47 protein-coding genes and 3 pseudogenes (2 of these 50 running past the window's edge) are annotated in these 57,671 nt (G+C 32.4%); 38 read left to right on the top strand and 12 right to left on the bottom strand.

The window, feature by feature from the left end:
• Positions 1-162, top strand: the end of a protein-coding gene (locus tag AC0IXC_RS04460; RefSeq protein ID WP_033728072.1) for a DinB family protein. 297 nt of this gene lie to the left of the window's left edge; only the last 162 of its 459 coding nucleotides appear in the window; the start codon falls outside the window, past its left edge; its stop codon occupies positions 160-162.
• Positions 163-219: 57 nt separating this feature from the next.
• Here AC0IXC_RS04460 and AC0IXC_RS04455 read toward each other — a convergent pair whose 3' ends face one another.
• The 3 genes from AC0IXC_RS04455 to AC0IXC_RS04445 all read right to left on the bottom strand — a co-directional run bounded on the left by AC0IXC_RS04455 (position 220) and on the right by AC0IXC_RS04445 (position 3,260).
• On the bottom strand, positions 220-1,236 hold the full coding sequence (locus AC0IXC_RS04455; RefSeq protein WP_002141854.1) for a D-alanyl-D-alanine carboxypeptidase family protein: 1,017 nt from the start codon (positions 1,234-1,236) through the stop codon (positions 220-222).
• Between the two features lie 181 nt (positions 1,237-1,417).
• Positions 1,418-2,575: a sensor histidine kinase gene (locus tag AC0IXC_RS04450; RefSeq protein WP_471652639.1), complete on the bottom strand. Its 1,158-nt coding sequence runs from the start codon at positions 2,573-2,575 to the stop codon at positions 1,418-1,420.
• The gene (locus AC0IXC_RS04445) at positions 2,565-3,260 is read right to left on the bottom strand and encodes a response regulator transcription factor (RefSeq protein WP_002016575.1); all 696 of its coding nucleotides are present in this window, start codon (positions 3,258-3,260) and stop codon (positions 2,565-2,567) included. Before AC0IXC_RS04445 ends, AC0IXC_RS04450 begins: the two co-directional genes overlap by 11 nt.
• 197 nt (positions 3,261-3,457) lie before the next feature.
• Between AC0IXC_RS04445 and yqeK the strand changes: the two genes are divergently transcribed.
• The 13 genes from yqeK to AC0IXC_RS04380 all read left to right on the top strand — a co-directional run bounded on the left by yqeK (position 3,458) and on the right by AC0IXC_RS04380 (position 16,262).
• Complete coding sequence (yqeK, locus tag AC0IXC_RS04440) at positions 3,458-4,066, top strand: bis(5'-nucleosyl)-tetraphosphatase (symmetrical) YqeK (RefSeq protein WP_471652638.1); 609 nt, start codon at positions 3,458-3,460, stop codon at positions 4,064-4,066.
• Positions 4,067-4,079: 13 nt separating this feature from the next.
• Positions 4,080-4,754: a DUF3885 domain-containing protein gene (locus tag AC0IXC_RS04435; protein ID WP_471652637.1), complete on the top strand. Its 675-nt coding sequence runs from the start codon at positions 4,080-4,082 to the stop codon at positions 4,752-4,754.
• Positions 4,755-4,778: 24 nt separating this feature from the next.
• A complete protein-coding gene (gene mtnN, locus AC0IXC_RS04430) occupies positions 4,779-5,489 on the top strand; it encodes a 5'-methylthioadenosine/S-adenosylhomocysteine nucleosidase (protein WP_193654418.1) in 711 nt (236 codons plus the stop codon).
• A gap of 16 nt (positions 5,490-5,505) precedes the next feature.
• Positions 5,506-6,141, top strand: a complete 636-nt coding sequence (locus AC0IXC_RS04425; RefSeq protein ID WP_193654417.1) for an SDR family oxidoreductase — start codon at positions 5,506-5,508, stop codon at positions 6,139-6,141.
• 14 nt (positions 6,142-6,155) lie between these two features.
• Positions 6,156-6,896, top strand: a complete 741-nt coding sequence (locus AC0IXC_RS04420) for a class I SAM-dependent methyltransferase (RefSeq protein WP_471652636.1) — start codon at positions 6,156-6,158, stop codon at positions 6,894-6,896.
• A 27-nt stretch (positions 6,897-6,923) separates the two neighbouring features.
• The gene (locus AC0IXC_RS04415) at positions 6,924-7,772 is read left to right on the top strand and encodes a GNAT family N-acetyltransferase (protein WP_078177076.1); all 849 of its coding nucleotides are present in this window, start codon (positions 6,924-6,926) and stop codon (positions 7,770-7,772) included.
• Positions 7,773-7,964: 192 nt separating this feature from the next.
• Entirely contained in the window at positions 7,965-8,528 is a 564-nt protein-coding gene (locus AC0IXC_RS04410; protein ID WP_471652635.1) for a class I SAM-dependent methyltransferase, read from the top strand.
• A 445-nt stretch (positions 8,529-8,973) separates the two neighbouring features.
• Positions 8,974-9,453, top strand: coding sequence for an SRPBCC family protein (locus AC0IXC_RS04405; RefSeq protein ID WP_078177077.1), 480 nt, complete (start codon positions 8,974-8,976; stop codon positions 9,451-9,453).
• Positions 9,454-9,532: 79 nt separating this feature from the next.
• Entirely contained in the window at positions 9,533-12,703 is a 3,171-nt protein-coding gene (locus tag AC0IXC_RS04400; RefSeq protein ID WP_471652634.1) for an ATP-binding cassette domain-containing protein, read from the top strand.
• 454 nt (positions 12,704-13,157) lie between these two features.
• Positions 13,158-13,499 carry a PadR family transcriptional regulator gene (locus AC0IXC_RS04395; RefSeq protein WP_002085418.1) on the top strand — a complete coding sequence of 114 codons (342 nt, stop codon included), beginning with the start codon at positions 13,158-13,160 and terminating at the stop codon, positions 13,497-13,499.
• On the top strand, positions 13,496-14,011 hold the full coding sequence (locus AC0IXC_RS04390) for a DUF1129 domain-containing protein (protein WP_098168227.1): 516 nt from the start codon (positions 13,496-13,498) through the stop codon (positions 14,009-14,011). Before AC0IXC_RS04395 ends, AC0IXC_RS04390 begins: the two co-directional genes overlap by 4 nt.
• Before the next feature lies 1 nt (position 14,012).
• On the top strand, positions 14,013-15,464 hold the full coding sequence (locus AC0IXC_RS04385; RefSeq protein ID WP_341085844.1) for a serine hydrolase domain-containing protein: 1,452 nt from the start codon (positions 14,013-14,015) through the stop codon (positions 15,462-15,464).
• Positions 15,465-15,686: 222 nt separating this feature from the next.
• A complete protein-coding gene (locus AC0IXC_RS04380; RefSeq protein ID WP_078185743.1) occupies positions 15,687-16,262 on the top strand; it encodes an NUDIX hydrolase in 576 nt (191 codons plus the stop codon).
• Positions 16,263-16,304: 42 nt separating this feature from the next.
• Here the strand turns inward: AC0IXC_RS04380 and AC0IXC_RS04375 are convergent, their stop codons facing one another.
• Positions 16,305-17,021 (bottom strand): SDR family oxidoreductase, encoded by a 717-nt coding sequence (locus AC0IXC_RS04375; protein WP_002032271.1) that lies wholly within the window; start codon positions 17,019-17,021, stop codon positions 16,305-16,307.
• Positions 17,022-17,207: 186 nt separating this feature from the next.
• Here AC0IXC_RS04375 and AC0IXC_RS04370 point away from each other — a divergent pair, with 186 nt between their 5' ends.
• The 5 genes and pseudogenes from AC0IXC_RS04370 to AC0IXC_RS04350 all read left to right on the top strand — a co-directional run bounded on the left by AC0IXC_RS04370 (position 17,208) and on the right by AC0IXC_RS04350 (position 21,301).
• On the top strand, positions 17,208-17,555 hold the full coding sequence (locus tag AC0IXC_RS04370) for a winged helix-turn-helix transcriptional regulator (protein WP_002141868.1): 348 nt from the start codon (positions 17,208-17,210) through the stop codon (positions 17,553-17,555).
• Positions 17,556-17,842: 287 nt separating this feature from the next.
• Entirely contained in the window at positions 17,843-18,595 is a 753-nt protein-coding gene (locus AC0IXC_RS04365; RefSeq protein ID WP_471652633.1) for a class I SAM-dependent methyltransferase, read from the top strand.
• A gap of 136 nt (positions 18,596-18,731) precedes the next feature.
• The gene (locus AC0IXC_RS04360) at positions 18,732-19,565 is read left to right on the top strand and encodes an alpha/beta hydrolase (RefSeq protein WP_002032274.1); all 834 of its coding nucleotides are present in this window, start codon (positions 18,732-18,734) and stop codon (positions 19,563-19,565) included.
• Positions 19,566-19,682: 117 nt separating this feature from the next.
• The gene (locus tag AC0IXC_RS04355) at positions 19,683-20,477 is read left to right on the top strand and encodes a VOC family protein (RefSeq protein ID WP_471652632.1); all 795 of its coding nucleotides are present in this window, start codon (positions 19,683-19,685) and stop codon (positions 20,475-20,477) included.
• A 115-nt stretch (positions 20,478-20,592) separates the two neighbouring features.
• A pseudogene (locus AC0IXC_RS04350) lies at positions 20,593-21,301 on the top strand (aminoglycoside phosphotransferase family protein).
• Between the two features lie 71 nt (positions 21,302-21,372).
• On the opposite strand, the pseudogene AC0IXC_RS04345 reads toward AC0IXC_RS04350, so the two are convergent.
• Positions 21,373-21,447 (bottom strand): annotated as a pseudogene (locus AC0IXC_RS04345) (aminoglycoside phosphotransferase); the annotation flags it as partial.
• Positions 21,448-21,844: 397 nt separating this feature from the next.
• Between AC0IXC_RS04345 and AC0IXC_RS04340 the strand changes: the two are divergent.
• Positions 21,845-22,921: a helix-turn-helix domain-containing protein gene (locus AC0IXC_RS04340; RefSeq protein WP_471652631.1), complete on the top strand. Its 1,077-nt coding sequence runs from the start codon at positions 21,845-21,847 to the stop codon at positions 22,919-22,921.
• 70 nt (positions 22,922-22,991) lie between these two features.
• Here the strand turns inward: AC0IXC_RS04340 and AC0IXC_RS04335 are convergent, their stop codons facing one another.
• Positions 22,992-24,683, bottom strand: coding sequence for a M3 family oligoendopeptidase (locus AC0IXC_RS04335; protein WP_471652630.1), 1,692 nt, complete (start codon positions 24,681-24,683; stop codon positions 22,992-22,994).
• A 17-nt stretch (positions 24,684-24,700) separates the two neighbouring features.
• Positions 24,701-25,639: a DMT family transporter gene (locus AC0IXC_RS04330; RefSeq protein WP_000185903.1), complete on the bottom strand. Its 939-nt coding sequence runs from the start codon at positions 25,637-25,639 to the stop codon at positions 24,701-24,703.
• A gap of 124 nt (positions 25,640-25,763) precedes the next feature.
• On the opposite strand from AC0IXC_RS04330, the gene AC0IXC_RS04325 reads away from it, so the two are divergent.
• From AC0IXC_RS04325 to AC0IXC_RS04310, 4 genes are all read left to right on the top strand, one after another.
• Entirely contained in the window at positions 25,764-27,134 is a 1,371-nt protein-coding gene (locus AC0IXC_RS04325; RefSeq protein ID WP_471652629.1) for an aminotransferase-like domain-containing protein, read from the top strand.
• Positions 27,135-27,377: 243 nt separating this feature from the next.
• The gene (locus AC0IXC_RS04320) at positions 27,378-27,794 is read left to right on the top strand and encodes a VOC family protein (RefSeq protein ID WP_002127537.1); all 417 of its coding nucleotides are present in this window, start codon (positions 27,378-27,380) and stop codon (positions 27,792-27,794) included.
• 134 nt (positions 27,795-27,928) lie between these two features.
• Positions 27,929-28,807, top strand: coding sequence for an SDR family oxidoreductase (locus AC0IXC_RS04315; RefSeq protein WP_002032284.1), 879 nt, complete (start codon positions 27,929-27,931; stop codon positions 28,805-28,807).
• A gap of 146 nt (positions 28,808-28,953) precedes the next feature.
• Positions 28,954-29,157, top strand: coding sequence for a hypothetical protein (locus AC0IXC_RS04310; RefSeq protein ID WP_113936435.1), 204 nt, complete (start codon positions 28,954-28,956; stop codon positions 29,155-29,157).
• A 36-nt stretch (positions 29,158-29,193) separates the two neighbouring features.
• On the opposite strand, the gene AC0IXC_RS04305 is transcribed toward AC0IXC_RS04310, so the two are convergent.
• The gene (locus AC0IXC_RS04305) at positions 29,194-29,436 is read right to left on the bottom strand and encodes a hypothetical protein (RefSeq protein WP_471652628.1); all 243 of its coding nucleotides are present in this window, start codon (positions 29,434-29,436) and stop codon (positions 29,194-29,196) included.
• Positions 29,437-29,546: 110 nt separating this feature from the next.
• Here AC0IXC_RS04305 and AC0IXC_RS04300 point away from each other — a divergent pair, with 110 nt between their 5' ends.
• From AC0IXC_RS04300 to AC0IXC_RS04280, 5 genes are all read left to right on the top strand, one after another.
• A complete protein-coding gene (locus AC0IXC_RS04300; protein WP_471652627.1) occupies positions 29,547-30,473 on the top strand; it encodes a zinc-dependent alcohol dehydrogenase in 927 nt (308 codons plus the stop codon).
• Positions 30,474-30,555: 82 nt separating this feature from the next.
• Positions 30,556-30,867 (top strand): Rossmann-fold NAD(P)-binding domain-containing protein, encoded by a 312-nt coding sequence (locus AC0IXC_RS04295; RefSeq protein WP_193653762.1) that lies wholly within the window; start codon positions 30,556-30,558, stop codon positions 30,865-30,867.
• On the top strand, positions 30,851-31,348 hold the full coding sequence (locus tag AC0IXC_RS04290) for a DUF421 domain-containing protein (RefSeq protein ID WP_002189697.1): 498 nt from the start codon (positions 30,851-30,853) through the stop codon (positions 31,346-31,348). The genes AC0IXC_RS04295 and AC0IXC_RS04290 overlap by 17 nt, the downstream gene beginning before the upstream one ends.
• Before the next feature lie 242 nt (positions 31,349-31,590).
• On the top strand, positions 31,591-32,124 hold the full coding sequence (locus AC0IXC_RS04285; protein ID WP_002032294.1) for a TetR/AcrR family transcriptional regulator: 534 nt from the start codon (positions 31,591-31,593) through the stop codon (positions 32,122-32,124).
• Positions 32,125-32,283: 159 nt separating this feature from the next.
• Complete coding sequence (locus tag AC0IXC_RS04280) at positions 32,284-32,706, top strand: DUF3995 domain-containing protein (RefSeq protein WP_326997798.1); 423 nt, start codon at positions 32,284-32,286, stop codon at positions 32,704-32,706.
• Between the two features lie 340 nt (positions 32,707-33,046).
• On the opposite strand, the gene pdxR is transcribed toward AC0IXC_RS04280, so the two are convergent.
• A complete protein-coding gene (pdxR, locus tag AC0IXC_RS04275) occupies positions 33,047-34,486 on the bottom strand; it encodes a MocR-like pyridoxine biosynthesis transcription factor PdxR (RefSeq protein ID WP_002141887.1) in 1,440 nt (479 codons plus the stop codon).
• Between the two features lie 148 nt (positions 34,487-34,634).
• On the opposite strand from pdxR, the gene AC0IXC_RS04270 reads away from it, so the two are divergent.
• Positions 34,635-35,552, top strand: coding sequence for a DMT family transporter (locus AC0IXC_RS04270; RefSeq protein WP_044442047.1), 918 nt, complete (start codon positions 34,635-34,637; stop codon positions 35,550-35,552).
• Between the two features lie 215 nt (positions 35,553-35,767).
• Here AC0IXC_RS04270 and AC0IXC_RS04265 read toward each other — a convergent pair whose 3' ends face one another.
• Both AC0IXC_RS04265 and secY read right to left on the bottom strand, forming a co-directional pair.
• Positions 35,768-36,211, bottom strand: coding sequence for a carboxymuconolactone decarboxylase family protein (locus tag AC0IXC_RS04265; RefSeq protein WP_193653764.1), 444 nt, complete (start codon positions 36,209-36,211; stop codon positions 35,768-35,770).
• Between the two features lie 81 nt (positions 36,212-36,292).
• Positions 36,293-37,597, bottom strand: a complete 1,305-nt coding sequence (secY, locus tag AC0IXC_RS04260) for a preprotein translocase subunit SecY (RefSeq protein WP_002141891.1) — start codon at positions 37,595-37,597, stop codon at positions 36,293-36,295.
• Positions 37,598-38,134: 537 nt separating this feature from the next.
• Here secY and AC0IXC_RS04255 point away from each other — a divergent pair.
• The 8 genes and pseudogenes from AC0IXC_RS04255 (at position 38,135) to AC0IXC_RS04220 (ending at position 57,038) form a co-directional block, all read left to right on the top strand.
• The gene (locus tag AC0IXC_RS04255) at positions 38,135-38,650 is read left to right on the top strand and encodes a DinB family protein (protein WP_341085836.1); all 516 of its coding nucleotides are present in this window, start codon (positions 38,135-38,137) and stop codon (positions 38,648-38,650) included.
• Between the two features lie 555 nt (positions 38,651-39,205).
• Positions 39,206-41,152 (top strand): bifunctional metallophosphatase/5'-nucleotidase, encoded by a 1,947-nt coding sequence (locus AC0IXC_RS04250; protein ID WP_341024603.1) that lies wholly within the window; start codon positions 39,206-39,208, stop codon positions 41,150-41,152.
• A 681-nt stretch (positions 41,153-41,833) separates the two neighbouring features.
• A complete protein-coding gene (locus AC0IXC_RS04245; protein WP_471652626.1) occupies positions 41,834-43,537 on the top strand; it encodes a M4 family metallopeptidase in 1,704 nt (567 codons plus the stop codon).
• 525 nt (positions 43,538-44,062) lie between these two features.
• A complete protein-coding gene (pulA, locus tag AC0IXC_RS04240) occupies positions 44,063-46,633 on the top strand; it encodes a type I pullulanase (RefSeq protein WP_471652625.1) in 2,571 nt (856 codons plus the stop codon).
• A gap of 266 nt (positions 46,634-46,899) precedes the next feature.
• A pseudogene (locus AC0IXC_RS04235) lies at positions 46,900-46,977 on the top strand (DM13 domain-containing protein); the annotation flags it as partial.
• Positions 46,978-47,504: 527 nt separating this feature from the next.
• Positions 47,505-48,482 carry a SagB/ThcOx family dehydrogenase gene (locus tag AC0IXC_RS04230; RefSeq protein ID WP_060751149.1) on the top strand — a complete coding sequence of 326 codons (978 nt, stop codon included), beginning with the start codon at positions 47,505-47,507 and terminating at the stop codon, positions 48,480-48,482.
• A 32-nt stretch (positions 48,483-48,514) separates the two neighbouring features.
• Positions 48,515-55,528, top strand: coding sequence for an amino acid adenylation domain-containing protein (locus tag AC0IXC_RS04225; RefSeq protein WP_471652624.1), 7,014 nt, complete (start codon positions 48,515-48,517; stop codon positions 55,526-55,528).
• A gap of 55 nt (positions 55,529-55,583) precedes the next feature.
• On the top strand, positions 55,584-57,038 hold the full coding sequence (locus AC0IXC_RS04220; RefSeq protein ID WP_002127563.1) for a pyridoxal phosphate-dependent decarboxylase family protein: 1,455 nt from the start codon (positions 55,584-55,586) through the stop codon (positions 57,036-57,038).
• Between the two features lie 88 nt (positions 57,039-57,126).
• Here the strand turns inward: AC0IXC_RS04220 and AC0IXC_RS04215 are convergent, their stop codons facing one another.
• Positions 57,127-57,671: the 3' portion of an alpha/beta hydrolase gene (locus tag AC0IXC_RS04215; RefSeq protein WP_002127565.1), read on the bottom strand. Its footprint extends 412 nt past the window's final position; 545 of the gene's 957 nt are visible here — the last part of the coding sequence; its start codon lies beyond the right edge, outside the window; it ends in the stop codon at positions 57,127-57,129.

Here is a 57,671-nt window from a genome sequence, read left to right as displayed (position 1 = left end):
AAGATATTAAAAGCTTCGTGGACAGACAAAATATATACATACGGAGAAGTGTTACGACATGTAATTGTGCATGAAATTCATCACATTGGCCAGCTATCTATATGGGCGAGAGAACTAAATCTTCAGCCTGTTTCAGCAAATTTAATTGGAAGGGGATTATAAATTTAGAGGCCGACTTGCATTTGTATTGCAAGTCGGTTTTTATATTAAAGAGAATTTTTAGTTAAAATCCTCGGCTTTTTTTTGACGTATATATAAAAACATTAAGATTGTAATGATGAAAAAGATCATAATCGTTTGTATGATTAAATTTTTAAACTGAAACAATATTGTCCAAGATGTAACAGCATCTTTAAAAGCTTGGAGTGCAGAGTACGAGGAAGGATCAAAACCGTACTGAAGTAACTTTTTTGTTTCAATAAAAGTACTGTTTTCATCACCGGCGTCTAATATTACTGAAATAAGTCTAGTATCTCCTCGTGTGGCTGTACTGACAAAACTATAATTACCATTAGTTGAAAAACTAGTTTGTAAGCCGTCAACACCTTGGAGTTTAATGTTTTTATTAAGGGAATATATCATTTTATTTGTATTGAAAACTTTTGAATCTTTGAAGGTAAATTGGTAAGAGGTTAGTTTCGTAACATTCAATACATCTGGAAAGTCTTTTACTAATTGTGTTGCTAGTTTAGCGACGTCTATCGATGTTGTAGTTGATTGTTTATTCGTATCGTTATTAATTCCAGTAGCATTTAGAAACGGGGATGGTTGTGATAACTTTAGTTGTTTTGCTTTGTCATTCATTAAAAGTGTAAAGTTATCTTCGTTTCCAGCAATGTGTTCTGCAAGGGCAAGTGCGGAACGATTATTCCCTGTCAAAAACAATGCATGAAGTAAATCACGAACCGTCGTTTTATCTTTCGAAGTTACTTGTATAGGACTCGTTTCTGCTCGGAAAACTTCGTTACTTATTTTTACTAATTCATCTAACTGTATTTTCCCTTCATTCAGTTGTTCCAGTGCGATATACTCTGTCATTAATTTAGATAAAGTAGCTGATTGTATAGGAGTTTCTTCATTTTTTTTATAAACAATCTCACCAGAATTAGTATCTATTAAAATAGCTGATTTAGCTTGAATAATTGGACCATTTACATAAAGATAAAAATATAAAACGATAAGTGCAGTAATAAGAAAAGATAATAATAAAACTGTTATTTTTTTCAAGAATTGCATTAGCGATCCTCCTAATATTACATCAATAATATTATTGTAAAAAGGAATGCTTAATTAGGAAGAAAGAAAAGGTAAAGAATTTCTAAAGAATTATAAAGGATTATTAAATTTTGGATATTAATGGAATATAAAAGGTTCAATTTCTTATATGATAAAAAATTGAACCTATAAATATGTGGTATTAAGCTTTATAAGGGAGTAATTTTACAGTGAAAGTTGTTTTTTTATCATCGCTATATACTTCAATTGTTCCTTTATGCAATTCAACAATACTTTTTGCAATTGCTAATCCGAGCCCAGATCCACCAGTGTTTGTTGAACGTGATTTTTCAACACGATAAAAACGTTCAAAAATATGAGGTAAATCAGTACTAGGGATAGGTTGTCCGTAATTTGTTATATCAATTGTAATCATGTTATTGCTTTCGTAAGCGGTAATATCAATATGATCTCCATCATTTCCATAAGTAATAGCGTTTATGATTAGATTTTCAAACACACGTACTAATTTATCCCCATCAGCTAGTACCATTAGCTTTTGAGATGGGAAAGAAGGGCGACATTCAATATTAGCTTCTTGAAGCTGTATCCGAAATTGGACAGTTAATTGTCCAAGCAATTCTACAATATCAATGGGAGCAGAATATAAACTTAACTCTTTATTTTGAACACGTGTATATTCAAACAAGTCATTCATTAATGCATTAAGACGGGTTACTTTATCGTAAATGACTTGAATATAGTATCGTAATTCTACTTCATCTCTATAATTATCATGATGGATTAAATTTACGTATCCAACTATAGATGTAAGAGGGGTTCGTAAATCATGTGATACATTTGTAATAAGTTCGCTTTTTGCTTGTTCTGCCTGTCTTTCTTCATCAATTGATACTTTTAATTGCTCAATAATTTGATTGACCCCAGTTGCCAGTTCTTCTAAATAATTATGGTGTACGATGGAAACTTTATGATTAAAGTTTCCACTTGCAATATACCGAATCTCTTCAATCATTTTTTTTATACAAGTTTCATAGTAAACCTTTCTTTCATGACGATAAAAAATGTATAAATAGGATGAGAAAATAGAAAATAAAAACAAATAAGATACAATCATCACCCATAAAGACTCTTTTAATCCAATATATTTTTCATGGCCAAAAATTCTAATGAATTCTTTTCCTAGTTCGCTTAGAGTAAGTGAACTCTCAATTACACTCGTTACGAGGCGAAATATAATTAATTCGGTAATTGGTGTAAGAGTGATAGCTAATAAAAGCCAAAAAATAAGCTTCCACTTTGGTATATCTTTTAATATATCAAATGCTTCATTTCTCAATTTTATATCCTACTCCCCAAACCGTATGAATTAGTTTTTCACCATTCATTACGGTTTCAAGTTTATCGCGTAAATTACTAATATGGACCATTACCGTTTTATTAGAACCATAACCGTCTTCATTCCAAACTCGTTCGAATATCTCTTCAGAGCTAAATACTCTTCCAGTATTACTCGCTAGTAAATATAAAATATCAAATTCGATAGAGGTGAGTTTAATATATTCTCCATTTACTTTAACAGTATGATTATGTTTATGTATTTCAACAGAACGAATACGAATAATACCATCTTCATTCTTTTGGGAAGTAGCATTTTGGAAAGAGGATCTTCGTAATAAAGCTTTCACTCTAGCCACTAATTCTAGTGGATTAAACGGTTTAATCATATAATCATCTGCGCCGGTCATAAGTCCTAAAATTTTATCCATATCTTCAGCCTTTGCACTAAGCATAAGGATAGGTACAGTATTATTTTCACGCACTTCTTGACAAACTTCCAATCCGTTTCGTTTTGGCATCATAATATCTAAAAGCATAAGGTCAACTTCATATGTACATATCATTTGTAATGCTTCATCACCATCATAAGCTTTATAAATGTTATAGCCTTCATTTCGTAAATAAACAGCCAGTAATTCTACAATATCTTTATCATCATCAATAATTAATATGTTTTTATTCATTTTATAGTTAGTTCCTTTCCTTACAATTAATCAACATTACTATAATATCAAACATTTATGTATTTTGTAGTAATGTTTCTACATAAAATTTCATGTATCGTATTAAAAAGGAATTAAAACATTCATAACGAATATAAAATAAGAAGGATATTTAAACTCCACATTATACTGAAAGATAGTTATAAGGGGGACTTGCTATGTTATATAATGATATATATTCATTTACTCCAACTGGAAAAATAGAAAATGATATTAAAGCTTTTCTATTAAAATATAATAAAGAATTTACATATAAACATTCAATTCGTGTGGCAAATGAGGCAAGAAAAATTGCGGGAATATTTTATGAAGATGAAGAAAAAGCAGCGATTGCAGGATGTTTACATGATATTAGTGCAATCTTTCCGAACGAGGAGCGGATTGCAGTTGCTGAAGAATTTGGCATAGAAATATTACAAGAAGAACGAGAATTTCCAATGATTATTCATCAAAAATTATCGAGAGTAATTGCAAAAGAGGTATTTAAAGTAGAAGATAAAGAAGTTTTAAATGCTATCTGTTGCCACACTACGTTGCATAAACATGCAACGAAGATGGATTTAGTATTATTTATTGCTGATAAATTAGAATGGGATCAAATAGGGACACCGTCATATTTAATAAATGTAAAAAAAGCTTTAGGAAACTCTTTAGAACATGCTGCTTTTGTATATATTTCATATTTGTGGGAAAGAAAAGATACATTAAAAGTCATACACCCGTGGTTAGAAGAAGCATATTGGTATTTAAAAGAAATTGTAGAGTAGAAAGGGTATAAAAATGCAATTAAAAGAATATATGAATCAAAGATTCCCAGGAGTTACATTAGTACCGTCCATATACTTTCAGTGGGAAAATCATCTTCATTTTGATTTTGGGAAAGATAAATATCAATTCAAAGAAGATGGTAACACGTATAATATGGAATATTTCACACAACTATATAGGTATAATAAAAGTCTATTTAAAGATATATTTTCTAAAGAAGATACCGTCTTTTTAGTCACAAATGTTTATCGATTTAAACAGGAAAATATAAAAAATGCGCAGAAAATAAATGTATACAATAGGTTTATTAAAAAGAGGGATTTAAAGTTTCATATAAGACAAGAAACATTCCCTTTTCTATTTGAAGATGAAGAAGCTGACTTATATTGTACATATCAATTTTCTTTACAATGTTTTGCAGAAGATATTAAATATGAACCGCTTATTGAAGCTGTTAATCATGAAGATTTCCCTGACCTACGTCCACGTCTAGGGCGAAAAAAAGAAATTTCATATCCAGATGTATTTTTTATAAATGTAACAAAGGATATTATCATGTTTATTTATGGTGATAGAGGATGTGAAGTAATTGCGAAGAATAAAGAAAAGATACGGGATTTATATGAGAAGTATAAACAGTGGATACCAGAATATGAACGAGAGAGTATAGATGACTTATTTACATGAAAATAGGAGGAAGTGAAGTGTGTAATGAAAAGGATCGCAATTGTATCTGCATGGGAACCAGAGCTTACGTATTTGCATCAACATTATCCAAGTGAGCGTGTAGAAAAAATAGCAGCTTGGGAATTTCATTTTCATTCTATTAATGAATTAGAAGTTATTTCAGTTGTAACTGGTGTCGGTAAAGTAAGTTGTGCTAGTTGTGTACAACTATTAATAAGTGAATTTCAGCCAGACCAGTTATTTATGACAGGGATTTGCGGGAGTTTATCAGATAAGGTGAAAAATGGACACATCGTTGTAGCTCTTAATACTTTACAGCATGATGTTACAGCGGCTGGTTCAGGAGAAGATAGTTTTAATCTATATGATGGTAGAACAGCACCTATTGAAACAACTAAATCACTCGTAAAACGAATGAAGAAATTGCGTTCGTATGACCCGGTCCATTTTGGTACATTTCTATCTGGAGATCAACGTATTCGAAGTTCAGAAATGAGGTATTTACTTCATACTGTATACGGTGCTTTAGCCGTTGATCAAGAAGTGGCAGCATTTTCTTATGTATGTCGTGTAAATAACAAACCATTTCTATGTTTAAAAGCTGCCTCAGATCAAGCGAATGACAAAACGAAAGAAGAACAAAAGGTTTTTAAAATGTTAGCATGTGAACGAGCGTGTGAGCATTTAATTACTTTTTTACGTGTTTATGAGATTGCTGTAGTAAATAATGGATAGTAAGAGGGTTCTAATAATGGAAAATACAAATAAAATAGCAATTCTTGGTGCGAATGGAAAAGTCGGAAAATTTCTAGTAAATCAAGCGTTAGAAAAGGGCTATCAAGTACGAATATTAACGAGAAATTCTAAAAATATGACGATAACCAATAAAAATATAGAGCCTATCAGTGGGGATGCCCGTGATTTGTCAGCCATACAGGAATTACTTCAAGGGTGTAAAGCTGTGATTAATGCGGTAGGTCAGCCGAAAAATGAATCTTATATTTTTAGTACAGTTACGGAACATATTTTAAAAGTAATGAAGGAATATGAAATGAAGCGCTATATTCTTATTTCTGGAGGATCCTTAAATGTAAAAGGGGATCAGAAGGGAATTACAAATAAAATAGGGGCTAATTTGTTTCAATTATTTCTTCCAAAGATGATGCAGGATAAATATAAAGAATTGCAAATTATACAAAGTAGTGAAGTAGATTGGACAATTGTTAGATTACCCTTTGTTATAGAAGGAAATGGTACTGGTGATATTAAAGAGAGTTTAGTAGATATGCCAGGAATCAAAATTCAAAATGGGGATATTGCACCGTTTGTTATAAAACAAGTAAATAGTGAGACATATGTAGGAAAATGTCCACTCATTTCAAATTAAGAGGTGAATTATAATTGCATATGTATTATGGAGAACTTTGTACAAAGATATATGAAAGTGATAAATCAATTGCAGCCGGAAAAGAATTGGATTTTTATCTTTCTTTTGTAAAAGATAAAAATATACATGTGTTAGAACCAATGTGCGGAAATGGTAGAATGTTAATTCCCTTTATGCAAAATGGTGTGAATATAGAAGGGTTCGATATTTCGAAAGATATGCTTAAAGTTTGTAAAGATAAAGCAGAAAAATTAAACTTAAAACCGGTTGTGTCACAAGGAAGAATAGAAGAATATCATAGTGATAAAAAATACGATCTTATTATGATTCCTATCGGTTCATTTTCACTTTTACCAAATAATTTAGTAGACAATAGTCTTCAAAATATGAAAAACAACTTAAAGGAAAATGGCAAATTACTTCTGACAATTGTACAAGGTGGAAGTGAGACAGAACAAATTTTAGATTGGATAGAGACAAATAGAAAAGAAATTAACAATGAATTAATTGTTGAGTATAGAAAAGTTTCATATGATAAGGCGGAAAAACTTCTAAATATTATACTGAAATATGAAATCATTCATGATGAGAAAATAAAAGAAACTGAGATTATGGATTTTCCTATAAGACTATATGATTTAAAAGAATTTGAAAATATACTTATTACTAATGGGTTTAGTCAAATTGTTGTTCATGAAATAAAAGATGGATATGGTGAAGGTAATTCATTTCATGTATTTGAATGCAGTTTATAACAAGTCAAAGTGGGGGATTATACTTATATGATTCAATACAAAAGATGTAGTGAAGTAAGTATAGATTTAGTGTATAAAGCTTTTAAGGATGGATTTTCAGATTACATCATTAAACTTGAAGTTTCAAAAGAAGATTTTATAAAAAGATTTTTTGGGCCAGAAGGGAATTCGCTAGAACACTCCTTTCTTGCTTTAGACGGTGACAAATCTGTTGGTGTAATACTTGGTGGTATTAAGGTATATGAAAGTATAAAAACAATGCGCTGCGGAACATTAGCTGTTCATCCAGAATTTCGAGGCATTGGTGTAAGTCAAAAGTTATTTGAGTTACATAAAGAAGAAGCGACACAAAATAAATGTAAGCAGCTTTTTCTTGAAGTTATTGTAGGAAACGATCGGGCGATTCATTTTTATAACAAATTAGGTTATGAAAAAGTATATGATCTTTCTTATTATAATTTAAATGATTTAACTAAAATAATGAATAAAGGTAATAAAAATATTGAAGTAAAACAATTAGAATTTCCAACATTTAAAGTTGAAATTCAGAAATGGCTAAGCTTCCATATAAATTGGCAAAATGATATTGATTATATCGAAAAAACAAATCATACATTTTACGGTGCATATGTTGATAGTGATATAAAAGGTTCTGTATGTGTAAATGAACAAGGAAAAATTAGTTTTATTTTCATAGACAAAGATTATAGAAATATTGGTGTTGGGACGAAATTATTACAGGTAGCAAGTGAAGAATTAAAGTTATCAAGTTTATCAATTGGGTTCCCAAACAACAATTTACTGGAAGGGTTTTTAAAGAAATCTGGATTTGAAAAGAATTCTTTAGCACAATATGAAATGTATTTATTGCTATAAAAAGCGGAGGGAATTATTCTTTTCGCTCTTTATTTTGCACTATAAACGTTTTTGCTGTATGTGGGAGGATAAGTAAAAACAACAGAAGTTTTGTTACCTATCTTATTGAGCTAACTGGCACTTTAGTTGAAAAAGGAAAATGTATAGTAAACATAGAATATATTAATACATTAAAAGATTTATGAGGTGAAAGTGATGGCAATTAAGCAAGACGAAATTAAAGTAGTAGTCGGAGCTGGAGTATTTAATAATAATCCAGGTTGGGTTCAAACGCAAGAAGATGAACTTAATTTACTAGACAATACCACTTGGGAAGAAAGATTTGAATACAATTCCATTTCAGCTATTTTAGCAGAGCATGTATGGGAACATCTTACTTTTGAAGAAGGTGTAAAAGCAGCTGAAATTTGCTATAAATTTTTAAAGCCATCAGGTCATATTCGGTGCGGAGTGCCTGATGCATTTTTCCGAGATGAAACCTACCAAAATATGGTTCAAATAGGCGGCCCTGGCCCGAAAGACCACCCAGCTGCAAGCCATAAAATCGTACATAATTATAAAACATTAACGAAAATGTTTGAAATTGCTGGATTTGAGGTAGTTTTACTTGAATATTGTGATGAAAATGGTCAATTTTATTACACAGAATGGGATGCGAATGACGGCGTTATTTTCCGTCCGAAAAGGTATGATTCTAGAAATAGAGGCGATAAACTTGGTTTTCCATCGCTAATTGTTGACGCGATTAAAAGGTAAGTCATTCACCTAAAATAGGTGTTAGTTCTATCAGTTCATGAGTCGCAAATGCGGCTTTTTTTATTTGCTTTGTAAACCTACGTTTAGCAAGGAATTAGACATACATAATAAGTGATTTTGAACATTACATAACTTGATTTGAATACTATATTAGCTCTTATTAACACCATTTATCTTAAAGGAAATTGCTTTTAAATATTTAATGGAAATATCATATAAAGTAAATAAATCAACGTTTTCTCATGTTGAATTTTTTTGCGGAAATGTTGAGGTACGCCTATTGTAATAAACACATGGAGAGAATATATAATAAATCAATCAATGTTCAAGATACCATTCACACATTAAATTAATATTTCATTGCCATAGAGATTTCTTTTATACATAAATTCGTGTAAAATAAAACAGGAACATACATTCTGTACAAGAGTAGGAGGAAATAAATATGTTGGCTGAAATAGAGAAACAAATTGATGGCTATATTATAAAATTTGAACGCCAATTTCCCAATACAATAGAGGAAGTTTGGTCTGTTTTAACTGAAAACAGCAAGCTTAAAAAATGGATGTCTAATTTACAGATTGAAAACCTTAAAACAGGTGGAATTATAAAGTTCGACATGATGGATGGTTCATTTTTAAATATTGATATTTTAGAGTGCCAACTAAATTCAGTACTTGAATTCACATGGGATAAAGATCGTGTCCGATTTGAAATACATAAAGAGAAAAATGGTGCTCTTTTACTACTTAAAGAATACATTCATGAATTAACTGATCATACACCAAAAGATATAGCTGGTTGGCATATTTGTTTAGATCTTTTTTCTTCCGTTTTAGAAGGAGAAGAGAAGGTGTTTTCAAAAGATGAGTGGGAGTATTGGTTTGATAATTATAAGGTTAAGGTTGATGAGTTGAAAGATTAGGGATTAAATTCATGGTATTTATTATGTAATTATTATCTTATAAAAATGATTTTTAAAAACAATAAGAATAGAGGTTAATATGAAAGTAAATCAATTAATTGCTAATAACATAAATAAACTAGATACTGTTATTCCGTTTAATAAATCACTTGGTATTGCTGGTTTATCTGGATCTGGAAAAACAACTCTTTGTCAAACAATTGGTGAAGAATCAAAGAAGCGTCTAGTTTCCTTATTGCCAAAGGCTGAATATCAATATTTATTTCCTAATATTATGGAAACTAATTTTAGTGCAATTAAAATGGAAGAAATGCCTTTAGTACTTTTTTTAGGGAAATCATCAATTTCTTCCAATCCGCGTTCGACGATTGGTACTCATACAGGTGTTTTTAAAGAGATTCGTGAAAAATTAGCGGAAGAATTTAATCTTTCTCCTGAAGTCTTTTCATTTAATAATCAATTAGGTTGGTGTGCTGGCTGTAAAGGGCGTGGTACAACTAAAAATATTGAGTGTAAAAAATGTAAGGGGAAACGTTATAGTGAAGAAGTTGAACAACGTACTATTGAGTTATTTGCTGAATCACATACAATTTCGGATATTAACGATTTAAGTGTTGAATCTATTCTTTCACTAGCAGAAGAATTAAATATTAGTGAAGCAAAACAACATATACTGCAAAATATTATCAATATGAACATTGGTTATTTAACATTAAATCGAATTATGGGTACGTTGTCAGGTGGAGAATTAACACGACTTTACTTAGCTGAATTCATGGCAGTAAGTGAAAATGCTGTAATTATTATTGATGAGATTTCCGTGGGGCTTGATAATGAAACATTGTTACAAATATTAGAAGAGATCAAGCAATTAGGGTGTAAAAATCAAATCTGGCTCATTGATCATTCAGATACAGTACTGGATACAACAGATGAGCAATTGTTCTTCGGACCTGGTAGCGGAAAATATGGTGGACAAATCGTGAAAGAATCACCAAGGCCAAAGCCAATACTATCGGAACGAAATTACAAAATGCCAACAGAATATTATACATTCCATGAATTATATTGCCGAAATATCCAAATGACTGAGTTTCAGATTCCTAAAAATAGACTTGTAACTGTTACAGGAGAGTCTGGATGCGGGAAATCTACACTTGTCAATGAGTGTTTAGCTACAGATTTCTTGAAACGATATCCAAAAGATAAACTAGTTATGGTAGGGCAAGATCGAAACCAATCGATTACAAGTCGATCAACTGTAGCAACTTTCTTAGATATTAAAAAGAAACTGACAAAGTATAGTGAAGAAATTGATGATATTTTTGAGCGCTCAATTGAGGATATTATTGATGAAATTCCAAACGAAGATATTGCGTATAAACGCTTGAGCCTACTAATCAAATTAGGACTGGGCTATTTAACATTAGAACGAAAAACACAAACATTATCAACGGGTGAGTTTCAATGTGTTCATTTAGTTTCTGAGTTATTTGCAAAAACAAGAAATCCACATACATTGTTTATTTTTGATGAGCCTTCAAAAGGTTTATCGCAAAATATTTTAAATCAATTTATAGATAGTGTTAGAGGGATATTACAAGATGAATCAGTCTCTATCATAATGATTGAGCATAACAGTTACATGCTAGAAAGTTCTGATTATATTGTTGATTTTGGAAAAAGACAGGTTGAATCTATAGAGCATCTTGATGTAGTAAGTCATGAGGATTATTATCGTCAAAAAAGAAGTGTGAATAATGCTGAACAAGTACACATTTCTTCAACGCTTAAGCGTAAAGAAGGAGTTCACTATTTAAAAGAAAATCATATTAACTATTTTAAAAATGCTGAAAACGTTTATAAGGGTGGTATTTTAAAAAGCTTATCATCAATGGCACGATTAATTTATGGTGAATATGAATCTGATACAATGGCACCTGTTGTTGCTATTGATCTCGAAAGACATTTGTATAGTCAATATAGTTTCTTATATGAAATTGGTGGATTGATCAATCATATTGTAGCTGCTCATCCGACTAATAAAGATACGAGAAGCTTCGATTTCTATTCTCAGGATAATCATTGCCCATCATGTTCCGGACGTCTTCAAATTGAAGTTTTTGATAAAGAAATTACAATTCAAGATAAAAATGTTCCATTTTGGGATGGTCTATTCGATCCGGAAATCATGAAAGTATTAAAATTTTATCAATATGAAAAAATAGAATTTCTATTTGAAGAAATTAAAAATGAGCTTGGTCATGATTTGTCAAAGAGCTATAATGATATGTCTGAGGAAGAAAAACATACATTTTGGTACGGCTATTTTGATAAGTCCTTTTATGATAAGAAAGGAAAGACACGTAGAACATGGGTAGGATTTAATACGATTATTGGCGGGTATATTGTTATTTCAAAAGCAGCTATTAAAGAAGATATTAAGACTTCTAAAGAAATGATGAAATGTCCAATTTGTAAGGGGACTTTATTAAATCACCACAAACCACTTAATTTTGGAGATACAGATATTCGTGAAATTATTAATCAGCCGCTTAACGAAGTATTAAAAATTGTAGGAGATTTGCCTGTACTCGTCAAATTGAAATCTATCGTAGGTGACGATATGATTATGACAGAAGATGTTTCTTTATTACCTAGAAATATACAAGTCGCACTGAAAATGTTTGAATTAGAACAAGCAAGCTTTTCAAATTATGAAATGGTGTTACAAAATGTTTTACCATTCTGGGATGAAATAAAAGGAAATATAGAATCCATTTGCTTCAACAATCAAGTAACTATTTGTGATTTTCCTAATGTTTATGAAACAAGAGAAACCATTATAGATAAGTATTTCACAAATGGTAAATATAAAAAACTAACATATGTATACGAAGCATTTGGTTACAAAAAATTAGTTACCCAAATTAATAAAATTAAAAAAAGCAACCAGTGTCCATTCTGTAACGGTAAGAAAGTTATAACCGAAGATAATCTACATGATGGCGTGTTTAAATTAACAATTCCATGTATAACTTGTAATGCAAGTGGTATTAATGATGAAGGGCTTAAAGAAATCGTTGATGGAATAGATGTGCAAACATGGTTAACCGGAAAAGTTAGTGATGTTGTGGATGAAAGCTTACGAACTGAGGATGTTGCAGACATTCTAATATTTAATCGAATTCGTGAGTTGAATAAGCGAGAAATGATGGCAGTTTATGAGTGTCTTGAGAAAAATAATTAAATTAAGAAGAATAAAAAATAGTGGTCAGTTAGGGATTAAAAACTCATTTGCAATAATCTGCAAATGAGTTTTTATGTTGAAGAAGAGTTTCTTTAAACGTGTTAAGGTAGATAGATAATAGAGCAAGAAAAATCTATTTGTAATACCAATATAAATTATTCTTAAATTTTAAACTGAAAGGTATTACAGGTTGGCATTTATGTTTAAGTTTTGTTAGTCTTTCTAAGATGTAAATACATTTATCTGCGAGAGTTAGTTTTAAATCGTTAATTATAATCATTTATTATATAATTATTGACGTATAAAAATGTTTTTTCGGGATAATAATTTAGGTTATTTGGATAATAACAAAAGGAATATGCTACTTTTTTAGTGATTGTATAATTATTAGAATTTTTAAATTTAACAGAAATATATACTTGAATGAAGTATATATTTCTGTTAAATTTATCGTATGGATAGAACAAGTTTAATTAAAGGGAATTTAGAAATGTGTGTATTGTCTATTTTGTCTACAAAGAAAAGTTATGGTTATGAAATTATGAAAGAACTCGAAGTACATAATTTAAAATTGAAAGGAGTAGGAAGTATTTATCCCATTTTAACTAAACTGAAAAATCAAGAGTGGGTTAATACTTATCAAGAGGTGACGGATAGTGGTAAAGTTAGGATTTATTATGAAATTAATGAAAATGGAAAATTACGTCTTGAGAAGAAAGTTAATGAATGGTTAGAGTTGCAATCTGATATTAAAATATTATTAAAGAGTGGTTTGAAAGGAGACCTTCTGAAATGAGGAGTGAATTAAAAGATAAAGAACAGCAATTTTTAACAGGCGTACTTAAGGAATTAAAGCAATATGATATAAGTTTAGAAGAAAGGGAAAATATTAAACAACAAATTTTAGAGCATATCCAAGAATGTCGTGAACATGGTGAGGAAAGTATAAATGACCTAGGAACGCCTCAATTATTTGTTCAAGACTTTTTGGAGATAAATGAAATTGATCTGCGAGTGAAAATGAAACAACTTCAAAATATAAATAAAAAATCTAATACATTAATCATAATTGGCATATTTGTCGCATTTATTACATACCTCATTTCACAAACTACACTTTCAATATTTTTAACTGAATCCCTTAATCCAACCAACAGTGAAAATAACTTTAATTTTAATCTTTTATATCGAATAGCAGAAAATCAATGGTGGAACTCTATATTAATAATGATTAGTTTAATGGTTTCTTTATTAATATCAATAATTTTAGTAATTTATAAAAAAAGAAAGTTATCCGAAGTACATTAAGATGAAGATATCGAAATATAAATTGTTTCTAATTTGTATAGTTTGTAATGTATTAATGTTATGTATTGCACATTCAAAAGTTTACGCTCAGCAAAATATTAGAGTTACTTTAGATATTTATATTGAAAAATTTTTAAAGGAACATAAAATTCCAGGAGCTTCAGTAGCTATTGTACATAATAGAGATGTATTTTACACAAAATTATGGGGGGTTACTGGAGAATCTGAAAAAAAGATAACTAGAAAAACACCATTTGCGATTGGCTCAATAAGTAAATCTTTAACAGCTTTAGCTATAGTCAAGTTAATAGAAGATAAAAAAATAAAATTAGAGGATTCAGTTCAACAACATCTTCCTTCGTTTAAACTAAAAGATACACAATCAACTTCAAATATAACAATCCAACATCTACTAACTCATACAAGTGGAATAAACACATATGAAGGCTTAGCATTATCAGATAAACAATTGAAGAATTCTAAAGCATTAAAGGAAAATGTAATGAAACTTTCAAAAGTAAAATTAAATGCCCCACCAGGTGAAAAATATCAATATAGTAATGCAAATTATATGATACTTGGTGCCCTTATTGAGGCAGTCACAAATGAAACATATTCTTCATATATAGAAAAGCATGTTTTTCAGCCTTTAAAAATGAATGGCGCAGCGGCAAATAAAGAAAGTGCATATGAAAAAGGCTATTTAACAGGTTATCAGTCGTTGTTTGGTATACCAAGAAAAAGTGTAGTGTCTTATGATAATGCTGGAGCACCGTATGGTTATATTACCGCGAATTTGGAAGATATGATTCAATTTATAATGTTTTTGAATCACCAAGACCACACTCGATTTTTAAAGAAAGAAAGCATGGATCTTTATCTATCACCGCTTTATAAAATAAATTCAGAAAAAAGTTATGGGTTTGGATTAAGAACAACAAATATAAATGTAAGCGAAACGATGGTTTGGCATTCAGGATCAACGCCTGATGCTCGTGCAGAAATGTTTACTTTAAATAAAAGTGGCTGGGCTGGTGTGATTTTAACGAATAAAAATCATGTATTAGAAGAAACAGCACTAACGGTATTGAAAAAGGGGATTATTAGTATTTTGAATGGGGAAAAACCTGGTGATATCCCTAAAAACATACCATTCACACAAATTGTTATGTCGATAGTCACACTCTCACTCATTATTACATCAATTATGTTAATGAAAAAGTATAAACGTAAGAAAACTTGTAAAAAACAAACTTGGCTGTTCGTTGGGAGTATATTTCTACTATTATCTAGTATTTTGATCCCACTTCTTATTTATTGCACAAATTCACCGTGGCATACGATTAAATTGTTTGCAGCAGATGTAGCTTTACTCGCTAGTATTACAGTAATATTATTAGCTGTGAACGGACTAATATCAATATTTATAGCCCTGAGGAGCAAGAAAGTATAAGGATAAATAATTAAAGAAATATAATTAAAGTTGTTAAAAATAGTTGACTCTCACACAATGTCAATATTTAAGATAAAGTTGAGTTTCGAAGTAGATGTAAATCCCAAAATCTAAAAATTGCATTCCTTTTAAAGGTTGCAACAGACCATAAATTAAACTTAGTAGACATGCAAATCTAAATAGTAGTGTTTCATAATGTTTTAATGATTTGGAGGGGAAATTTTGATAGATATTAATAGAGACGTAAGAACATCTGGCGCGTATGTTCTTTATAATAATCTATTTATTTTTCAAGTTGGTCCAACAAGAAAAGGCGATACATTAGGTGTAGTAAGGCTGGGAGGCCATAAAGAAAACAATGAGACAGCAGTAGAAACCGCTAAAAGAGAAGTGAAAGAAGAAGCTGCTATTGATATTACTATATTGAGTTCACCAAGTACATACTACAAAGAGAATTGGAATGCACAATCAAAGAAAATAAAAGTAGAAAATGAAGTCGCTCCAATATTAATTATTGATAGTCCATATGAAACTTTATCTATTATGTATATTGCACATTCAGAAAATGAACCAAATCCATCTTCTGAAACAAACGGACTATTATTACTTTCAGTAAGTGATATTAGGCTAATTTGTAGTAAGGAAATAACACTAAACGATTATATTAAGCAAGGTGGAATGGCTATATTGAAAGAAAAAATGGATAAGGAGTTAATCTTACAACCTTTTCCTCAACTTTTGTTTTTAGCAGAACTTTTAAAAAAGGATCCTGTATTACTTCAGCAGTTTCTAAATTAGCAACAAAAGCCACCTTAATAAGGGGCTTTTGTTTTAAATAATTTAATGGTATGTGTATCCTCCATCAGGAAATAATACATTACCTGTAGTAAAACCATTTTGCATTAAATACAGGACAGTATGTGCAATTTCATCATTATACCCAGGTCTCTGTACAAGAGAAAGAGATTTATAATCTTCATAAGCAGCTAGTCTTTTCTCACTTTGTTCATTCTCTCTTCGTATCGTTCCAGGAGAAACAACATTAACTCTAATAGGAGCTAATTCAACAGCTAAAGCTTTCCCTAAGCTTTCAATAGCACCATTACAAGCGCCATAAGCAGGTGCACCTTTAAGTGGCCTTTGACTAAATGCACCGGACATTAACACGATAGATCCAGAGTTTGAAAGAAAAGGAATCGCATATTTTACGGCGTAATATTGTGGCCAAAACTTTCCGATAAAGCTGCTTTCAGCAATTTCCTCTGTAGCGGTTATTGGTCCAAGTGTGTAAGAGGCTCCCGGTGTGAATAAATGATCAAAATTCCCAACTGTCTTGAAAAAATCTTGTAATTGCTCTTTATTTTGATTATCCAATACATAAGTTTGAAGATGGTTGTTATTTATTAATTCTCGAGAAATTTTTAATTTTTCTTCCGAGCGTCCTGCAATAATAACATGTGCGCCTTGTTCGATTGCTTGTTTTGCTGTTACTAATCCAATACCAGAGCTTCCACCAATGATAACGATACGAGTATCTTTTAATGTAGTAATAGACATATTTTAGCCCCTCCTTTAATAAAAACTTTAAAATAAAACTGCTATGCTTTTATTATTCGCTAAAAGATTGCAAGTGAAAAGTACGCACTTTATATGTACATAGTCGCAAATTTCGTACTAATCGCTTGTTATATGGATACATAATATAAAAAATTACTCATTATAATTTATGATTTGAGGGGAGTGGTGAGGAAAGTGAATTTAGAGGAACCAAAATTAAAAGGGGTAATAGCGACATTACAAATAATCGGTGGGAAATGGAAGCCACTCATTTTATTTATATTATTAACAGATGGAACGAAACGGTTTGGTGAATTAAAGCGATTAATGCCAGGCATTTCTCAAGGAACATTAGCGAAGCAGCTTCGTGAATTAGAGCACGATCAACTAATAAAACGCGAAATTTATCAAGAAATACCACCTAAAGTGGAATATAGCTTAACTGAGCATGGAAAAACAGTCAGTATTGTTTTGGATAGTATGTGTGGTTGGGGAAGAGGACATTTAGAATATATCGATAAAAACAAACTATAATATTATTATGTAAACTAAATGGGGTTTGTCGAAACATATCGTTTTAGTAATTTGTATTTTATAATATATAATTAAATAGTGTTATAGGTTATTATATATGCAGTCTTCCAGATGAAGTAATATAGATGAAATGCTGTATCGTTCGAAGTAACTAGTTGTTCGGGGCTGAAAAAATGCGTAGCAGATATAAAAGAAGACGTAGGCCCTTTCACGATAATATCAACTATGAGTCTATTTCGAGAATCATCTAAACAGTTAATGCATTTTTACAAAGGGGAAATAATAACATGAATGAATTAGAGTATAAAAGTTTTTATGATAAAGTGGGACGATTAAATGGGTGGGACTTTAGTAAGCTAAAGTGTGAAACTGTAGGTGACACTTGGGACTTTTATGGCGAAGTGCAAGAAAGATGTAAACCATCAGATATTCTACTTGATGTTGGCACAGGTGGAGGAGAGAATATATTAAAAATAGCATCTTCAGCCGCATTACTGATTGGAATAGATAACTCTAAAGGAATGATCAAAACAGCACATTCCAATTCGAATAAAGCAGGTGTACAAAATGTTGAATTTCTTCAAATGGATTCGGAATTTTTAACGTTTCCGCATGCTCATTTTGATATTACTTCAAGTTGTCATGCGCCGTTTGTAGCACCTGAATTGGCAAAAGTAATGAAAAAAGGTGCTTTTTTCTTAACACAACAAGTTAGCGAACATGATAAATTAAATCTTAAAGAAGCATTTGGTAGAGGGCAATGTTTAGGTGAAAGAGATGGTACGTTAAAAGATAATTATATGGGTGAACTTATTAGTGCAGGATTTGAACTCGTACAAGTACGTGAATATGATGTTACTGATTATTACAGTACTCCTGAGGATCTTATTTTCTTATTAAAACATACGCCTATTATTCCTAGATTTGGAGAAAAAGAAGAGGACTTTAATATTTTACAAAAGTTCATTGACGCTAATAGTTCCGAAAAAGGTATTCGTACGAATTCAAAAAGGTTTATGATTATTGCTGTTAAATCATAGTGTATTTTAACGTAAAAGCTGATTTTCTTTAAAAGAAAATCAGCTTTTTTTGTGGAAAAGAATGCAGGGGAAACTTAAAAATCATAGAAATAGGTAAAGTGATAATCTAAAAATTGAAATATAGGGGATAATTATTTTGAAACGTTACTATATTAACAACGAAAAAATAAACGCGCATATTACTGAGTGGGGAAATAATGAAAAGCCCGTTATCTTTTGTTTACATGGGTTAGGTAGTACGAGTTTAAGTTTTATAGAAATTGCAGAGGAATTAAAGGAAGAGTATAGATTTATCTCCATTGATGCACCTGGGCATGGTAAAACACCGCCCTTTGAAAGAACGGAAGATTGTGAGATGCTGAATTTAGCAAACTGGTTAAATGAAATAATAAATGAACTGAGAATTGAACATTTCTATTTTTTATCACATTCGTGGGGAAGTTTTGTAGCACTATTTTATTTATTAAATAATCCAGAAAAAGTACTAGGAAGCATTCTTATTGATGGAGGATATCAAACAAAAAGGCTTCAAGAAGAAACGCTTGAAGAGGAAATCGCGTATTACGAAAAGGATTTTGAAGAATATATTTTTAATAATTGGGATGGATTTTTCAAAAGTGAAAAAGAAGCATATACTAGGTGGTCTCCATTATTAGAAGTTGCTGTAAAAGATCTAGGGATTGAAATGGATAATAAAGTATGTTGGCATGCGAGAGGTACAACAGCTGGTAATATAATAAGAGGTATGCATAAAGATGAAACGATAGATATTTACGAGAAGTTACCATCTAATATTGTATTACTTCGAGCTACACTACCGCAGATATGGGATGATTATAGAGAAAAGACAGTAAAAATTTTCAAGTTAAAAACTGGCGCGAAAGTAAAATTAATCTTTGATACTACACATTTGTTACACTGGGATAAACCAGAAGTTGTTATAGAGGAAATAAAAAGTAATTGGAGCTAACATATTCATACTAAAGTTGTAGTTTTTACACGGAAAATCCACCCTTCGGTTTGATTTTATCTATTTATAAGTGTAATACAATAAGAATAGATAATAAGAAACAAGGGGGAATGTAAAGTGATTACACATATATCAGATATAAAACTACAAACGGTTTCTATAGAAGGGGTAAAACAAGTCTATAAAGACATATTATCTTTTCCAATAAAAAAAGAAACCGCATCATATATTCAATTTGAAGTAACACCGTATACAACAATTAGTTTTCAAGAAGTGTATGAAGCAATTGCACCTGCGCATTTCGCTTTTGAGATCCCATATTCAAAATTTCATGAAACGGCAAAATGGCTTAAAGAGTCTGGATTACTCATTGTGAAATGGAAAGATGGTCATACAATTGGTGAGGAGAGCGGTCTATTCAATTTATACTTTAAAGATGGTGATGGAAATCTTCTCGAAATTATCGCACATAGTTATGTTAAAGAAGAGGTAATAGTCCCGCATTCACCGTTAAACATTTTATACGTAAGGGAAATTGGTCTTCCGGTTAAAAGTGTACCTGTATTTACGGAATGGTTGAAATCAAATCTAGACATGAAAACGAAGGAAGATGGGGATATTTTCAACTTTGTTATAGGTGGCACTGCATATATCGTTGCAACCTGGTGGCAGCGACCGTGGATTCCAATCGCGATGAAAGCTTTACCACCGAAAGTACATGTTTCATTCGGAACACCGGATCATGCGTTTTTACAACAAATCCAAAATAACTTTAAGAAAAATGGTGTTCCATTTGAAAGTAAACATACCGAAGTAGTGTTTATTCAACAAGGGTATTCATTTTCTGTTTTGCATACACCGGAGTTTCATTCCGATATTCCTAGAAAATTAAACTTACCACTTTCTATATAATTATAGGGAGGGGGAAGTTTTTTTATTTTCATGAAGAAGGGTTTCAGTATAATTACACTGAATTTATAGAGGACTATAAAGCGTTATTCTAATTTACTGTAAGGAGAGAAATGAATTGAATCTAGGAAATCCGATAGCCAAAGGAAATACGGCTGAAATTTATCTTTGTGATAATAAAGTTGTGAAATTGTTTAAAGAATGCCTCCCTAATACAGAATCTCTATACGAAGCACAAAAACAAAAGTATGCATATTCATGTGGTTTACACGTTCCTAAAGTATTTGAAGTTACAGAGATACAAGGCAGACAAGCTATTATTATGGAATATGTAGAAGGAGAAAGTGTTGGTGAGCTTTTGCTTAATAATTTGAGTAAAGCGGAGTATTTCATAAGTATTTGTGTAAGTATACAACAAAAAATTCATGCTATATCTGTGAACTCTAATGAAATAGAACCGATGGAAGAAAGGCTTTATCGTCAAATTAACTCCGTGCATGATCTGGATGAAAAACAAAAGGGAAATATATTAAAAAAGTTAGATTCAATCACATTTGAACCTAGAGTATGTCATGGTGATTTTCATCCGTTTAATTTAATTATGAGTAATGGTGATGTGAATATTATAGATTGGGTTGATGCTAGTTCAGGTGATATTCGTGCAGATGTGTTTCGGACATACTTATTGTATTCACAGAATTCAGTGGAATTAGCTGAAATGTATTTACATATGTATTGCAAAAAAAACAGGTCTATTAAGAGATAAAATTTTCCAGTGGGCTCCTATTATTAGCGCAGCTAGATTGGCAGAGAGTACACCTCTGTAAATAAAAGATGTTTTCAAGTATTTATTTTGATCCCTATTAAAATAGTGGATCATTTATTTTTTTACTCATTTCGCGCTATAGACTGGAACAGCTAAATCGAATATGTAAAAATGTTTTTCACAGTCTTGAAAATCAATCATTTGGATATAGTTTATTAATTAGTTTAAGTATCTCTTTTTCTATATTATTCATTTTAACTTTCTTTCCAAACATAAATTTTCCACGCACAAAACTACTAGTTCCTTAACTTACAAATTTCGTGTTTTATTTGATAGAATCCTTTAAAAAAGATTTATCCCGTAAAAGTCCGATTAGTATGGGATAATAATCAGTGGGGAGGAACAAACTCCCCACTGCTTAAAGTTTCACTTTATTGGAAAGTTAAGTAAATGTATGACAAAATAAGATAGCTGAAAAAATATGAAATGAGTAATTACATATGATATTTAAAGGTTCTAGAGGGTGGTTAATGTTATAAACCACAAGAAATATCAAAAGAAAGAAGTGGATACTTCTTATAATATTTAGTGAGGAGGGAGATAAATGAATGAACATATACAGCTAATGATTGAATGGATTGAGGGCAATTTAAAAAAGGAGTTTTCATTAGATGAATTATCTGATTATATGGGGTATTCTCCTTACTTCTGTTCGTTTAAATTTCATCAAGTAACAGGGATAAGTATTAGACGATATATTCTTCTTAGAAGATTGTATTTATCAACGGAAGATTTGACGAATGATAGAAAGATAATTGATATCGCATTTGATTACGATTACTCTTCGCAAGAGGCTTATAGTAGAGCATTTAAAACTATTTTTGGTATAACCCCAGGAAAATTCCAACTTAACAAAATACCGGTTCAATCATTTATTAAACTCTCAATCAATGATGGCAAGGAGTGGGATAGAATGAATTTTTCTAGAAAAGTTGAAGTTAATCAGTTACGAAATGCGAAGAGTGAGCTGTTTGATAAAGATGTACTAAACATATTAAATGGTCAATTTATGTATGAAGAATTTAAAAGTGAAAGACTAATGGGGGAGTCTGATTACGCTCCATTTAATGAAGCTATGTGTGTAAATGCGACTACTGCACAGATTTTTGATGATGAGTTTATTAAAACAAGGGCAGAAGGACATCAAGGTACTGTAGAAAATTATATGAAAAAGGTTATTCATCCTTTAGAGAATCTTTTAAAAAAAGAGTATAAATGTATCGTTTTATGGTTTGGTGAGGATATGTTTTGCCAAATGAATCTACTTACCGTACTTTCTTACCTTGAACAGTCTGATTATAAGGGAAAAGTATACTTAAATAGCTTCAGAGAGGATGAATTTAAAGTAAGTCAAATTGAACTTGAATTAGGGAACTATTTTTCTGTTTACAATGAAGTTCTAGTAAATCATAAAAAGCCATCTCATGAGATACTACCTGTAATGTATCAGGCGATAGATTTATATTTAGAGATGCTAAAAGAAAATAATGTAGTAGTAAAGTATATCTCCAAAAATAAAGATTTACCAACACAAGAGTTACTAAAAAGGTTGTTTAATCTTTTTCCAACAATAGGATATGGGGACCTACAATATATAGAGATTATTAATAAAGCGAGATGAAAATTGAAACTAATTAGAAGAGAATACAGTAAAAAAGATGCACCTAAAAGTATAGGTGCATCTTTTTTACTTATATTTGTTCAAGTAAATTTAATTCTTCTTCTACAAATGCCATTAATTCTTTTATTGTCTCACTAGAAAAATCAAAACGAATTCCAGCTGCTTCATATACCTCTGGTAAGGATTCAGAGCTACCTAGAGATAATGCTTTTTTGTAATTTTGTAGTGCTTGTTTAGGATTCTCTTTATATTGTTTATACATTTGCAATGCACCAAGTTGCGCGATTGCATATTCGATATAATAGAATGGTATTTCGAATATGTGTAGTACAGGTAACCAGCCAGTTGCTATCCAGTTTTCATAACCTTCAATATTTACCACATTCGATTGGTAAGTGTTATGTAATTCTAAATATTTTTCATTTCTTTCTTTAGCAGTATGATTTGGATTTTCATACATCCAATGTTGGAATTGATCAACGATAAGCATTTGTGGTAAATACTTAACAATATCTTTAAAGAAATCTAATTTTGCTTTTATAAATTCTTCTGTATTCTCATAAAATGTATCCCAATACTCCATCGAAAACAATTCCATTGTCATGCTGGCTAGCTCAGCTGATTCTGAAGGGATTTCTAAATATTTTTGTAGCTTTAGCTGATTCATACATTCATTATGGATACTATGGCCCATTTCATGGAGGAAAGTAGTAACATCATAATGTGTATGATTGAGATTCATAAAAATAAAAGATAATTGAGAAGCAGGTAAGTGTTCGCAAAATCCTCCAGGTGCTTTTCCTTTACGACTTTCTAAATCTAAGCAATCATTTTTATGCATACGGCTCAATAATGCAGAAAATTCTGGGTCTAGTTTTTGTAAAATATGAGAACTTTTTTCGATTAAATCACCCTCGTCTTCAATGGGTTTTAATACTTTTTGATTTGGTGCGGCTGCTTTTAGATCCCACGGACGAAGTGTATCTACTTGAAGTTCAGCTTTTTTCTCATTAAATATATTATCAATAAGTGGCACAACGTATTTACGAACGGATTCTGCAAGTTCATAGCAATCATCAGCCGTATAATCAAAACGTTCATGTTTTTTAAACATATAATCACGATAATTATCTAATTGAATGTTTTTTGCCTTTTGGTGACGGATTGCAATTAATTCATTTAAAATATGTTGTAAATTATTTTCAACAGATAAGAATTTTTCAGAAATGAGCGTTTTTGCTTTTTTTCGTATATCACGATTCGGATTTTGTAAGTAAGACTGTAGTTCAGTAATTGTTTTTTCTTCGCCATCCCATAGTGCAGTCAAACTGCCTGTAATTTCGAAGTACTCGGTTACTAATTTGTCTTCTTTTACTTCTAAATCAATGTTCTTTTCACAAAATAATGTTTGCGCATTTTTTATTTTTTTATCTAGTAAGCTATAAGTTTTTGGATCAAGTTGCATTCGAAATGGTGACTCTAAATATTTATTATCAAAGGAATTTTGATAACGTTTCAAAAGAGGCCTTACATATTGTTGATCATATCCAAATGTATCTTTTATTTCTTTGTTATCTGTATTACATTGAAAGTCAATATAGTGTGATCTCAATTGTTCTTCGATTTCCCATATTAATTTCGACTGTATTTTCAGCCAATTTTCTAAATCTTCTCCTGAAGAAATGGGTTTACTTAATAAAGTAGATAATTCGTTCTCTAGCTCATGTATATTACGGATATCGATCGTATTAGAGTTCTGCATTATTTACCCCTCACTTTTTATTTACTCAAGGAGGTATTCTTCTTTTTCGCTATGATTCCTTTTTTTCCTAGAAAATTTGTGCCTATTACTCCAAGAACAATCATAAGTGTACCGACAATATGATAGTAGGCAATTTGCTCGTGTAAGAATACAACGCCTGCGATAATGGTAATAAGTGTAGATAAGTTGCTAAAAACACTTATTTTGGCTGCTTCAATATAAGATAATGAATAGTTTAATAATAATGCTGTCAGTAAGGAAGATAGTAATCCTAAATATAAAATGGAGATAAGGAATGTTCCATTCGTAAATGGCTTAAAGTATACAGTTATTGTACCTTTGTTCATATGGTCAATGATTGCGATGAAATTAAAACTAATAAAACCGATTGCTGTCATTGTGTATGTTAAATCCATCAGCTTGAATTTCTTTGTCATTTTTCGAGCTAATACATTGTAGCAAGCAGATGATAATGCCGATAATAAAATGAGAATAACACCGATAAAGCTCGTTTCATGAGCCCCTATACCATTCATAACAAATATATAAATGACACCTATGACAGAAATACATACTGATGTTTTTTGCCATGTATTCGTATATTCTTTTAAAAAATAGGAAGCTAGTATCATCGTAAATATAGGGATCGCTGCTTGTATAATTCCAGCTTCAGATGAACTTGTATATACTAAGCCAAATGCTTGGAAAGCAAAGAACAATGCTGGATAAAATATTGCGAGTGGTAAAAGTGTAAGTATGTTTTTAAATGATATATTTAACTTTACAAAACCGAAAATAACCGGAATGGTTGCTGCTATGAAGGCAACTGTAAAACGGTGAGCCAGAGTATCAAGAGGACTCGTAATGGTTAGTGCTAGTTTCACAAACATAAATGAAAACCCAATAATAAATGAATAGAGTAATGCTGATATATATGCTTTTGTTGTATTTGTCATAATTCCACCTCATAGTAGTTGATTTCTTACTGGCCAGTATACGTACATAGTAATCCTTCTGATCTAGTGCTACAATGTGAACAAATACAAACTGTACCGGTACAAAAAAATAGGAGGTGTAATGATGTATAAATATTTACATGTTTTGAACGACTTAGAAAGTATGATTCAAAATGGTGAGATAAAAGAAGGAAAGAAATTACCGTCTATACGGTCGCTTGTTACACAATATGAATGTAATAAGGCGACTGTAATACGAGCGCTGCATGAATTGGAAAAGCGTCATATTATTTATTCTGTACCTCAAAGTGGATACTACGTTGTTAAGAAATCTGGAAGTTACATAGAAAGTAACGAGATTATTGATTTCGCTTCTTCGGCCCCAGATCCAGATGTTTTTCCATACTTAGATTTTCAGCATTGCATTAATAAAGCGATTGATACCTATAAGAATGATTTGTTTATATACGGAACACCGAAAGGGTTACCATCTTTAATTTCGGTTGTGCAAAAACAGTTAGCAAACTATCAAGTTTTCACAAAGGAAGATAATATATTTATAACGTCAGGTGTGCAGCAGGCGCTTGCTATATTAACTTCAATACCATTTCCGAATGAACATAATAGGATTCTAATTGAACAGCCAAGTTACCATTTATATATTGAATATGTAGAAACAAATAACATTCCTGTAATCGGAATTAAGCGTACGCATGAGGGGATAGATTTAAATGAACTAGAGCGGATATTCAGCACAGAAAAAATTAAATTCTTTTATACAACTCCAAGATTTCATCATCCACTTGGAACTTCGTATTCTAAAAAAGAGAGAGAAAAGATTATTAAACTTGCGAAGAAATATAATGTATTTATAGTAGAAGACGACTATTTAGCAGATTTAGAAACTGATTCAAAAGTAGATCCGTTTTACAGCCAAGATAATTGTAATCATGTTATATATTTAAAAAGTTATTCGAAGATCATCTTTCCTGGATTGCGAGTCGGTGTTGCAGTCATCCCGCAATCCATTGCAGATGCCTTTTATAAGTATAAAAAGATTTTAGATATCGATAGTCCTATGATTTCGCAAGCTGCTTTAGAAATTTACATAAAGAGCGGAATGTTTGATCGGCATAAACATAAAATAAAAGCATCTTACTACAATAGGTCAAAAAAACTAGCGGCAGTAGTAGAAGGTGTTCAAAATGAAAACCCACATTTGTTTACTTCTAGAACAGTAGATCCAATTGGAATACACACTTGTTTACAGTTGAAAAAAAGTATAGTCACGGACACATTTATTAAAAATTTAAGCAAGAGTCAAATAAGTATAGATTCTATTGATAAAAATTATTTAAGTAACTTTCATAAAGAGAGATTGTTAAAGTTAAACGTATCAAATGTAAAAGAAGACAAGATTGAAGAAGGGATTCGCAAAGTAAGTGAGGAAATAAAGCGAATGAACCGTTTAGATTTTCAGTTCAAAAAAGAATAAAAATTATGAGGGGGCGTGTTTTGAATAGAATAGCCTTGTTTGTATGTATTGCTCTTATTGATTCACAATATTATTGTTTAATTACAAAAAAATCGTTACGTTCATGATCTTCCATTAAAAGGGCATTTTCTTGAATGTGGATAAGAGAATGGGCTATTTATATGTGAATTAAAGGTAATTCAGAAGGTGTTATTTCGTTTTAGTATGTGGAAATATTACTCAACATTATGGAGGAGATCGATTATGAGCAATACACAGACATTACGAGGGCTAACCACAGTTAGTTTTTGGACAGATAATCTAGCAGCCGCAAAGAAATGGTACGCTGACCTATTAGGAAGTGAACCATACTTTGAACGTCCAGGATATGCCGAATTTCGCATTGGCGACTACCAACACGAGCTAGGTTTAATCGATAGCCGTTATGCGCCAGCTGATTCAGTGACCGGCCCATCTGGCTCTATAGTGTACTGGCATGTTGATGATGTAACAGCAACTTTCAATAAGCTACTGTCTATGGGAGCAAAAGAGTATGAGGCACCTACAGAGCGCGGCGTGGGATTCATCACGGCTTCCGTAGTTGATCCCTTCGGAAACATATTAGGCGTTATGTACAATCAGCACTATTTAGATGTGCTGATTTCGAACAAAAAAGCATGAACTTCGCTGCTGCACAACGAAGCATAGGGTGCAATGCTAATCAAATTTAATTAATATTATTTTAACCCCTTCTTAAAATCAGAACGGGGTACCGAAAATAATTATACTTGATTATAAAGAGTAAGGAGAATCACATGAAACCATTACAAGGTAAAGTAGCAGTTGTGGCCGGAGCAACACGAGGCGCCGGAAGAGGTATTGCGATGATGCTTGGTGAAGCCGGTGCAACTGTATATGTAACAGGAAGAAGTACAAAAGGGAATTTATCCTGTATGGGAAGAACTGAAACGATTGAAGAAACGGCAGAGCTTGTTACAAAGCAAGGCGGAAAAGGAATCGCAGTTCGTGTTGATCATACGGTAGAAGAAGATATTAAAGCATTATTTACAAAGATTCAAGACGAACAAAATGGACAGCTTGATATTTTAGTAAACGATGTTTGGGGCGGCGATCCTTTAACGGAATGGGAGAAACCTTTCTGGGAACACAATCTACATAACGGACTACTTATGCAACAAAGAGCTGTTCATTCTCATATAATGACAAGCCATTACGGTGTACCATTAATGGTGAAAAATAAAATGGGACTTGTTATTGAAATTACAGATGGAGTCGATTATCAATATCGAGGTAATTTGTACTATAGTTTAGCAAAAGTCTCAACAATTCATTTAGCAGAAGCTATGGCGAAAGATTTAGAACAACACAATATTACAGCTGTCGCAGTTAGTCCAGGATTCCTTCGTTCAGAAGCGATGTTAGATATATTTGGTGTAACAGAGGAGAATTGGCGAGAAGGAGCTAAACAAGACCCTCATTTTATCGCATCAGAAACTCCTTTCTTTGTTGGAAGAGCAGTAGCAGCTTTAGCAAGTGATCCAAATGTTCATGAAAAAACGGGACGAGCGTTAAGTTCATGGGAATTAGGAAGAGAGTATGGATTTACAGATATGGATGGAAGACGCCCAGATTGGGGGAAATATTTTGAGGAGAATGTTTTGAATCAAAATTAATGTTTTTTAAGAGCACTCATTTGTAGGAGTGCTTTTTTTTATTTAAGAATAAGTATTATAGTTTTTTCACAAAAACGATGGTAAATAATTCCTGTTCAATGATATCCTTTATGTATAGTGTATATATTTTATAGGGGGGGAAATGTATGGCAGTTCTTGTAGTAGAAAATTTATATCAAATGTCTTTATTTCTAATGCTCTTATGCTCATTTTTCTTTTATAGATATTTAAAGAATATAAAACGTGAGAGAAAGCTGACTGTTTTTGAATTTACGATGTATATTATTACTCTATTTACGATTTATACTTGGGCATTCACTTTTGTTATTAAATTTTTGTCTAAATCATAATTTGCATTGAAACTCTCTATTATAAAATAGTTACTTTTACCTTCTAGGAATATAAACATATTCTGTGTCTAAATCAACTACAATATCACTTAAAATATCTTTTGAATAAATTTTTGAAATACGTTGATAATTATTTCTAACACAAAATAAGGAAACAATTTCGTTATAAGATAGATCATTGTGTTTTATGTTTTTATACTTTTTCTTTAAATCAGCAATAGAACAGTTACTTCCAATAACATACTCATTAATTTCATATCCATCAAATTCAATTATCATGTGATCACTGTTGAGTGCTAGCCAACGTTATAGCTTTAATTTTGGATGAATCTATTATACATTGTTTGAATTTTGGTGAGAATATATTTTTGTAAAGTGGGAGGGTAGTAATGGAACAATATAAGTTAGTTTTAGAAGGACATAAACAATTAAATTGGCAAACTTGTGAAATTAAGTCTATACAGAATGATGAAATTATCGTTAAAACAATCGCAGGTGCAATTAGTATTGGAGCAGAGTTACCACAGTATAAAGAATCGGATGTTACAGATACTAATCCTTTTTATCCAAGAAAAACTGGATATGAAAGTTATGGTGAAGTTATTCAAGTTGGAAATAAAGTAACACATTTAAAAGTAGGTGATAAAGTAGTTTCTTTTTATGGGCATCAAACGATAGGAATAGTTAAGGGACATAAAGTAATTCGAGTACCTAGTTATATAAAACCTAAAGTTGCCTTATTATCCATTCTTTCATGTGATGCTGCTAAAGGAGTATTAAAACTAAACCCACGACAGGATAGAAAGGTACTTATTACTGGAATGGGAGCTATGGGTTTACTCACATGTTATTTCTTAAAATACTATGCAGGTGTGGATCATGTGGATGTTGTTGAACCTAATAGAAATAGAAGAGAATTGGCAAATAAATTTGGTGCAAAAAACATATATGATTTAGAAGAGCAAATAATAGAAACATATAATTACGGTTTTGAATGTTCAGCTACAAATAGTGGATTTCGTACATTGCAAAAGGCCCTTAATAATAATGGTGTAATATGTATACTTTCTGATGGTAATAAAGAAGAACTAGCATTAACCGCCGACTTTTATCGGAAAGAATTGCAAATCATTGGGTCAAGTGACGGATATGATTATCAAAAGCATGCAGATTGGTTTTTTAGAAAAATAGAACAAACACCATTTATAGAAGAAATTTTTGAACATGACATAGATTATACTGCACTCGTACAATGTTTTGAGGAATTGAGTCAAGGGATGATTAATCCTTTAAAAGTATACGTTTCATATGAATAATGAAAAAACTAACCAAATATTTGTCACATACTTTATATATGTTTTGTCTCAATTATGATATTCAAAATAAGAAGGAACACATATGCAAATTTTTGTAGCAGGTGCAACTGGTGTAATAGGATGTTCTTTATTGCTAATGTTAATAAGAGAAGGTCATATTGTGTTTGCAATGATTAGTAATGAGTCGCAAGTAGAAGCAATAAAGAAAGTTGGTGCTATACCAGTAATAGCCGGGAGAGAAGCTTCAAATAATAAAGCACATAAAGAGTATGGATGGATACCTTTACATCCTTCATGGTCTGATGAGTATGTGAAATATCATAAAAATCCTTTAATGGGAATACTAGTAACATTCACTATTAAAGGATTGGGCTGTAATGAATATACTTTTTGAAAGCATTATTTTAATCCTCACTGGAATTATTGTTTTAAAATTGACAGGTAGTAAATCTGTTAGCCAAATGACGAGAGCTGAAATTATTATTGTGGTTTCTATAGGACGTATTATTGTAGAACCTATATTAAGTAGGAAAGTAGGCCCATCTATTTTTGCTGCGTTTATTTTTGCGGGTGTTTTACTTATTATTCATTTTTTTGAATTGAAATCACGAAAAGTAGAAAAGTTTCTAAATGGAACTAGCATTATTGTTATAGAAAACGGAGAAATCTTAAAAAAGAATTTATTACGCGCAAAAATGTCAGAACAACAATTATTTATGCATCTGAGAGAAAAAGGCATACATGAAATCAAGAATTTACAACAAGCAACTGTAGAAACGAATGGACGGATTGGGTATCAACTAACTACCAAGGCACAACCAGTTACTTTGGAAATGCTAGAAAAGCTTCTAGAGCAATGTAATCTGAAAAAATAGTTTTAGACTAAAAAGCGCTTCTTGTACATAAAGGGACTTTTCGCAAACGTGTAAAAGTCCCTTCAGTAATCCTGAAGGGACTTTCGTGTTATCTAATTTATCGAGGGTGATGACGATCAATATTACGATTAACAACAACGTTAAAGTTCATAAAAATAAACAGAATGAATAATTGACAAAAAATGAGAATAGTAGTAATCTAACGTAAAACATACGCTAGCGTATTTTATTGGAGAGATAATATGCAATTAACGAGAGAAGACTGGATAAAAGTAGGATTACAACAATTAGCTAATGAAGGTATACATAAAGTTCGCATTGAAGCACTTGCTCGATTGCTAAAAATAAGCAAAGGAAGCTTCTATCACTATTTTCGTGACCATCAAGAGCTTTTAGATTCTATGCTCGACTTTTGGGAAGTGCATGCAACAAAGCTGATTGTTCAAAGTATGGAGCAACAGGATGCCTCTTTAGAACAGCTATTACAGATTAGTTTTAATCGAGATAAAAAAATTGAGAATGGTATTTATGCTTGGGCTAAATATGATCCTGTTGTGGCAACACGTTTAGTAGATATAGAAGAACAAAGAATTTCTTGTGTTGCAAAATTGTATCAAAAAATGGGCGTAGACGAAACTGAATCAATTGATCGAGCGAGACTTGCCTATTTAACGTATGTAGGATGGATGACAAGGTTTGAAGCAAATCCTAATTTTGATATTGATAAAATGGTTGAGCTTTTCACTTCTTTCAGCGGGTGTCCAAACATCCACTGAAAGAAGTGAAAGCCTCCGGACGCAATTATGCTGAGGCATAATTGATTATTCGATAATAAATGTCCCTAATATGGTTATAAAACCTGAAGGGACAAAATTTTCACTATAACATACGGTAGTGTATGTTATCTTTGAAGTTACGAAATTGGGGGCGAATAAATGAAATTACTATTAATAGTAGTAGCTGTGGGGCTTCTGTGGTTTATCAGTTTTTTGCATATTTATTGGGCTTTTGGAGGTCGATGGGGTTCTGCTGCTGTTATCCCAGTAAAAGAGGGAGAACATAAGCCTGCTTTTACTCCGAGAATATGGGGAACATTATTCGTAGCCATTCTTATTCTATTAGCTAGTGTCATTATTGTTGTTCAAGTAGGTTATTTGCAGGGGTTCGAAGCAAATAGTTTATCTAAAATCGGAAGTATTGTCTGTGCTTTAGTTTTCATTATTAGGGCAATTGGTGATTTTAAGTTTGTTGGATTTTTCAAAAAAATTAAACATTCTCAGTTTGCTATATATGACACTTGGTTCTATAGTCCATTATGTTTATTCTTTGGTTTTGTCTATATCATGTTGTTGTTTTAATAAGTATAATGAATTCCCTATAAAATAAATTTTATGCAGGAAGAAAACACCTCTTATTGAACAAGTAGTAATAAAAAGAAGTTTGAGCATAGCAATAGAGCAATACAGGTTCTGTTGACAGCGAAGTCCGCTATGATTAGTCATTTGTGTTTAAAAAGAGGATAGATAGGGCGAATTTATTCAAGCTCTTCTATCCTTTTAATTTTTATACATATAATGTATGACATTAGATAAGAATTCACTATTAATAATAGGTTCAGCTTATATCTTGACTTTTAATAAAATTTTAAAGTGTTGGTTTTTTATTGTGTGAATAAGAGGTTAGTTGTTGTTTTAGAGTTTAAATCATTGATTTAAACTTGGCAATTGTATCATGTAATCTTTCTAATCCAATCAACATATCTTTTTCATTTAACATTGAATAACTAATTCGCAAATGATTATATTGATTTTCATGGTTTATCAGACAAGCTGTGCCGGGTAAAAAAGAAACATCTACTTCATTCGCTTTTTGTAATAATGTAAAAGGATCGATTGACTGAGGGAGTGTAACCCATAAGTTAAATCCTCCATTAGGTATTTCAAATTCTAATTCTTTTAATGGAGATAATATATCAATTGTTAAATCACGTCTAATTTGTAAAGCAGTCCGTAATTTTTCTAAATGATTTTTCATTCGTTCCGCGCGTAAAAAAGGAAGTAGTGCTTTTTGTGTCAATAAGGGACTACCAATATCCATCGAAGCCTTAACGGCGTATAACCATTCAAAGATAGGACCTTCAGCTGCAAGTGCCGCGATGCGAAGACCTGGTGCTAACGTTTTACTAAATCCTTTTAAATATATAACATGACCATTTGTATCAAAGCTTTTTATTGGAGGGGGAATTTTAAAATCCTCAAAATATATCTCTCCGAAAGAATCATCCTCTAAAATGAAAAATTGATAAAGCTCTGCTAGTTCTACAAGTTCCATTCTTCTTTCTTTACTCATTACTGTGCCCGTTGGATTCTGAAAAGTAGGATTCACATATAACAAAACAGGATTCTTTCTTTGACAAATATCATCGATTAAATCTGAGCGAATGCCGTTGTTATCAAGACTAACAGGGATAATTTGAACTCCTTTATTAACAAATACATCAAGCGCCGCTCCGTAACACGGACTTTCTACTAACACTATGTCTCCAGGTTTTAATAATGTTTGGGCGATTAAATCAATTCCTTGCTGGGCACCACTTGTAATTAATAATTGAGATGGATCTGTAACTACTTGTTGGTGTTCTTTTAAGTAGTTTGTTATTTCCACTCTAAGTTCTTTGTCACCTTGAACAGGTCCATATGTTGCCAGTATCATTTGATCCTTATTAAGTAATTTGTGCATTTCATCTGAAAGAAACGGATTTGGTAATAAACGTGGATAAAGGACAGCCTGTGAAAAATCAAAATATTTACGATGTTGGTTCATTACATATTGAGAACGCATAACATTAATGGATTTCGTTTGTTGCCATTGATATGGAATTGGTTTGAAATCTTTGTTCACACGTTTATGTATATAGGCACCTTTTCCTTGTTCAATTCGTATATAACCTTTCGTTTCTAACTGTTTATAAGCTTTACGAACAGTTAATAAACTAATTTGCAAATCATCGGCCATAGCACGTAAAGAAGGGAGGTAATCGCCATGTGAAAGCATCCCGCTTTGAATTCTCTCAACAATTTGCATATATATTTGTTGGTAATATGGTATGTTGGATTCTTTACGTAGTACTATCTTCATAGAATCACCTGTTTTTCTTTTTAATTTAATTAAAGCGAAAAACAGTCTGACAATCAACTATATTTTTATTCAACTGTTATATGCGTGGATACACTGTTATACAGCATATCCTCTATACTCATTTCAAGAGTAAAAAGGAGGAAGGAAAATGGTCATTTTAAATTATATTTTAGTATGTATTATTTTTGGAACGACATTTTTAACGATAAAAATTGGAATAGAAGCTGGCGCACCACCATTATTTTCAGCTGGAATTCGTTTCTTTTTGGCGGGCCTTATTCTCATTATTATTTTTAAATTAAAGCGAAAGGATATTATGCCCTACTTATTATCGAAACGTATTATATATGCTGGTTTTTGTTTAACATTTATGACATTCGCGACCCTTTACTGGGCTGAACAATATATTTCTTCTGGATTAGCTGCAGTTCTATCTGCAACAGCCCCAATGATGATTTTGCTATTACAATCAAAGAGAAATAAAACAAAATTGCAAAAAGAACAACTTGTTGCTTTAGTTATAGCACTTACAGGAGTTTTGTTTATATCTTTACCTGGCATGCATCAAGAACTTACTTTCATATGGAGTATTGCATGCCTTGTTATATTAGTAGGAGAGTTGTTTTATGGAATAGGTTCTATTCGTTCTAAAGAGATACTTTCAGATTTACCTAACGTATCACCATTTCTCATTAACGGCATTCAAATGTTTTATGGAGGAGTTTTGCTATTAATTGTATCTGTTGTAATGGAACAGCCGAATTTAGCTGTATTAACATCTTGGAATGTACAATGGCCAATTTTATATCTCATATTTGTAGGATCAATCGGTGGGCACGGTTTATATTATTGGCTCTTATCAAAAACAAATCCAATATTTCCATCAACATGGTTGTATGTATCCCCATTAATCGCTGTTATTGTAGGTTATTTTGTATTAGGAGAACCATTAAATCCTGCAATGGGAATTGGAGCTTGTTTAATCTTGATTGGTGTATTTTTAGCGAATCGTTCTACACTTGGAGTTTATTTTAAGCAAGGAAGGTTGTTAAAAAAAGAGATGTAGTTAAAGTTTAATGATGTAGAAAACAGCGAAAAACGTATTCAAACTTTAGAAGGAAAAATAGTTAATTTAGAGAAAGTGATTAACACATTAGAATATAGATTAGGGATAGTAGAATCAAAAACACAGTTGGAGAAATAACCAACTGTGTTTTTATATAGGGTGTATTTTATTTTACACTTAACTAAATCGGTCGCATATTGTTTGGTGGATAAGTGTTATTTTTTTATTACGGTATTGCCCATCGCGATAGAAATTCGATTCCAATTGTTTATTTGATTAATGATTAACACAAGGTCAACATATTGTTTTTCGTCAAAGTGTTCACGTACTCGGTTATATAGATTTTCAGGAACTCTTTTAGTAGGAATGAGAGTAATATGCTCCGATAGTTCCAGAGCAACTTTTTCTTCAGGAGTATAAAAATCACAATCATCCCAAGCGCTTAAGCAGTAAATTCTTTGCTCGGCTTCACCCAATTTTCGGGCGTCAGAAGTATGCATATCGATACAATAAGCACAGCCGTTAATTTGAGAGACTCTAATTTTTATAAGCTCTCTAACAGCACGATTAATTGAGGATTTCTTCGTGTATTTCTCCATATCCATCATAATTTTCATACCATCAGGCGAAATATCATAATAAGACATTCTTTGACTCATAAGACAAAACCTCCGTTATTATAAGTTTTTATAATAAAAACACACTAGGTCGCTATTGTGACTTCTAGTGTGTTTTTGTAATTAATTCACTTTTTTTATAAAACCTTTATAATGACGCTTAACAAGTTGACTTTCTAACGTCTTCATCGTTTCTAATGCAACACCTACGATGATTAGTAAACTTGTACCGCCGATTTGAGCAGATGGTGGTAATGTTGCGATTTTCGTGAATACGAGCGGTAATATTGAAATTGCTCCTAAGAAAATCGCACCGATAAATGTTAAACGGTATAAAATTTTTGTTACATACTGTTCTGTAGATTTACCTGGGCGAATACCCGGGACATATCCGTTTTGCTTTTTCAAATTCTCAGCCATTTGTTCAGGGTTTACTTGAATAAATGCATAGAAGTATGTGAAAGCAACGATAAGACCAACATAAAGCGCCATTCCAAACGGATGTGCAAAATCAAGATTCGCAATTAGCCATTTAGATACGCTCGAGTCAGGGAAGAGCTGCGCAATTGTACGCGGCGTCATTAAAAAGGCTGAAGCAAAGATAACAGGAATTACACCTGCACTATTTACTTTAAGAGGTAAATGAGTATTTTTTGCTCCTTGATATTGATTGTTTCCTGAAACAGCTTTTGCATATTGAATCGGTATTTTTCGAACAGCTTGTTGAATGTAAATAACACCAACAACTATCGCTAAAATTACGAGTCCAATTAAAACCATTTTTATTATGTGCATAAATAACTGATCGCCTGCGTTTTGGAATTGTTGCAAATAAATTTGATTAGCGACATTTGGAATCGCCGCAACAAGTCCTGCGAAGATAATCATTGAGATTCCATTACCAACGCCATTAGCGGTAATTTGTTCACCTAACCAAAGTAAAAATGCAGTACCAGCAGTTAAAACTGTCGCAATAAATAAGTATGTAGTCCAGCTTTGATCTGTAATTAATTGTCCACCTGCTATATTATTAAAACCATAAGACATCCCAATGGATTGTATGAATGCGAGAATGATTGTAAAGTAGCGAGTAAATTGAGCTGATTTCTTACGGCCCATTTCTCCTTGCTTTGCCCATTCTGTAAATTTAGGTACAACGTCCATTTGTAGTAATTGTACAATGATAGAAGCTGTAATATATGGTGTGATACCTACAGCAAAGATTGAGAAGTGTTGCAGTGCTCCTCCGCCAAATACGTTTAGCATACCTAAAACGTTGGCTTGATCTTGTACTTTTAATACCTCTGCGTTAGTATGAGGAACTGGAATAAACGTGCCAATTCGAAAAACAATTAGCATCGCTAGTGTAAAAAGAATTTTGTTTCTTATCTCAGCTACTCTCATGAAATTTGAAATCGTACGAAACATTATGTCGCCTCCTATATTTTTATCAGTTCAAAACTGATTATTATATCCCGATGAAGTAACCACAAACCTCCTTCCGCATTAAATTCATTTGACAAATGGAATTTTATACATTTTGTAGTTTTCACGGATATAAAAATATAAGGTGTTTATACAAGCGATTTATTAATTTTTCGTAATCATTCAATACCCATAATATAACTAATAAATTAACAAATGTACATACATAAGCATTAAAAATGAATGAATAGATTGATTTTTTACATATATTTAATGCTAGATTGATAATTAGGAACGTTTTATGTAGTTATATTGAAAGGATTCCGTTGAAAGTATTATGATGTAGCTGTAGCGCATAATAACCTCAAGGAAATCTTCAAGGATGTTGAGAGAACTCATACATTTCAGCATGAATTAGAGAACCTACTAAAGAAAGAAAAGATTGGATTGGAATAATAGTGAAGGAAAATCTTTTTTCCATAGAGAATATTTCTAGCGTAGGAATTTAAGTATGTAGGTTCTAGCGAAAGGAGAATTCACATGAATACATTTGTAAATGACAAGTTTTATGAAACTAGAAATCAATTATTTGAGGAAATTACTTTGTTAAGTGATGCTCAATTTAATAGGAAACCAGATAAGGATAAATGGAGTATAGCACAAGTTTGTCATCACTTAGTTTTATTAGATGAGAGAGTTATAACAGTTATTTCATCGGGATTAAAAAAGATGGATAGTATCTTAAATGAGCGTAAAGAAATTCACACTATTTTATTAGATAGATCGATAAAATTTATAGCCCCAGAAATGATTGAACCAAGTATAGAACCATTTGAAGTGCAGCAAATGTTTGATTTGTTAAACGACTCTAGAAAAGAATTGATGCGTTTCCTGAGTACAATAGAAGATGAATCTATATTAGCGAAAAAATCAGTGACGCATCCAGCTCTTGGAGAATTACTACTTGATCAGTGGATAGAACTGATCTATTTGCATGAACAGCGTCATATAGAACAAATTAAAGAGATAAAATTGCTTTGTGGAGTTGAAAAGTAAAATCATTGTCTATTTATTGAGCGATTTGGGATAGCATCAAGGATTCGAGTGATAAAATACAAGTCCTAATTAAAATTATGATGAATTTAGTTGAAAGCAACCAATAAGCAGAAAAAAATACGAAACTAGCAGATTTTACTCCTGAAGAGGAAACGAACATTTGAAAAAAATCTGAATCCGATTTGCTGTATAAGTGTAACCCCGTCTTAAATGAAGAGCGGGGTTATTATTTTTGGAAGTGATCTCAGTATTTTCATATAGAAGGAAAAAATTAGAAATAAAATCCGAAAATGAGTTGCATGTCCAAAATTTTGAAAGTACATATACATCTACCGTTGGTTTAGCGCCCTTCACACGTTGGAGGAAGAAGTATTTTATTAGAAAATGATAAAATACTATTCTGTTAGGGGATATATGCATTTTATTCTCTATATTTTCACAGCAAAACCAACTACAAAATTATCTTTTGTAGTTGAATTTCTCTGAATAATAAGTTACATTTTTAAAGTTCAAGCAACTTTATGACAGTACAAAAAGGGGAGAAATATTGTTATTATGCAAAAAATGAAATGGAAGAACTATGTATGCAATTTTATTATTCTTATGCTTCTTGTAACAGCAGTAACAGTCAAACCAGCTATTTCTAAGGCTGAGGAATCTAATGTTAATATTACATTGTTAGGTACTGCAGATATTCATGGTAGATTTATGCCTTGGGATTATGCGCTTGATGGAGCAAATATGAGTGGAAGTTTGACGCAGCTTTATACGGTTATAAAGAAGGTACGTCAAGAAAATCCAAATACCATATTAGTAGATGCCGGGGATACAATTCAAGGAAACTCAGTAGAATTATTCAACGATAAGCCACAATCGCCAATGATGGTAGCAATGAATACAATGGGATATGACGCCTGGGCATTTGGAAATCATGAATTCAATTTTGGATTAGATACATTGAAAAAAGTTAGTGAGCAATACAAGGGAAAGACGTTAGCAGGAAATATTTATAAGGAAAATGGAGAGCGTTTTCTTCCTGCATATACGATTGTTGAAAAAGGTGGAATTAAAGTCGGGATTATTGGTATGAATACACCAATGATTAGTGATTTTGAAAAAGGGACAGATCATTTGGATGGTTTAGTAGTGAAAAATCCAGTAGAAGAGACAAAAAAGGCTATTAAAGAATTAGAAGATAAAGTAGATGTAATGGTAGGGGTTATGCATATGGGACTAGAAAATGAGAATGGAATCCCAGGTACTGGTGTTCAAGATATTGCGAATGCTTGTCCGGAACTAAGCGCTATTTTTGCGGCTCATATGCATAAACTTGTAAAAAAAGAAGTTGTAAATGGCGTAATTATTACAGAACCAGATAAATACGGAACGCATATTTCACGTATTGACCTTACTTTTACAAAGCAAGATGGGAAGCTTGTTTTAAAAGATAAAACAGCTACCGCTATACCTGTAAAAAATGCTGATGGAACTACAGTATTATCTGATTCTACACTTGAAGAAACACTAACACCTTTTCATGAGTATGCGAGAGGAGATGCAAATGTTGTAGTCGCCCGATTAAAGGGTAGAAACCTTGTTCCTCAGAATGAAATAAAGGGTATTCCAAGTGTGCAGATTCAAGAGACACCTTTATCAGATTTCTTTCATGAAGTCATGCTCCATTACAGTAAGGCGGATGTAGTAGCCCATCAAATTGATAATGATTATGCCCGTTTGGATATAGGTCCTATAAAGAAGAAAGATATTGCTTATAATTATCAATATGCTTTGGGAGAAATTACAGTATATAAGATAACTGGAAAAGATTTAAAAGACTATATGGAATGGGCAGCAGGATATTTTAACTCATCTCGTGCCGGAGATGTAACAGTTAGCTTTGATAAAAATCGTCGTGCGTCTAAATACAGTACGAACGATTTCTTTGGAGGCGTAAAATACGAAATTGACTTAACAAAACCATATGGTAGTAGAATTACAAATTTACGCTCTATTCGTACAAATAAACCAATCAAAATGAGCGATGTTATGACGCTAGGAATGAATGCGTATAGAATGGAGGCTCTTCAGGCAAAAGGGGGAGCTTTAGAGGGACGAAAATTTGAACAAACTTGGTCATCTAAACAAGAGAATGCATTCGGGGAAACAGGTGGAACCATTCGTAACCTTGCTATTACATATTTAAAAGAGGTAAAGAACGGTGTATACACGCCAAAAGTTATGCATAATTGGAAAATTACTGGTGTAGATACACATTCTTCAGAGCATAAGGCTGTAGTTGATCTTGTAAATAAAGGGATTTTAGAAATCCCAAAAACAGAAGATGGAAAATATACAAATATAGCATCTATAAATACTAAAGATTCAATTACAAAAGAAGAGATTGTAGCACTCTCACAAAAAGCTAATATTAATCCAAATCAGTTTAATCATGTAAAAAGAAAAGGTGAATTTTACAAAAAACTTAGTAGGATAATTAAATAAATATAAAAAAGATGGCTCTCGTGCAAAAAACTATTAAACTTGGACATACCATTATCCTAAAAAAGTTTGTGATTGGTATGGAAATATAGAGAATCATCGGTAAAAAACCCCCTGGATTGCTTTAAAAATTCAGGGGGTTTTTCATTTGAATAATTATTGTTTCATTTCTCACTATGTATATTTATAATATGCTTTAAAAGAACATACCTTAAGTTAATAACATGCAATAGATATGTCCTTTTCTATATTTAAATGGGGAGACAAATTTATCTTTGAAAGATATTTTTGACAAGATGAAACTCATATAAGACTTCAGCAGTCTCAAAACGTTACAATCCATGCAGCTATAGACATAAATAACAAAATTATATTGAAAAATCTAACTTGTATATGCGTTGCCTCACCTCACTAAAGTATTTGACTACAATTCTTAAAATAGTAAAGAGTGGTTTTTTATGTTGTTAATAAGATATAAGTGTACTTTGATTAGAATGAATATAGATAATTAACGACTAACCAATTGGATGAGCACCTAAAAGGGCTCATTTTTTATTTTATCGACCACATATATGTAATTTTGCATAATATTACATAAATTTTGTATTTTCTCTTTTTTTCGACATAAATAGACAGTATACTTTGTACAAGCTTTCTATTTCAAAAATTATACGAGGTGAAAAAATGAAAAACACAAAGACATTAACTAAAGTAGCATTAACAACAGGATTAGCTTTAACAGCTGTGGCACCATACGGAATAGGTCATGCAGAGGAAACAGATCAACTTCAAGTTCAAATTCAGGAGGACTCATTCCGTTCAGGTGAACTTACACAACCGTCACAAAAAACACCAGAGAATGTAGTAAAAGATGCTCTTAAGGAGAAAGCTGAACAAGCTCTTTCTCCAAATCAAGTCAATGGAGAAACAGGAGTAGATTATAAAGTTCTTCAAAAACGTGGTTCGTATGATGGAACAACACTTGTGCGTATGCAGCAAACATACGAAGGAAAAGAAGTATATGGCCATCAATTAACTGCACACGTAGATAATAACGGTGTTATTAAAAGTGTTTCAGGCGATAGCGCGCAAAATTTAAAACAAGAAGAATTGAAAAAGCCTATTAATCTATCAAAAGATGGAGCGAAACAATATATTTATACGAAGTACGGGAACGATATCAAGTTTATTTCTGAGCCAGAAGTTAAGGAAGTTATTTTTGTTGATGAAAATAATGGACAAGCTAGCAATGCATACCAAGTTACCTTTGAAGCGGCAACACCAAACTATGTTTCCGGAACTTATTTAGTAAATGCACAAAATGGTGATATGTTAAAAAATATGGTACAAGAATCTAACTTAAAAGCAAGTGAAAAACTAGTTGGAGCTTTAAAGGAAAGTAAAAAAAGTAGTCTTACATCATTAACTGGAACAGGAAAAGATGATTTAGGTATATCTCGTTCATTTGGTATTTCTAAACAAAGTAATGGCAAATATGCACTTGCTGATTATACAAGAGGGCAAGGAATTGAAACATATGATGTGAATTACAGAGATATTACTAAAGAAGAAAGCTATTATCCTGGTACACTAGCAACCAGCACTTCAACAACATTTAACGATCCAAAAGCAGTAAGTGCTCATTACTTAGCAACAAAGGTATTTGATTTTTATAAAGATAAATACAAGCGTAATAGTTTTGATAATAAGGGACAAAAGGTAGTTTCAGTTGTACATGCTTGGGATTCTGAAGATACGAACGATCCGAAAAATTGGCAAAATGCATTAAGTGCTAATAATGGAAGTATGCTTGTATATGGCGATCCTATTGTCAAGGCATATGACGTAGCTGGACATGAATTTACACATGCTGTTACTTCTAGCGAATCTAATCTTGAATATTACGGTGAATCTGGTGCGATTAATGAGGCGCTATCTGATATTATGGGAACATCTATTGAGAAATACGTAAATAATGGAAGCTTTAACTGGACAATGGGCGAACAAACTGGATCTGTTTTCCGTGATATGGAAAACCCAGCTTCTGTTCCATCTTCACTTGGAGTACCTTATCCAGATGATTACAGTGAATTTAACGATTTTAATGGATGGGATCAAGGCGGCGTTCATTTTAATTCAAGTATTATTAATAAAGTTGCGTATCTCATTGCAAAAGGCGGAACTCATAACGGAGTAACTGTTAAAGGAATTGGTGAAGATAAAATGTTTGATATTTTCTATTATGCAAATACAGATGAGTTAAACATGACATCTAATTTCAAAGAATTGAAATCAGCATGTATTCGAGTGGCAACTAATAAATATGGGGCGAATACAGCTGAAGTTCAAGCAGTGCAAAAAGCATTTGATGCAGCAAAAATTAAGTAAGTTAGAAATATAGTTTTCATTCATATATTAATACATTAATACATTATGAAAATCAGCTAATGTCATTTTAAGGATATTAGCTGATTTTTTACGTAGCAATGTATTAGTGAAAATAAAATTACTAAGCAATAATCAGGCATCTATCTTCAATAAGTTACGACAAATATATAAGATTTCAAGGATATAAAAACAGAAAATTAATAATATATTGACTTTTTAATAGTAAGTGCTATAGAATGAAAGCGATAACAAACGATTGCTTTAAAATAATTTCCCTGATCTTTTAGTATTTACAAATATAAGAAGGAATAAACAAATCTATTTTTTTGAGTTTTAATGCAAACGTTTTCGTAAGGGTTATTTCCATCTTATATTTGATTTTCGTATTAAAAGATCATTGAAATACATACGTAAAAATGGCCAATATGGAGGTGAAGTAAAAGAGATTCCTAGATTAATTTAAACCGTGTTTCGTAGTATGAGCATAATAAATTGTTCGTAATATTTAAAGAAAGGGTGTATGGGGTGCAAATTACAAAAAAATTAATTAACAAATCGTTTTTATTACTTACCATAATCGTTATGTTATCATCTGTTTTCTCTTTTCAGAGTGTGAAGGCAGTTTCAAATTCGAAAACAACTGAAGTTATCATTCATTACAAAGAGAAATCTGGAAATACAAAAGACTGGAATCTTTGGGTATGGGGAGAAAATGCAAACGGTAAATCTTATGAATTTACTGGTGAAGATGAATTTGGAAAATACGCTAAGATAAAAATAGATGGTGACTATAATCGTGTAGGATTTATAGTTCGTACCAATGAATGGGAAAAAGATGGAGGTGATCACTGGGTTGAAAATATAAGGGATGGTCGTGCTGAAGTATGGATCCTTTCGGGTGATGAAAAAGTATATAACTCTAAGCCTTCTTCGGATCTCTCAATTCAAAAAGCTACTATTGATAGTTTTAATGAAATTACTGTAACGACTAATGTTCCGTTTAATAGTAAGGAACAGAAAATTGAAATTGAAGGCGTTAAAATTAAGGGAATTAGTCCTTATGATAAAAATAGTGGAGATATTACTAATAAGGTTAAAATAATTACGGAACAGAAAATTGATTTAAAACAAACATACAAAGTTAAAATAGCAAACTTAGCTGATGCGAATACTGAAATCGGTAAAGTCATTCGTAGCGAGGAATTTGATAATTTATTTTATTATGGTGGTAATGATTTAGGGAATATATATACTCCGCAACATACAAAGTTCCGTTTATGGGCTCCTACTGCGAGTGAAGCGAAGTTAGTTACATATAAAAAATGGAGCGATAAAATAGGTACTGAAATAAACATGCAACAAGGTGAAAAGGGAACTTGGAAAGCAGAACTTAAAGGGAACCAAAAAGGTCTCTTTTATACGTATAAGGTGAAAATTGGGGATAAGTGGACTGAAGCGGTTGATCCGTATGTGCGTGCTGCTTCTGTAAATGGAGATAAAGGTGCAGTTGTTGATTTAGAAGAAACAAATCCGAAAAAATGGAAAGCAAACAAAAAGCCAAAATTTAAAAATCCGGAAGATGCTATTATTTATGAATTACATGTACGCGATCTTTCCATTCAACCTGAAAGTGGTATTAAGCAAAAAGGAAAATATTTAGGTGTAACAGAAAAAGGAACAAAAGGGCCTGAAGGTGTAAAAACAGGACTTGATCATATGAAAGATCTTGGTGTTACTCACGTTCAGTTTTTACCGATATTTGATTATGCTTCAGTAAATGAAGAGAATTTAAATGAACCACAATATAACTGGGGATATGACCCGAAAAATTTCAACGTCCCAGAGGGCTCCTATTCTACAAATCCTTTTGAGCCAACTGTTCGAATAACTGAATTAAAGCAAATGATTCAAACATTGCATGATAATAATCTTCGTGTTGTGATGGACGTAGTATATAACCATATGTATAATGCCGCTGAATCAAATTTTCATAAGTTAGTTCCAGGTTACTATTATCGTTACAATGAAGACGGAACATTAGCAAATGGAACTGGAGTAGGGAATGATACCGCTTCAGATCGAAAGATGATGAGAAAATTTATGGTAGATTCCGTCACATACTGGGCAAAAGAATACAATTTAGATGGGTTCCGTTTTGATTTAATGGGTATTCATGATTATGAAACGATGAATGAGATACGTAAAGCTGTTAATCAAATTGATCCTTCTATTATTCTGCATGGAGAAGGCTGGGATTTAAATACACCTCTTGCAGCTGAATTGAAAGCAAATCAAAAAAATGCGGAGAAAATGAAAGGGATTGCTCATTTTAACGATAATATTCGTGATGGATTGAAAGGTAGTGTATTTGAGGAGAAAGAAAATGGTTTTGTAAATGGAAAGCAAAACATGGAAGACCGTATTAAAAAAGGCATTACAGCCGGTATTGACTATGATACAAATTCGTCTACTTATCAAGATCCGGAGCAGGTGCTAACTTATGTGGAAGCACATGACAATCATACTTTATGGGATAAACTTGAGTTGACTAATTCAGGTGACAGTGAAGAAATGCGAAAACAAATGCATAAATTATCTTCTTCTATTTTATTAACATCACAAGGTATTCCATTCTTACATGCAGGACAAGAGTTTATGCGCACAAAATATGGTGATCATAATAGTTACAAATCTCCTGATTCTATTAACCAGATGGATTGGTTACGCCGTGCAGCATTTAATAATGAAGTAGAGTATATGAAGGGCTTAATAGATTTACGCAAAAAATACCCAGCTTTTCGTATGACTTCTGCAGAGCAAATTAAAAAGTATGTAGCTTTTATCGATGTTCCTAAAAATGTTGTAGCTTATACAATAGATGGAAAGGGAAGTGGGAATAAAAGCGAATACTTTATGGTGGCTCACAATGCAAATAGGGAAGCCGTTGACATAACACTTCCATCGAAAGGTCCATGGAAAGTGCTAGTAAACGAGAATCAGGCGGGAAGTAAAACACTTTACGTTGTCCATGACAATAAAATTAAAGTTCCTGCATTAAGTTCACTAGTTTTAAAAACAGAGAAACCGATTAAATAAAAGCAACTAATGTGAAAGTATATACTGAATTGAGCAAATTGAATAGGGATTGCAAATGAAAAAAGCGAAGTGAAGGTTGTTTTCACTTCGCTTTTAAAGTTAAAGTAATATAATTTCACATACTGTAATTATATTACAATTTAATAACGAAAATAGACAAGAGATTATTGCTATTGTTACAGTAGGAGGAGAAGATATCTTTGTATTTATTTATAAAATTATCTGAAGCACATTCTTAATTTATATAATTTTTATTATATATTCGAACATCTAACGGGCTAGATGTTCGAGTTGTATTAATTCCTACAAATCGTTTAAAAAATAGCAAAGATGCAAAAGTATATGGAATTAAAATAGAGAAAAGACACCTTAAATGGTGTCTTTTCTCTATTTTAAATACGATATGTTAGTAACTCACTTGTATGTAATAGTATGTGCATTTTTACACTAACTTCTAAAGAAAAATTTCAAATTCTTTTCTTAATCTATTTGTAATAAATCTCATTAGAAAATTTTATCGCTATAACAAATAAAACTTTCTCAATATTATTTTGTTTAATAACTATTTCCATCTGCTTTCCAATCCATTACAATAATTTCACATTGGAAATACATGAAAATTCTTAATGTTCTAAATGGTTTATACCTTATAGGATTACTATGGGAAAGGATGTGAAATGTCTAATAAAAAATCATTTTTTATGATGAAATAAAAAAATTTAATGAAGAAAAAGTTATTTTATTATTCTCAAGCTTCGTTGAAGTACATGTATTTATAATCACTATGAGACAAGGGGCAGAATCTAAAGATTATTTTTGTAGATTAGAAAATTGTATTTTGAAAATAAGTAAAACATTTATGGAGGGTTATATGAGCGAGCAAATTTATTACTGGTCTCCTATTAAGCATTGGGAGAAGTTGCATAATGAAATTTTGATAGGAGAAACAAGATTTGCAGGCGTTCTGTCTGAATGGTTTCCTGAGTTTTATTTTTTGACTCAAAAAGGTGTGAAAATTAGTGAACTAGTAGAGCACTTTTCGTTAGGAAATGTAGAAGAGACACAAAAAACAATAGAGCTTATGATAAAAAATCGTGTGTTAGTAAGTAACATATTACCCCCAAGAGAAGTATTTTCCACACAAGAAAAGATTTTTCCGAATCCATATAGCAACCAGATTCGCTTTTCTAAAGAAGATTTAGATAAGTATATGAGTGAACAATTGAATCGAACACACCATGCTGTGCGGTCAACCGAAATTCAACTTGAAACAACAAATGAGTTACCCACTATAATCAAGGAACGTAGGTCTTGTCGCCAATTTGATATGAAAAAACATATTAGTTTTTTAGAATTTTCCCAATTCATATCAACTCTAAAACAGGTTAGGAAAGAAAATATATACTATCATTACGCAAGTGCAGGCGGACTCTACCCTATTGATATCTTTATTTATATAAAACCAAAACGTATAGAAGGTATGAAAGCTGGGTTTTATTATTATAACCCATCAAAAAACTGTCTTGTTATTGTAAATAATATTGATCAAGTAATCAAAAGTGATCATGAGTCAATTAACCAAGATTTATTTACTCAGTCTGCCTTTTCAGTTTATTTGGTTTATAATGCGAACGCTTCCATCCCGAAATACGGTTCAGATGGATATTTATTTGCTTGTATTGAGTCTGGTATTATCACTGCTACCTTAAATATGGTGGCTGAGACATTGAATTTAGGCGTTTGTTCAGTTGGTCATATGAAATTTGAAGAGATTCAGCAATTTTTATGTTTGGATAACCATCAAGTATTTCTCCATGGGCTTGAAGTTGGCTTGAAAATTAACGAATAGATGAAATGAATATTAGGGGGATAAAGATAAAAATGCACATTAAAGATCGAAGTTCGATTCATGAAAATAAAGGGGTAGAGGCTTTTTGGAAGGAGCAGTTATCTTCCGAGGTTCTCGATTTTTCTGTATTTAATAGCGGTTACCAACTAAATAAAGAAAATCCTTGCGAGCACGTTCAAGTCATAATGAATGTAGAGTTTAGTAAAAGTATACAAAAAGTAATTAAGTCTCAAGATTTATTATTATTTAGCTGGTTACAGGCCGCGTTAAGGATTTGTTTGGCACACTATACAGATCAAGAAAAGATTACTATTGGTATTCCTGTAATTGAAAAGAATATTGAACAAAGCGAGAATCTTAATAAGTTGATTCCTTTAGGAAGTGAAATCCATCCGCATCACAGCTTTAAACAAGTAGTAAATCAGATTGAACAAACGAATTTATTCGGGTATGACAATCAGAGTTATCCACTCTCTGAATTATTAGCGAAACACCATTTAACTCCTTTTCAAATTGTTATTGGGATGGAAGGATTACATAATAAAAATTCGATAGAAGAATATGCAGAGAATAATTTAGCCATCTGGATACAAAGAAAATGGAATGAAATACATAATGAATTTGAAGTTCAAATTTCTTTCAAGTCTCATTCATTCTCTTCTTTGCAACAGTTTGCAAATTCATATCTTTATGTTTTAAAGCAAGTGTCAACAAATTCGAATTTGGCTGTGAAAGATATTTGTATCATTTCAGAAGAAGAGAAAGAGTTGCTAGAAGAATTGAATCAAGGTCAGGCGGACATAGAATTGTCTCAATCATTTCAAAATTTGTTTGAGGAACAAGTGTTAAAAACCCCAGATCAAATTGCTGTTGTTTGTAATGATCAATCTTTGACATATAGAGAATTGAATAAGAAAGCAAATCAATTGGCCTCTATTCTTCAAAGTAAAGGTGTTTCCAAAGAAAGTATTATTGGGGTTATGGTAGATCGGTCATTGGAAATGATCATTGGCATGGTGGGGATTTTAAAAGCAGGAGCAGCGTATTTACCAATCGATCCTAACTATCCAAATGAACGAATTGAATATATGTTACAAGATAGTCAAGCGAAATGTTTACTGAGCAAGCGAACAGAAGTAGAATTGCCGCAATTTGCGGGTGAAGTGCTGTATCTTGATGAGGAATATCTCTTCCAAGGTGATGAGGAAAGTAATTTAGTTCGAGAAAGTTATCCTAATGATTTAGCTTATGTTATTTACACATCGGGATCGACAGGGAATCCAAAAGGGGTAATGGTAGAACAGAAATCTCTTGTCCATTTTTTAAGTGTAATGAGAGAAAAAGTAAAAGATAATCAGTCATTCTTGTTTCTTGCTAGTGTATCTTTTGATATCTCCTTGTTAGAAATATGTCTGCCTTTAACACAAGGTTCGAAAGTAGTTATTGCTACAGAGGATCAGTTCGCAACAAAAGAATTAGCTTATTTGGTCAAAGAACATAAGGTGGATTTATGGGAATCAACGCCATCGCGAATGGAAGTGATTTTGAGTGATCCAGAAGGGGCAAATTTTCTAAAAGATTTAAAATCTATTTTGTTAGCGGGAGAAGCATTTTCCATTGATTTGGTTGAAAAAATTCGATGCATCAGTGAAGCGACAATTTTAAATATTTATGGTCCTACAGAAACAACCATTTGTGCAACAGTAAAGGATTTGAGCTCTGCCAAAGAAGTTACGATTGGAAGTCCCAACCCGAATTATCATTCCTATATATTGAATAAGTATGGTCAATTAAAACCATTTGGAATTCCGGGTGAACTCTGCATTAGTGGCGTGGCGGTAGCACGAGGGTATCTTGGGAAATCTAAACTGACAGATGAAAAGTTTGTACCGAGTCCCTTTACGGCAGGAGAAATGATGTATCATACGGGTGATCTCGTTCGTTGGTTGCCTAATGGAGAACTTGAATATCTAGGTCGAATGGATCATCAAGTAAAAATTCGGGGATATCGGATTGAATTAAGAGAGATCGAAAGCCAGTTAAGGGAATATCCAGAAATAAACCAAGCTATCGTTGTTGATCAAGTATATGGAAATAGGAAATTATTAGCTGCGTACTATGTATCGGATAATAAGGTCTCTTTTGATGAAATCAGAAAATATTTAAGTGATAAATTACCTGAGTTTATGATTCCTGAAAAAATGATTCAGGTGGAAGAGATTCCGTTGAATCCAAATGGGAAAGTAGATAGGAAAAGGTTATTAGATATAACACAAACAGATTATGTATCAATTCCATACGTTGCCCCGCGCAATGAAATTGAACAAAAATTGGTGCATGCATGGGAAAAAGTTATGGAGCTTGAGGGAATCGGTATTCATGATAATTTTTTTGCTTTAAAAGGAGAATCGATTAAAGCACTTCAGGTAATTAATTTATTAAGAAAAGACTGCTTAAAAATAAGTACAACAGATTTTTTTAAGCATCCCACGATTGCTCAACTTAGTACTTGTGTAAAGTTAGAGCATAAAACGGAAAACTTTGAAAATAGACCAACCCATGTTAAAGATTTGTCTAAGCCATTTCCCTTAACAGAGGTTCAGACAGCGTACATGTTAGGACGGAATTCACAGTTTGAATTAAGTGGTATTTCACCTCAAACTTATTTTGAATATGAAACAGAATTGAATATCAATCGTCTTTCAAAAAGTTTTCAAAAGGTAATTCAACGTCATCCGATGTTACGAGCTGTAATTTTACCAGAGGGAGAACAGCAAATATTACAAAGCGTTCCTGATTACGAGATTGAAATAGTAAGTCTCATAGATTTAGATGATAGGAATCAAAATGCTCGCTTACAAGAAGAACGTTCTCGAATGACTAATCATGTATTTCCTTTAGGGCAATGGCCTTTGTTTGAATTAAAAGCCTTTCTTTTAAAAGAAGACACGTATTTATTATGTTTTCGATACGATGCTTTATTAATGGACGGAGCAAGCATGAACATCGTTGGACAGGATTTGTTTCATTATTATTATAAACCAGAGCAAAGGTTAGAACCTCTATCTTTTGATTTTCAAGATTACATGTTTATCTATGATGAACTGGAACAAAGTACAGAATATAAAACAGCAAAAGATTATTGGACAAGTAAGCTTCCTGACTTTCCGTTTGCGCCTTCTTTGCTGTTAAAAAAGGATCCAGCAGAGATTGCTACTCCTAAGTTTCAATCACTTAATAAGATCCTGGACAATGAAATATGGACAAAGCTACGAAAGTTAGCACAAGAGAAAGAAGTAACTCCTTCGGCTCTGCTTTGTACAATATATGGTGATGTATTGGCATATTGGAGTAATCAACGTCGATTGGCAATTAATTTGACTGTATTTAACCGTTATCCTGTTCATGAAGAAGTAGAGCAAATTGTGGGAGATTTCACTTCACTCATCTTGTTGGATGTTGATGTGAATCCAGATCAATCTTTCTTTACTAGAGTAAAAGAAACGCAATCTACTTTATTAGATGGTCTCGAACATCGCCATTACGATGGAGTTAATTTCATTCGAGATTTTACTCGATATCATCAAATGACGCCAAAAGCAGTTATGCCAATTGTTTTCACCTCGATGCTAGCAGGTGCGGGGGCTTTTGCTTGGGAACAACTTGGTTCACTTCGCCATATTCATGCTCGGACTCCACAAGTGTATTTGGATAATGTGGTAATTGAAAAAAATGGAGAGTTATTAATTAGCTGGAACTATGTTGAAGAATTGTTTGATGTTGATGTGATAGAAGCGATGTTTCACCAATTTGTTGACTTATTGGAACAATTAGTGAAACAAAGTGACGTAACATCTTTGCAGATGAAAGAGTTAGACCACGCTTTAATTGAGCAATACAATGAGACAACAGAAAAAATACCGTCGACTACTTTATATCAATTATTTACAGACCAAGTAAAACGTACACCGGATGAAGTAGCAGTAGTTTTTGAACAAGACTACTTAACATACTCGGAGCTTCATAAGCGCTCCAATCAAGTTGCGCACTTTTTAAAAGAACAAGGAATTGGTCTAGGTGACAAGGTTGGTCTTTTAGCACAAAGACGAGTTGACACAATTGCTAATATGATAGGTATTTTAAAAGCAGGTGCCGCTTATGTTCCGATTGATCCCGACCATCCTTCAGATCGCCAAACATATATTTTAGAAAATAGCTCATGCAAACTTTTATTAGAACCTAGTCTTTATGCAAAAAACCACTTGTCATTATACACAACAGAAGATATGCCTGCTATTGCTGGTCCGGAAGATCTTGCCTATATTATCTACACTTCAGGAAGTACAGGGAAACCGAAAGGAGTAATTATTACTCACCAAGCGGTTGCAAATACCATTCAAGATATTAATCAAAAATATCAGGTAAATGAAGATGATCGTATTATTGGTATTTCTTCTATGTGTTTTGACTTATCTGTATACGATATTTTCGGAACGTTAAGCACAGGTGCAATGTTGGTAATGATTCGTGACCCAAGAGACATGCAAGAATTAATCCGTACTGTCGAACGTAGAGGAATTACAATTTGGAATACAGTACCTGCAATTATGGATTTGGTATTAGATCAAGTAGGTTCTCATTTTGAACATTCTTCCTTGCGTTTAGTTTTACATAGTGGAGATTGGATTCCACTTTCTTTACCAGAAAAAATAAAACGACATTTTCCGATTGCGGAAGTAGTTTCACTCGGAGGAGCAACAGAAGCATCGATTTGGTCAATTTATTATCCGGTCAAACAGGTGGAATCGCATTGGAAGAGTATTCCATACGGGATACCTTTGGCAAACCAAACGTATTATGTGTTGAACTATGAAAAGAAAATGTGCCCTGTTGGTGTAATTGGAGATTTATATATCGGGGGAGTGGGCCTTGCTAAAGGATATTTAAATGATGAACAGAAAACAAATGAAGCATTTGTATCACATCCTGATTTTGGTCTTATTTACAAGACAGGAGACTGTGGAAAAATGCATCCTGAGGGATATATTGAATTTTTAGGCCGCCAAGATTATCAAGTCAAAATTCAAGGATATCGAGTAGAGTTAGAAGAAATCGCCCATTGTCTTCTCACTTACAAACAAGTCGAACATGCAGTAGTGATTGATCAGACAGATGAGTATGGTATAAAATTTTTAGTCGCATATGTGGTAACTGAGAAAAATATTAGCACAACAGAACTTCGAAAGCATTTGCGAGATCACTTGCCAGATTACATGATTCCTTCTTATTTTGTTTATTTGGAACAATTGCCCTTGACTCCAAACGGGAAATTAGATAGAAAAGCGCTCCCTACTCCGGAGAAACAAACAAATGAAGTATTTATTGCTCCAAAAACGGAAATGGAAAAAATATTAACTAGTGTTTGGCAAGAAGTACTCAAAGTAAATCGGATTGGAGTAAATGATCATTTCTTTGCCTTAGGTGGAGATTCGATAAAAGCGATTCAAGTTTCCGTCAGACTGTATAGACAAGGATTTGAGCTGGAGCCAAAAAATTTATTTTCATTTCCTATATTAGGAGACATGGTTCAATTTGTTAAAAAGCTTGATCATCTTCCAAATTCGCAAACAAGTGATGCAAACAAAATGAACGATAATAAAGTTACATTACTAAATGTTAAAGATAAACAACTTAATCAACATACACTTATCAAAATACAAGAAAAAATGCCAAAAATAAAAATAGAACGTATTTACCCATTGGCACCTTTCCAGGAAGTTATTTATGAACATGCTGCGACTGAACCTGATACAAATGCATATTTCGAACAAACAATTTGGGCACTTGAGGGGGAGCTGGATATTAATCTCTTTATTCAGTGTTTCCAACAATTAGTTGATCGTCATGATTCTTTAAGAACGATAATTGTGCAAGATGAACAAGCACAACCTTGGCAAGCTGTTCTACATGATGTTCAAATGATTTCAGAGATAAAAAACTTGATTGAGATGACGAAACAAGAACAGCAAGAATTCCTAGACCAGTGGATGAATGAAAATTTAAGTCAAGGATTCAAAAATGATGAACTCATGACCCGTCTCTGTATATTCCAACTAGAAAATAACGAGCATAAGGTGGTTTGGAGTTCCCATCATCTATTATGTGATGGTTGGAGCGTCAGCATTTTGATAGACGAATTATTCCAGCTCTATGAAACAATAAATGCGGGAACTACGGCAGAGTTACCTATGGTGAAACCTTTTGAGACATTCATAGATTGGACTGTAGCACGAGATCATGAGAAAGCACGTCATTTTTGGCGGGATTATTTATCAGGATACAATCAGAAAATTAGTATTCCTAAAAAGAAAGTACCAACTCAAAGTGAAGGGTTAAATTTTACATTTATGGATTTAACATTAGATAAGGATTTGACTAATCAGTTACAGACATTTGTAACTAAAAACAATATAACTATGAATTCGGCATTACTAGCTGTATGGGGAATATTGCTTGGCAAATACAACGGAAGGAGAGAAGTAGTATTACCTAATCTAGTATCAGTCAGACCCCCCGAAGTAGAAGGGATTGAAAATATGTTCGGTCTGTTCACAAATGTTTTGCCTATCCGACTAGCATGGACAGAAACGCAATCTTTTGTGGACTTCCTGCAAAAAGTACAACTAGAAACATTGAAATGTAATGAGTATGCATACTATTCATTTGTTGATATACAAAAACAAAGTGAATTAAAAACTGAGTTGACTGACCATCTTTGGGTTTTTGAAAACTATCCGACTAACTCAGCTATCTTTTCTTCAAATGAAAACAGAAATTTTGCCATCACAGATTACGAAGTTGTTGATGAGCCTCATGTAAAGTATGGAATTATGTGCTTCCCTGAAGAGAAACTTACAATAAAGTTTGGATATGATCAAACCGTATATGAAGCGGAGAAAATACAGGAAATATTGAATCACATCCATCAGTTAATCAACATGATTCTTCAAAATCCAATACAGGCAATCGGTGATTACAAATTATAAAAAATGAAAAGGCGAGCAAGAACTCGCCTTTTTAAATAGAGTAGGAGTAAACCAAATGACAAAAAACTTGCAGTTATCAGCCGAAGAGATGCGTCAGTTAGGATATCAAGCGGTGGACTTGATTGTTGATCATATGAATCATTTGAAAAGTAAACCAGTTTCGGAAACGATTGATAGTAATATTTTTAGAGACAAGCTAATTGAAACGATTCCAGAAAACGGATCTAATCCAAAAGAGTTACTTCATTTTCTTAATAACAATGTGTTTAATCAAATTACTCATGTGGATCATCCTCATTTTATGGCTTTTGTGCCAGGTCCTAATAATTATGTTGGTGTAATAGCAGATTTTTTAGCAAGTGGGTTTAATGTATTTCCTACGGCTTGGATAGTAGGTGCAGGTGCTGAACAAATTGAATTAACGACAATCAACTGGTTAAAATCAATGCTAGGATTCCCTGATTCAGCTGAAGGGCTATTTGTCAGTGGCGGTTCCATGGCTAATTTGACTGCACTTACTGTAGCGAGACAGGTCAAGCTGAATAATGACATAGAAAATGCGGTTGTGTATTTTTCTAACCAAACTCATTTTTCTGTAGATCGAGCACTTAAAGTATTAGGTTTTAAACATCATCAAATTTGCCGAATTGAAACAGATGAAGATTTAAGAATTTCAGTTAGTACTTTAAGAAAGCAAATAAAAGAAGATCGATTAAAAGGGAAAAAACCATTTTGTGTTATTGCTAATGCAGGGACAACGAATTGCGGAGCGGTGGACTCCCTCGATGAATTGGCTGATCTATGTGGTGATGAAGATGTATGGCTACACGCGGATGGTGCTTATGGGGCTGCAGCAATTCTCAGTGAAAAAGGAAGGGAGGTGTTAAGAGGAATTCATCGTGCTGATTCTTTGACGTTAGACCCGCATAAATGGCTTTTTCAGCCTTATGATGTTGGTTGTGTACTCATTCGCAATAGCCAATATTTAAGTAAAACGTTCCGTATGATCCCAGAGTATATTAAGGATACGGAAACTAATATAGAAGAAAAAGTGAATTTTGGGGAGCGTGGAATTGAACTTTCTCGTAGATTTAGGGCATTAAAGGTATGGCTTTCTTTTAAAGCATTTGGAGTCACAGCTTTTCGTGAGGCAATAGATCATGGCATTATGTTGGCTGAACAAGTTGAAGAGTTTTTAAGGAAAGAAAAAGATTGGGAAGTAGTAACACCTGCCCAATTAGGAATTGTTACTTTTCGTTATATTCCTTGTAAGCGAACGTCTACAGAAACAATTCATGAAATAAACAAAAAACTGGTGGAAGAAATTAATCAAAGAGGATTTGCTATGCTAAGTACGACTAAATTAAAAGAAAAAGTAGTAATTCGACTTTGCTCTATCAACCCGAGGACAACATTAGAAGAAATACTTCAAATCATGATGAGCATTAAGGCGTTGGCAGAGGAAATAAACACATCGCCTAAACATCTTATATCTGTTTCTCAACCTTGATATATTAGGTGAATTTTACATATTAATAGCCGATTCTAAATGAGAATCGGCTATTATACTATTTACGAGTGTTTTTCTTGTAAAGGGATTAAGCCTCAACCTTAGAGACTCTTTTGAAACCAGTCTTTACTGCTTGTACCATTTCGTTTACAGCGTAAATAGATACATCGGCATTTGGATTTAACCCTTCAAACCAGTGATAGGCATTTGGATATAAATGAAACTCGACATCAACACCAGCTTGCGCTAGTTTGCTTACATAGGTTAATGTTTCACTGCGGAATGGATCTAATTGACCAACAAATGTGTAAGTATATGGTAAATCACTATAATCCTCTGCTCGAGAAGGCGCTGCATAGACAGGGATTTGATCTGTTCCATACATTTCTCCTAAATACATTTTCCAACCAGCTTCATTTGCCTTTTGATTCCAAACAAATCCTTCTTTAATTTCATTCGCTGAAGGTGTATTATTTCGGTCATCAATCATTGGATAGAGTGGCATCTGTAAACAAATTGAAGGATATTTTCGATCTCGGGCTAATAATGATAATGCTGCTGTTAGTCCACCTCCAGCGCTTACTCCTGCAACCCCAATTCGATTCGAATCAATGTTTAATGACTTCGCATTAT

The sequence above is a fragment of the Bacillus sp. AC266 genome, assembly GCF_979253805.1.
The sequence above is the reverse complement of the archived record's forward strand: the minus strand, read 5'-3'. Positions and strand labels throughout refer to the sequence as shown.

Bases quoted from the DNA above. Each gene is read 5' to 3' on its own strand.
- AC0IXC_RS04455 (WP_002141854.1), bottom strand. From the start codon at position 1,236: ATGCAATTCTTGAAAAAAATAACAGTTTTATTATTATCTTTTCTTATT.
- AC0IXC_RS04445 (WP_002016575.1), bottom strand. From the start codon at position 3,260: ATGAATAAAAACATATTAATTATTGATGATGATAAAGATATTGTAGAA.
- yqeK (WP_471652638.1), top strand. From the start codon at position 3,458: ATGTTATATAATGATATATATTCATTTACTCCAACTGGAAAAATAGAA.
- AC0IXC_RS04435 (WP_471652637.1), top strand. From the start codon at position 4,080: ATGCAATTAAAAGAATATATGAATCAAAGATTCCCAGGAGTTACATTA.
- mtnN (WP_193654418.1), top strand. From the start codon at position 4,779: ATGAAAAGGATCGCAATTGTATCTGCATGGGAACCAGAGCTTACGTAT.
- AC0IXC_RS04425 (WP_193654417.1), top strand. From the start codon at position 5,506: ATGGAAAATACAAATAAAATAGCAATTCTTGGTGCGAATGGAAAAGTC.
- AC0IXC_RS04415 (WP_078177076.1), top strand. From the start codon at position 6,924: ATGATTCAATACAAAAGATGTAGTGAAGTAAGTATAGATTTAGTGTAT.
- AC0IXC_RS04405 (WP_078177077.1), top strand. From the start codon at position 8,974: ATGTTGGCTGAAATAGAGAAACAAATTGATGGCTATATTATAAAATTT.
- AC0IXC_RS04400 (WP_471652634.1), top strand. From the start codon at position 9,533: ATGAAAGTAAATCAATTAATTGCTAATAACATAAATAAACTAGATACT.
- AC0IXC_RS04395 (WP_002085418.1), top strand. From the start codon at position 13,158: ATGGATAGAACAAGTTTAATTAAAGGGAATTTAGAAATGTGTGTATTG.
- AC0IXC_RS04390 (WP_098168227.1), top strand. From the start codon at position 13,496: ATGAGGAGTGAATTAAAAGATAAAGAACAGCAATTTTTAACAGGCGTA.
- AC0IXC_RS04385 (WP_341085844.1), top strand. From the start codon at position 14,013: ATGAAGATATCGAAATATAAATTGTTTCTAATTTGTATAGTTTGTAAT.
- AC0IXC_RS04375 (WP_002032271.1), bottom strand. From the start codon at position 17,021: ATGTCTATTACTACATTAAAAGATACTCGTATCGTTATCATTGGTGGA.
- AC0IXC_RS04365 (WP_471652633.1), top strand. From the start codon at position 17,843: ATGAATGAATTAGAGTATAAAAGTTTTTATGATAAAGTGGGACGATTA.
- AC0IXC_RS04340 (WP_471652631.1), top strand. From the start codon at position 21,845: ATGAATGAACATATACAGCTAATGATTGAATGGATTGAGGGCAATTTA.
- AC0IXC_RS04335 (WP_471652630.1), bottom strand. From the start codon at position 24,683: ATGCAGAACTCTAATACGATCGATATCCGTAATATACATGAGCTAGAG.
- AC0IXC_RS04330 (WP_000185903.1), bottom strand. From the start codon at position 25,639: ATGACAAATACAACAAAAGCATATATATCAGCATTACTCTATTCATTT.
- AC0IXC_RS04325 (WP_471652629.1), top strand. From the start codon at position 25,764: ATGTATAAATATTTACATGTTTTGAACGACTTAGAAAGTATGATTCAA.
- AC0IXC_RS04320 (WP_002127537.1), top strand. From the start codon at position 27,378: ATGAGCAATACACAGACATTACGAGGGCTAACCACAGTTAGTTTTTGG.
- AC0IXC_RS04315 (WP_002032284.1), top strand. From the start codon at position 27,929: ATGAAACCATTACAAGGTAAAGTAGCAGTTGTGGCCGGAGCAACACGA.
- AC0IXC_RS04310 (WP_113936435.1), top strand. From the start codon at position 28,954: ATGGCAGTTCTTGTAGTAGAAAATTTATATCAAATGTCTTTATTTCTA.
- AC0IXC_RS04305 (WP_471652628.1), bottom strand. From the start codon at position 29,436: ATGATAATTGAATTTGATGGATATGAAATTAATGAGTATGTTATTGGA.
- AC0IXC_RS04300 (WP_471652627.1), top strand. From the start codon at position 29,547: ATGGAACAATATAAGTTAGTTTTAGAAGGACATAAACAATTAAATTGG.
- AC0IXC_RS04295 (WP_193653762.1), top strand. From the start codon at position 30,556: ATGCAAATTTTTGTAGCAGGTGCAACTGGTGTAATAGGATGTTCTTTA.
- AC0IXC_RS04290 (WP_002189697.1), top strand. From the start codon at position 30,851: ATGAATATACTTTTTGAAAGCATTATTTTAATCCTCACTGGAATTATT.
- AC0IXC_RS04285 (WP_002032294.1), top strand. From the start codon at position 31,591: ATGCAATTAACGAGAGAAGACTGGATAAAAGTAGGATTACAACAATTA.
- AC0IXC_RS04280 (WP_326997798.1), top strand. From the start codon at position 32,284: ATGAAATTACTATTAATAGTAGTAGCTGTGGGGCTTCTGTGGTTTATC.
- pdxR (WP_002141887.1), bottom strand. From the start codon at position 34,486: ATGAAGATAGTACTACGTAAAGAATCCAACATACCATATTACCAACAA.
- AC0IXC_RS04270 (WP_044442047.1), top strand. From the start codon at position 34,635: ATGGTCATTTTAAATTATATTTTAGTATGTATTATTTTTGGAACGACA.
- AC0IXC_RS04265 (WP_193653764.1), bottom strand. From the start codon at position 36,211: ATGAGTCAAAGAATGTCTTATTATGATATTTCGCCTGATGGTATGAAA.
- secY (WP_002141891.1), bottom strand. From the start codon at position 37,597: ATGTTTCGTACGATTTCAAATTTCATGAGAGTAGCTGAGATAAGAAAC.
- AC0IXC_RS04255 (WP_341085836.1), top strand. From the start codon at position 38,135: ATGAATACATTTGTAAATGACAAGTTTTATGAAACTAGAAATCAATTA.
- AC0IXC_RS04250 (WP_341024603.1), top strand. From the start codon at position 39,206: ATGCAAAAAATGAAATGGAAGAACTATGTATGCAATTTTATTATTCTT.
- AC0IXC_RS04245 (WP_471652626.1), top strand. From the start codon at position 41,834: ATGAAAAACACAAAGACATTAACTAAAGTAGCATTAACAACAGGATTA.
- AC0IXC_RS04230 (WP_060751149.1), top strand. From the start codon at position 47,505: ATGAGCGAGCAAATTTATTACTGGTCTCCTATTAAGCATTGGGAGAAG.
- AC0IXC_RS04225 (WP_471652624.1), top strand. From the start codon at position 48,515: ATGCACATTAAAGATCGAAGTTCGATTCATGAAAATAAAGGGGTAGAG.
- AC0IXC_RS04220 (WP_002127563.1), top strand. From the start codon at position 55,584: ATGACAAAAAACTTGCAGTTATCAGCCGAAGAGATGCGTCAGTTAGGA.